52 protein-coding genes and 4 pseudogenes (1 of these 56 running past the window's edge) are annotated in these 56102 nt (G+C 70.0%); 39 read left to right on the top strand and 17 right to left on the bottom strand.

The window, feature by feature from the left end; all coding sequences use genetic code 11:
• The 9 genes from ACIHCX_RS34490 to ACIHCX_RS34450 all read left to right on the top strand — a co-directional run.
• Nucleotides 1–1129, top strand: the 3' portion of a protein-coding gene (locus tag ACIHCX_RS34490; protein WP_400036651.1) for an amino acid adenylation domain-containing protein. Its footprint begins 4445 nt before the window's first position; 1129 of the gene's 5574 nt are visible here — the last part of the coding sequence; its start codon lies beyond the left edge, outside the window; its stop codon occupies nucleotides 1127–1129.
• Nucleotides 1126–2313 (top strand): saccharopine dehydrogenase NADP-binding domain-containing protein, encoded by a 1188-nt coding sequence (locus ACIHCX_RS34485; RefSeq protein WP_400036649.1) that lies wholly within the window; start codon nucleotides 1126–1128, stop codon nucleotides 2311–2313. Before ACIHCX_RS34490 ends, ACIHCX_RS34485 begins: the two co-directional genes overlap by 4 nt.
• Nucleotides 2310–4292, top strand: coding sequence for a Gfo/Idh/MocA family oxidoreductase (locus ACIHCX_RS34480; protein ID WP_400036647.1), 1983 nt, complete (start codon nucleotides 2310–2312; stop codon nucleotides 4290–4292). The genes ACIHCX_RS34485 and ACIHCX_RS34480 overlap by 4 nt, the downstream gene beginning before the upstream one ends.
• A 9-nt stretch (nucleotides 4293–4301) precedes the next feature.
• Nucleotides 4302–5567, top strand: a complete 1266-nt coding sequence (locus tag ACIHCX_RS34475; RefSeq protein WP_400036645.1) for a cytochrome P450 — start codon at nucleotides 4302–4304, stop codon at nucleotides 5565–5567.
• A complete protein-coding gene (locus tag ACIHCX_RS34470; protein WP_400036643.1) occupies nucleotides 5564–6406 on the top strand; it encodes a thioesterase II family protein in 843 nt (280 codons plus the stop codon). Before ACIHCX_RS34475 ends, ACIHCX_RS34470 begins: the two co-directional genes overlap by 4 nt.
• 88 nt (nucleotides 6407–6494) lie before the next feature.
• Nucleotides 6495–7223 carry a class I SAM-dependent methyltransferase gene (locus ACIHCX_RS34465; protein WP_400036641.1) on the top strand — a complete coding sequence of 243 codons (729 nt, stop codon included), beginning with the start codon at nucleotides 6495–6497 and terminating at the stop codon, nucleotides 7221–7223.
• On the top strand, nucleotides 7220–9106 hold the full coding sequence (locus tag ACIHCX_RS34460; RefSeq protein ID WP_400036639.1) for an ABC transporter ATP-binding protein: 1887 nt from the start codon (nucleotides 7220–7222) through the stop codon (nucleotides 9104–9106). The genes ACIHCX_RS34465 and ACIHCX_RS34460 overlap by 4 nt, the downstream gene beginning before the upstream one ends.
• The gene (locus tag ACIHCX_RS34455) at nucleotides 9103–10860 is read left to right on the top strand and encodes an ABC transporter ATP-binding protein (protein ID WP_400036637.1); all 1758 of its coding nucleotides are present in this window, start codon (nucleotides 9103–9105) and stop codon (nucleotides 10858–10860) included. The genes ACIHCX_RS34460 and ACIHCX_RS34455 overlap by 4 nt, the downstream gene beginning before the upstream one ends.
• Nucleotides 10861–10918: 58 nt before the next feature.
• Nucleotides 10919–12316, top strand: coding sequence for a salicylate synthase (locus ACIHCX_RS34450; RefSeq protein WP_400036635.1), 1398 nt, complete (start codon nucleotides 10919–10921; stop codon nucleotides 12314–12316).
• Between the two features lie 94 nt (nucleotides 12317–12410).
• Here ACIHCX_RS34450 and ACIHCX_RS34445 read toward each other — a convergent pair whose 3' ends face one another.
• From ACIHCX_RS34445 to ACIHCX_RS34425, 5 genes are all read right to left on the bottom strand, one after another.
• Nucleotides 12411–13292: a metal ABC transporter permease gene (locus ACIHCX_RS34445; protein WP_400036633.1), complete on the bottom strand. Its 882-nt coding sequence runs from the start codon at nucleotides 13290–13292 to the stop codon at nucleotides 12411–12413.
• Nucleotides 13289–14158: a metal ABC transporter ATP-binding protein gene (locus ACIHCX_RS34440; RefSeq protein ID WP_400036631.1), complete on the bottom strand. Its 870-nt coding sequence runs from the start codon at nucleotides 14156–14158 to the stop codon at nucleotides 13289–13291. The genes ACIHCX_RS34445 and ACIHCX_RS34440 overlap by 4 nt, the downstream gene beginning before the upstream one ends.
• A gap of 11 nt (nucleotides 14159–14169) precedes the next feature.
• On the bottom strand, nucleotides 14170–15111 hold the full coding sequence (locus ACIHCX_RS34435; protein ID WP_400036629.1) for a metal ABC transporter solute-binding protein, Zn/Mn family: 942 nt from the start codon (nucleotides 15109–15111) through the stop codon (nucleotides 14170–14172).
• A gap of 108 nt (nucleotides 15112–15219) precedes the next feature.
• A complete protein-coding gene (locus ACIHCX_RS34430) occupies nucleotides 15220–15672 on the bottom strand; it encodes a Fur family transcriptional regulator (protein WP_400036627.1) in 453 nt (150 codons plus the stop codon).
• Nucleotides 15673–15741: 69 nt separating this feature from the next.
• On the bottom strand, nucleotides 15742–16479 hold the full coding sequence (locus tag ACIHCX_RS34425) for an alpha/beta hydrolase (RefSeq protein WP_400036625.1): 738 nt from the start codon (nucleotides 16477–16479) through the stop codon (nucleotides 15742–15744).
• Nucleotides 16480–16651: 172 nt separating this feature from the next.
• Between ACIHCX_RS34425 and ACIHCX_RS34420 the strand changes: the two genes are divergently transcribed.
• Both ACIHCX_RS34420 and ACIHCX_RS34415 read left to right on the top strand, forming a co-directional pair.
• Nucleotides 16652–17347: an MFS transporter gene (locus tag ACIHCX_RS34420; protein WP_400036623.1), complete on the top strand. Its 696-nt coding sequence runs from the start codon at nucleotides 16652–16654 to the stop codon at nucleotides 17345–17347.
• Nucleotides 17284–17916 (top strand): MFS transporter, encoded by a 633-nt coding sequence (locus ACIHCX_RS34415; RefSeq protein ID WP_400036786.1) that lies wholly within the window; start codon nucleotides 17284–17286, stop codon nucleotides 17914–17916. The genes ACIHCX_RS34420 and ACIHCX_RS34415 overlap by 64 nt, the downstream gene beginning before the upstream one ends.
• A gap of 26 nt (nucleotides 17917–17942) precedes the next feature.
• Here ACIHCX_RS34415 and ACIHCX_RS34410 read toward each other — a convergent pair whose 3' ends face one another.
• The 3 genes from ACIHCX_RS34410 to ACIHCX_RS34400 all read right to left on the bottom strand — a co-directional run bounded on the left by ACIHCX_RS34410 (nucleotide 17943) and on the right by ACIHCX_RS34400 (nucleotide 19869).
• Complete coding sequence (locus tag ACIHCX_RS34410) at nucleotides 17943–18665, bottom strand: class I SAM-dependent methyltransferase (RefSeq protein WP_400036621.1); 723 nt, start codon at nucleotides 18663–18665, stop codon at nucleotides 17943–17945.
• Between the two features lie 75 nt (nucleotides 18666–18740).
• Nucleotides 18741–18935, bottom strand: a complete 195-nt coding sequence (locus tag ACIHCX_RS34405) for a hypothetical protein (protein ID WP_400036619.1) — start codon at nucleotides 18933–18935, stop codon at nucleotides 18741–18743.
• A gap of 133 nt (nucleotides 18936–19068) precedes the next feature.
• Entirely contained in the window at nucleotides 19069–19869 is an 801-nt protein-coding gene (locus ACIHCX_RS34400) for an IclR family transcriptional regulator (RefSeq protein ID WP_400036617.1), read from the bottom strand.
• A 117-nt stretch (nucleotides 19870–19986) separates the two neighbouring features.
• Between ACIHCX_RS34400 and ACIHCX_RS34395 the strand changes: the two genes are divergently transcribed.
• The 8 genes and pseudogenes from ACIHCX_RS34395 (at nucleotide 19987) to ACIHCX_RS34360 (ending at nucleotide 28436) form a co-directional block, all read left to right on the top strand.
• Complete coding sequence (locus ACIHCX_RS34395) at nucleotides 19987–20925, top strand: 5-dehydro-4-deoxyglucarate dehydratase (RefSeq protein ID WP_400036615.1); 939 nt, start codon at nucleotides 19987–19989, stop codon at nucleotides 20923–20925.
• A gap of 65 nt (nucleotides 20926–20990) precedes the next feature.
• Entirely contained in the window at nucleotides 20991–22328 is a 1338-nt protein-coding gene (locus tag ACIHCX_RS34390; RefSeq protein ID WP_400036613.1) for a gluconate:H+ symporter, read from the top strand.
• Nucleotides 22329–22432: 104 nt separating this feature from the next.
• The gene (locus ACIHCX_RS34385) at nucleotides 22433–23761 is read left to right on the top strand and encodes an enolase C-terminal domain-like protein (RefSeq protein ID WP_400036610.1); all 1329 of its coding nucleotides are present in this window, start codon (nucleotides 22433–22435) and stop codon (nucleotides 23759–23761) included.
• Nucleotides 23762–23843: 82 nt separating this feature from the next.
• Nucleotides 23844–24380, top strand: a pseudogene (locus ACIHCX_RS34380) (histidine kinase dimerization/phospho-acceptor domain-containing protein); the annotation flags it as partial.
• Between the two features lie 262 nt (nucleotides 24381–24642).
• Nucleotides 24643–25581 carry an ATP-binding cassette domain-containing protein gene (locus ACIHCX_RS34375; protein WP_400036608.1) on the top strand — a complete coding sequence of 313 codons (939 nt, stop codon included), beginning with the start codon at nucleotides 24643–24645 and terminating at the stop codon, nucleotides 25579–25581.
• Nucleotides 25578–26429, top strand: a complete 852-nt coding sequence (locus tag ACIHCX_RS34370) for an ABC transporter permease (RefSeq protein ID WP_400036606.1) — start codon at nucleotides 25578–25580, stop codon at nucleotides 26427–26429. The genes ACIHCX_RS34375 and ACIHCX_RS34370 overlap by 4 nt, the downstream gene beginning before the upstream one ends.
• A 73-nt stretch (nucleotides 26430–26502) precedes the next feature.
• Nucleotides 26503–27771, top strand: a complete 1269-nt coding sequence (locus ACIHCX_RS34365) for a histidine kinase (RefSeq protein ID WP_400036784.1) — start codon at nucleotides 26503–26505, stop codon at nucleotides 27769–27771.
• Nucleotides 27768–28436, top strand: a complete 669-nt coding sequence (locus ACIHCX_RS34360) for a response regulator (protein ID WP_400036604.1) — start codon at nucleotides 27768–27770, stop codon at nucleotides 28434–28436. Before ACIHCX_RS34365 ends, ACIHCX_RS34360 begins: the two co-directional genes overlap by 4 nt.
• 146 nt (nucleotides 28437–28582) lie before the next feature.
• Here the strand turns inward: ACIHCX_RS34360 and ACIHCX_RS34355 are convergent, their stop codons facing one another.
• Nucleotides 28583–29863: a M14 family metallocarboxypeptidase gene (locus ACIHCX_RS34355; RefSeq protein WP_400036602.1), complete on the bottom strand. Its 1281-nt coding sequence runs from the start codon at nucleotides 29861–29863 to the stop codon at nucleotides 28583–28585.
• 581 nt (nucleotides 29864–30444) lie between these two features.
• On the opposite strand from ACIHCX_RS34355, the pseudogene ACIHCX_RS34350 reads away from it, so the two are divergent.
• Nucleotides 30445–30645: pseudogene (locus tag ACIHCX_RS34350) on the top strand (SAM-dependent methyltransferase); the annotation flags it as partial.
• A 25-nt stretch (nucleotides 30646–30670) separates the two neighbouring features.
• On the opposite strand, the gene ACIHCX_RS34345 reads toward ACIHCX_RS34350, so the two are convergent.
• A complete protein-coding gene (locus ACIHCX_RS34345; protein ID WP_400036600.1) occupies nucleotides 30671–31522 on the bottom strand; it encodes an RCC1 domain-containing protein in 852 nt (283 codons plus the stop codon).
• 223 nt (nucleotides 31523–31745) lie between these two features.
• On the opposite strand from ACIHCX_RS34345, the gene ACIHCX_RS34340 reads away from it, so the two are divergent.
• The gene (locus tag ACIHCX_RS34340) at nucleotides 31746–31964 is read left to right on the top strand and encodes a hypothetical protein (protein ID WP_400036598.1); all 219 of its coding nucleotides are present in this window, start codon (nucleotides 31746–31748) and stop codon (nucleotides 31962–31964) included.
• Nucleotides 31965–32074: 110 nt separating this feature from the next.
• On the opposite strand, the gene ACIHCX_RS34335 is transcribed toward ACIHCX_RS34340, so the two are convergent.
• From ACIHCX_RS34335 to ACIHCX_RS34325, 3 genes are all read right to left on the bottom strand, one after another.
• On the bottom strand, nucleotides 32075–32782 hold the full coding sequence (locus ACIHCX_RS34335) for an MBL fold metallo-hydrolase (protein ID WP_400036596.1): 708 nt from the start codon (nucleotides 32780–32782) through the stop codon (nucleotides 32075–32077).
• A 67-nt stretch (nucleotides 32783–32849) separates the two neighbouring features.
• Nucleotides 32850–33923, bottom strand: coding sequence for a CobW family GTP-binding protein (locus ACIHCX_RS34330; protein ID WP_400036594.1), 1074 nt, complete (start codon nucleotides 33921–33923; stop codon nucleotides 32850–32852).
• Between the two features lie 13 nt (nucleotides 33924–33936).
• Nucleotides 33937–34167 (bottom strand): hypothetical protein, encoded by a 231-nt coding sequence (locus tag ACIHCX_RS34325; protein WP_400036592.1) that lies wholly within the window; start codon nucleotides 34165–34167, stop codon nucleotides 33937–33939.
• 314 nt (nucleotides 34168–34481) lie between these two features.
• On the opposite strand from ACIHCX_RS34325, the gene ACIHCX_RS34320 reads away from it, so the two are divergent.
• The 5 genes from ACIHCX_RS34320 (at nucleotide 34482) to ACIHCX_RS34300 (ending at nucleotide 42164) form a co-directional block, all read left to right on the top strand.
• Nucleotides 34482–35909, top strand: coding sequence for a lamin tail domain-containing protein (locus ACIHCX_RS34320; protein WP_400036590.1), 1428 nt, complete (start codon nucleotides 34482–34484; stop codon nucleotides 35907–35909).
• Between the two features lie 414 nt (nucleotides 35910–36323).
• Nucleotides 36324–37052 (top strand): hypothetical protein, encoded by a 729-nt coding sequence (locus tag ACIHCX_RS34315; protein ID WP_400036588.1) that lies wholly within the window; start codon nucleotides 36324–36326, stop codon nucleotides 37050–37052.
• Nucleotides 37053–37063: 11 nt separating this feature from the next.
• A complete protein-coding gene (locus tag ACIHCX_RS34310) occupies nucleotides 37064–41317 on the top strand; it encodes a CHAT domain-containing protein (RefSeq protein WP_400036586.1) in 4254 nt (1417 codons plus the stop codon).
• Nucleotides 41318–41364: 47 nt separating this feature from the next.
• Nucleotides 41365–41514, top strand: coding sequence for a hypothetical protein (locus tag ACIHCX_RS34305; protein ID WP_400036584.1), 150 nt, complete (start codon nucleotides 41365–41367; stop codon nucleotides 41512–41514).
• A 98-nt stretch (nucleotides 41515–41612) separates the two neighbouring features.
• Entirely contained in the window at nucleotides 41613–42164 is a 552-nt protein-coding gene (locus ACIHCX_RS34300) for a hypothetical protein (RefSeq protein ID WP_400036582.1), read from the top strand.
• A 64-nt stretch (nucleotides 42165–42228) separates the two neighbouring features.
• Here the strand turns inward: ACIHCX_RS34300 and ACIHCX_RS34295 are convergent, their stop codons facing one another.
• Nucleotides 42229–43347: an FAD-dependent oxidoreductase gene (locus ACIHCX_RS34295; RefSeq protein ID WP_400036580.1), complete on the bottom strand. Its 1119-nt coding sequence runs from the start codon at nucleotides 43345–43347 to the stop codon at nucleotides 42229–42231.
• A 53-nt stretch (nucleotides 43348–43400) separates the two neighbouring features.
• Between ACIHCX_RS34295 and ACIHCX_RS34290 the strand changes: the two genes are divergently transcribed.
• From ACIHCX_RS34290 to ACIHCX_RS34280, 3 genes are all read left to right on the top strand, one after another.
• On the top strand, nucleotides 43401–44093 hold the full coding sequence (locus tag ACIHCX_RS34290; protein WP_400036578.1) for a TetR/AcrR family transcriptional regulator: 693 nt from the start codon (nucleotides 43401–43403) through the stop codon (nucleotides 44091–44093).
• Between the two features lie 175 nt (nucleotides 44094–44268).
• Nucleotides 44269–45351 carry a protein kinase family protein gene (locus ACIHCX_RS34285; RefSeq protein WP_400036782.1) on the top strand — a complete coding sequence of 361 codons (1083 nt, stop codon included), beginning with the start codon at nucleotides 44269–44271 and terminating at the stop codon, nucleotides 45349–45351.
• 72 nt (nucleotides 45352–45423) lie between these two features.
• The gene (locus ACIHCX_RS34280; RefSeq protein ID WP_400036576.1) at nucleotides 45424–46362 is read left to right on the top strand and encodes a GNAT family N-acetyltransferase; all 939 of its coding nucleotides are present in this window, start codon (nucleotides 45424–45426) and stop codon (nucleotides 46360–46362) included.
• Nucleotides 46363–46569: 207 nt separating this feature from the next.
• Here ACIHCX_RS34280 and ACIHCX_RS34275 read toward each other — a convergent pair whose 3' ends face one another.
• Nucleotides 46570–46926: a hypothetical protein gene (locus tag ACIHCX_RS34275; protein WP_400036574.1), complete on the bottom strand. Its 357-nt coding sequence runs from the start codon at nucleotides 46924–46926 to the stop codon at nucleotides 46570–46572.
• Between the two features lie 324 nt (nucleotides 46927–47250).
• Here ACIHCX_RS34275 and ACIHCX_RS34270 point away from each other — a divergent pair, with 324 nt between their 5' ends.
• The 6 genes from ACIHCX_RS34270 to ACIHCX_RS34245 all read left to right on the top strand — a co-directional run bounded on the left by ACIHCX_RS34270 (nucleotide 47251) and on the right by ACIHCX_RS34245 (nucleotide 52081).
• Nucleotides 47251–47643 (top strand): hypothetical protein, encoded by a 393-nt coding sequence (locus tag ACIHCX_RS34270; RefSeq protein WP_400036572.1) that lies wholly within the window; start codon nucleotides 47251–47253, stop codon nucleotides 47641–47643.
• A 199-nt stretch (nucleotides 47644–47842) separates the two neighbouring features.
• On the top strand, nucleotides 47843–48706 hold the full coding sequence (locus ACIHCX_RS34265) for an LLM class flavin-dependent oxidoreductase (RefSeq protein ID WP_400036570.1): 864 nt from the start codon (nucleotides 47843–47845) through the stop codon (nucleotides 48704–48706).
• 282 nt (nucleotides 48707–48988) lie between these two features.
• Nucleotides 48989–49906: an NADP-dependent oxidoreductase gene (locus ACIHCX_RS34260; protein ID WP_400036568.1), complete on the top strand. Its 918-nt coding sequence runs from the start codon at nucleotides 48989–48991 to the stop codon at nucleotides 49904–49906.
• A gap of 362 nt (nucleotides 49907–50268) precedes the next feature.
• The gene (locus ACIHCX_RS34255; protein WP_400036566.1) at nucleotides 50269–50589 is read left to right on the top strand and encodes a cupin domain-containing protein; all 321 of its coding nucleotides are present in this window, start codon (nucleotides 50269–50271) and stop codon (nucleotides 50587–50589) included.
• Nucleotides 50590–50663: 74 nt separating this feature from the next.
• A complete protein-coding gene (locus tag ACIHCX_RS34250) occupies nucleotides 50664–51398 on the top strand; it encodes an SDR family oxidoreductase (RefSeq protein WP_400036564.1) in 735 nt (244 codons plus the stop codon).
• Between the two features lie 185 nt (nucleotides 51399–51583).
• The gene (locus ACIHCX_RS34245) at nucleotides 51584–52081 is read left to right on the top strand and encodes an NUDIX domain-containing protein (RefSeq protein WP_400036562.1); all 498 of its coding nucleotides are present in this window, start codon (nucleotides 51584–51586) and stop codon (nucleotides 52079–52081) included.
• 337 nt (nucleotides 52082–52418) lie between these two features.
• On the opposite strand, the gene ACIHCX_RS34240 is transcribed toward ACIHCX_RS34245, so the two are convergent.
• Complete coding sequence (locus ACIHCX_RS34240; protein WP_400036560.1) at nucleotides 52419–53015, bottom strand: TetR/AcrR family transcriptional regulator; 597 nt, start codon at nucleotides 53013–53015, stop codon at nucleotides 52419–52421.
• An 87-nt stretch (nucleotides 53016–53102) separates the two neighbouring features.
• On the opposite strand from ACIHCX_RS34240, the gene ACIHCX_RS34235 reads away from it, so the two are divergent.
• Nucleotides 53103–53966 (top strand): NAD(P)H-binding protein, encoded by an 864-nt coding sequence (locus tag ACIHCX_RS34235; protein ID WP_400036558.1) that lies wholly within the window; start codon nucleotides 53103–53105, stop codon nucleotides 53964–53966.
• 3 nt (nucleotides 53967–53969) lie between these two features.
• Here the strand turns inward: ACIHCX_RS34235 and ACIHCX_RS34230 are convergent.
• Nucleotides 53970–54149 (bottom strand): annotated as a pseudogene (locus ACIHCX_RS34230) (IS701 family transposase); the annotation flags it as partial.
• 163 nt (nucleotides 54150–54312) lie between these two features.
• Here ACIHCX_RS34230 and ACIHCX_RS34225 point away from each other — a divergent pair.
• The 3 genes and pseudogenes from ACIHCX_RS34225 to ACIHCX_RS34215 all read left to right on the top strand — a co-directional run.
• Nucleotides 54313–54852 (top strand): DinB family protein, encoded by a 540-nt coding sequence (locus ACIHCX_RS34225; protein WP_400036555.1) that lies wholly within the window; start codon nucleotides 54313–54315, stop codon nucleotides 54850–54852.
• Between the two features lie 302 nt (nucleotides 54853–55154).
• Nucleotides 55155–55802, top strand: a complete 648-nt coding sequence (locus tag ACIHCX_RS34220; RefSeq protein ID WP_400036553.1) for a glyoxalase — start codon at nucleotides 55155–55157, stop codon at nucleotides 55800–55802.
• Nucleotides 55803–55859: 57 nt separating this feature from the next.
• Nucleotides 55860–56102 (top strand): annotated as a pseudogene (locus ACIHCX_RS34215) (hypothetical protein); the annotation flags it as partial.

Genomic DNA, 56102 nt, shown 5'->3' with positions numbered 1-56102 from the left:
CGGCGACTCGCTCCTGGTGGCCCGGATGGTGGGCCGGCTCCGCGAACGCGTACCGCAGGCGGCGGACCTGGAGTGGGAGGTCGTCCTGCGGCACATGCTGCGCCGGCCCACGGTCGCCGGTCTCGCCGGGTTCCTGCGCGGCCTGACCGGTTCTCAGGACGCGCCCGCGTCCGGTGCCGTGCGCACGGACCCGGTGATCCACCTGCACGGCGCCCGCTCGGACGACGAGCCGACGACCGTGCTGGTGCACGCGGGAACCGCGACGATCATGCCGTACCGGGCGCTGATCACCGAGATCAGGCGCCGCTCGCCGGGCCTCGCCGAGGTCGTCGGCGTCGAGGTCCCGGACCTGAACGGGTTCCTCGCCGCCCCGCCCGAAGGACTCATCGAGCAGTTGGCGGCCGACTACGCGCGGGCCCTGACGGCGGACGGCCGCAGCCGCTTCCACGTCGTGGGCTACTGCCTGGGCGGCCTGATCGCCACCGAAGTGGCCCGCAACCTGGCCGAGTCCGGGGCCGAGGTGGAGAGCCTGACCGTCATCAGCAGCCACAGCCCCCGCTTCCGGCTGGACGACGAACTGCTCGCCGAGTACTCCTTCGCCGTCATGATGGGTATCGACCCGGCCCAACTCGGCTTCCCCGACGACCAGTACCGGGTGGCCGCGGCGGCCGACGCCGTCCTGGCCGCCAGCCCCGGCGTTCTGCCGGACGGCGGACTCGCCGCGCTGCCCGAGGAGTTCGAGGACGTCGCGAGCTGCTTCCGGCGACTCACCGACGTCCCCCGCGCCACCCGGATCGCCCGGATGTGCGAGGCGGTGCCCGCATCGGCCGGCACCTACGAGCCCGACCACATGACGCGGCTCTTCCTCGCCTTCCGTCAGAGCGTCTTCGCCATCACCCGCTACGACGCCGAACCCTACGCGGGCGACATCACCTTCCTGCGGCACGACGGCGCCTACCCCTTCCCGGGAAGCAAGGACGCCGTCACCGCCTACTGGGAGGAACTCACCCTGGGCGACCTGGACATCGTCGACATCGGCGGCGACCACTACAGCTGCCTCTCCGTCGAGCACGCGCCCGGCATCCTCAAGACCCTCGGCGAGCTGACCGAGGGGGCGATCACCCGATGACCCGGAACACGACGACCCGGAACACGACGACGGGGAACAGGCCCCTCATCGGAGTCCTGGGCGCCTCCGGGGCGGTCGGCCGGGCCGCCGTACGCGAACTGCGCGCCCTCGGCCACACCGGGCTCCGCCTGGGCGGCCGCACCGCGTCGGCGCTGTGCGCGGTCGCCGAGGAGGACCCCGCCGGCCACGACGAGACCGTATGGGCCGACGCCACCGCACCGGACGGCCTGCGCGCCTTCACCCAGGGCTGCGACATCGTGCTCAACTGCGTCGGCCCCACCTATCGGCTCCGCGCCACGGTGGCCTCCGCGGCACTGGCCGCCGGCGCGCACTGCGTCGACGTGGCCGGGGACGACCCGGCCGCCGAGGACCTCCTCGCGGAGGGCGATCCGGCCCGCGACGGCCGCACGGTCGTCCTGTCGGCGGGAGCCCTGCCCGGCCTGTCCAGCCTCCTGCCCCGCTGGCTGGCCGGGCAGGGCCTGAACAGCGCCTCCGCGCTGACCGCGTACTGCGGCGGCCTCGAGCCCTGCTCGCCGACGGTGGCGCACGACCTCATGCTCTCCCTCACCTCCGGAGGCGCGGACGGTGCGGCCTACGGCGAGGCGCTGGCCGCCGTCCGCGGCGGACGGCGCGTCCCGCGCGCCCTGCGCACGGCCGAGGACACCGAACACGAGGCCTTCCCCGGCCGGGTGGCCCTGCAGCCCTATCTCAGCGGAGAGAGCGAACGACTCGCCACCGCCCTGGGCCTCGACCGGCTCGACTGGTACAACGTCCACCCCGGTCCCGCCGTACGCGCACTGCTCACCCGCCTGCCGGGCCGCCTCGCCGCCGGAGACGACCCGGCGGAGCTGGCGTCCCGTCTGAACCTCGCCGCCGACCTCGACCTGGCCGGACGCAGGCCCTACTACGTCATGGACTTCACGCTGTCCGGCACCGCGTCCGGACAGCCGGCCACGGCGGGACTGACCCTGCGCGCGGCCAGCAGCTACCGGCTCACCGCGGCCGTGGGCGCGCTGGCGGTGGACGCGGTGCTCCGGGCCGAGATCCCGGCGGGCGTGCACTTCGCCTGCGATGTGCTGGACCCCGACACCGTGGTGCGGCACCTGCGCTCCCAGGGGGTCGCGGACCTCCGGCCCACCGGAGCGGCGGCCGGCGCCGAACAGGTGGAGGAGGGCGCACTGTGAACAGTCCCCAGCCCTTCCGGGTACTGGTCTGCGGCACCAACTTCGGCCGCTTCTACGCCGAGGCGGCACACCGACGCCCCGGGTACGCACTGGCCGGCATCCTGAGCCGGGGCTCGGCCGCCTCCCGGACGTACGCGCAGAGCCTCGGTGTCCCCTTCTACACGGACGTCGACGACCTCCCGGCCGACATCGACGCCGCGTGCGTGGCGGTGAGCTCCTCCATATCGGGCGGCCAGGGCACCGAGCTGGCCAGGGCACTCATGGACCGAGGCATCCATGTTCTCCAGGAACACCCCGTCCATCTCACCGAGTTGACGGACAACCTCAAACACGCCCGCCGCCGGGGCGTGCAGTACCGCCTCAACACCCACTACCCGCACGTCGCTCCGGTCCGCGGCTTCGTCGACGCGGCCCGCAGGCTCGTCGCACAACAGCGACCGCTCTTCCTGGACGCAGCCACCCCGGTCCACCTGATGCACCCCCTGGTGGACATCCTCGGACAGGCGATGGGCACCCTGCGGCCCTGGCGATTCGCGGACCCGGCACCGCTGCCCGCCGAGATCGGGCCGCAGCCCTTCCGCTCCCTGCACGGCGTGTTCGCCGGCGTACCCCTCACCCTGAGAGTGCACCACCAGCTCGACCCGTCCGACCGGGACAACCACGCCCTGCACTGGCACCGGATCTCCCTCGGCACCGAAGGCGGGGTCCTCACCCTGGCCGACACCCACGGGCCGGTCCTGTGGAGCCCCCGCCTGCACATCGGGCGCGACACCGGCCGGCGCTTCGTCCTGGACGGTCCGGGTACCGGCCGCCTGGGGCTCGCCACCACGTCCGTCGTCGGAAACACGGGAACCTTCCGCACCGTCTTCTCCGACCTGTGGCCGGAGGCGATCGGCAGCGCCCTCGACGGGCTCCGGGAGGCCGTCGAACAGGGCGGCGACGCCCTGCGCACGGGTCAGTACGAGCTGGCCGTGTGCCGCATCTGGACCGACCTCGCCGCACGGCTCGGACCGCCCGAGATCGTCCGGCCGGCCACCCCGCGGCCCCTGGCGGCCAGCGACGTCTTCCCTGCTCCGGAGCAGCCCCGCACGGCCGCCGACCGGCCCCCCGCCGACCAGGCCCCGGCCGGTGCGGGGCCCGGCATCGGACACCCCCTTGCGGACGCGCCGTCCGGCAGCGGCCCTCTGGACACCTCGTCCTACACCCCGTCGGCGGAGTTCTTCGACCTCGTGGCCGCCGAGCACACCGCGACCGCGAGCGCGCCCGCGATCGCCGCGCTCCTCGCCGACGCCGACCTGAGCGCCGGTCCGGTGATCGACATCGGCGCCGGCACCGGACTGGTGACCGAGGCCGTCGCCCGGGCCCGCCCGGACGCCGAGATCCTCGCCTGCGAACCGGCGGTCGGCATGCGCGCCGTGCTCACCAGCCGGGTCTTCAGCGACCCGGACCTGCGCTCCCGGGTCACCGTCACCGCGGACGCCGCTCCCGACCTGGACCTCCCGGACCGGGTCAGCGCCGTCCTGCTCTGCGGGGTCCTCGGCCATCTGGACACCGACGGACGGGCCCGGCTGTGGCAACGGCTGACCCGACGGCTGGCTCCCGGCGGTCTCGTGGTCGTCGAACTCATGCAGTTCGAGGAGCCGTCGACTCTCCCCGAGACCAGGCTCGCCACCGCCACCGCCGGACGACACCGCTACGAGTGGTCGTTCGCCGGGGCACCGGACGAGGCGGAGCACCGCGTGATGCGTCTGCACTCCACCTGGCGCGTCTACCTGGACGGTGCCACGGAGGCGGAGCGCGAGGTGCACGACTCCTACCGCTGGGCGCCCTTCGGACTGAAGGACGTGGTGGCCGAGTCCGGCCTGACCGCACGCGCCCTGCCCACCCGCCCCGGAGCACCCCCACTGGCCGTACTCACCCGGGCACCGGACGCCCCGCACACCACCGCCCACCTCGTCTCTTCCTCCACCGACCACTGAGGACCATCCATGAGAAACCCCGCGCCCACGACGGCGCCCGCCACCCCCGACGAGCCCACCACCGGCGCCGCACCGGGCCCCGCCGCCCCGCCCCGCGACTTCCCGATCCGGCGCGGCTGCCCCTTCGCCGCACCCGAGGAATACGGGACGCTGCGCACCGAGGACCCGGTCGCCCGCGTCACCCTGCCGACCCAGCGGGAGGCCTGGGTGGTGACCCGCTACGACGACGTACGCGAACTGCTCTCCGACCCGCGCGTCAGCGCGGACATCCGCCGTCCCAACTTCCCCGCGCTCGGCGAGGGCGAGCAGGAGGCCGGGGCCAGGTTCCGGCCCTTCATCCGCACCGACGCCCCCGAGCACACCAAGTACCGGCGGATGCTCCTGCCGGCGTTCACCGTGCGCCGGGTCCGCGCGATGCGGCCCGCCGTGCAGGCACGCGTGGACGAGATCCTGGACGGCATGCTGGCCGCCGGCGGCCCGGTGGACTTCGTGTCCGCGTACGCCAACGCCGTCTCCACCTCGGTGATCTGCGAACTGCTCGGCATACCCCGCGAGAACCTGGAGTTCTTCCGGGACGTCACGCGGGTCTCCGGTTCGCGCCACAGCACCGCCGAACAGGTCTCCGAAGCCCTCGGCGGCCTCTTCGGCCTGCTCGCCGGGCTGGTCGCCGAGCGGCGGGAGGAACCCCGCGACGACCTGATCTCCCAGCTCGTCACCGACCATCTGCTCACCGGCAACGTGACGACGGATCAGCTGCTGTCCACCCTCGGCATCACGATCAACGCCGGCCGTGAGACCACCACCAGCATGATCGCCCTGAGCACCCTGCTCCTCCTGGACCAGCCGGAGCTGATGGAGGAACTGCGCCGCGACAGCTCCTTGATGCCCGCCGCCGTCGACGAACTCCTGCGCGTCCTGTCCGTCGCCGACTCCATTCCGCTGCGCGTCGCCGCCGAGGACATCGAGCTGTCCGGCCGGACCGTCCCCGCCGACGACGGTGTCATCGCCCTCCTCGCCGGGGCCAACCACGACCCCGAGCAGTTCGACGACCCGGAGCGGGTCGACTTCCACCGCTCCGACAACCACCACGTCGCCTTCGGCTACGGCGTGCACCAGTGCATCGGGCAGCACCTGGCGCGGCTGGAGCTGGAGGTCGCCCTGGAGACGCTCATCCGCCGCGTCCCCACGCTCCGCCTCGCGGGGGACCGGGACCAGGTCGCCTTCAAGCACGACTCGGCCACCTTCGGCCTCGAAGAGCTGAAGGTGACGTGGTGACCACCCTCTACTCGCCGAACGCCCCCTACCCGCCGCACGCCTCCGCCCGCGCCGACAGCCCCTGGATCAGGACGTGGAGCGAGGGGTCCGCGTCCCGGCTCACGCTGATCTGCCTGCCGCACGCGGGCGGCAGCGCGGGCTTCTACCGGCCCTGGGCGGCCCTGATGCCCCCCGAGGTCGAACTCGTCGGCATCCAGTACCCGGGTCGCGAGGACCGCTTCGACGACCCGGCCAGCGCCGACATGGGCGAGTTGGTGACCGCGGTGGCGGATGCCGTCCTGCCGCTGCTCGACCGGCCGTACGCCCTCTTCGGGCACAGCATGGGCTCCGCCGTGGCCTGGGAACTGGCCCACGAGCTGGACCGCCGCGGAGCCCCCGGCCCGCGCCGCCTCTTCGCGTCGGGCCGGGCCGCACCCGGCACGGTGGTGACCGGGCAACTGCACCGCCAGGACGACGACGTGCTATGCGCGGAACTGGGCCGGCTCGGCGGCACCAGCCGTGAGGTTCTCGACGATCCCGGGCTGCGCTCCCTGATCCTCACGGCCGTGCGCCACGACTACCGGATCATCGAGACCCACCGGCCGCAGGACCGGCCCCCGCTGTCCTGTCCGATGCACGTGCTGACCGGCAGCGCCGACCCGGAACTCGGCGAGGAACGCAGCCGCCACCGGGCCGGCGGCTGGGCGGACCTCACCACCGCCCGTACCGAGGTACGCGTCTTCCCCGGCGACCACTTCTATCTCACCCCGCAACGCCGTGAGGTGGTCGCCACCGTCCTGCGCAGGATGGACCCCTCGCTGGCGACGGGCGGCCGCCGCACCTGGCCGAGCACCCCGTGAACCCCCACCGCCCGGCCGCCCACCGCCCGGCCGCCCGCACCCGGCCCGCCACGTCCGCCCCTTCGGCCGCCCCCGCCTGGAGACCGTCTTGATCGACTACTACTCGACCTCGGCCGAGTTCTACGAGCTGGTCGCCACCCGCCACACCGCCAGCAGCGGCCCGCCGCTGACCCGTGTCCTCGCGGGCCTGGACGTGTCGCACGGCCCGGTCCTGGAGATCGGCGCGGGCACCGGACGGGTGACCGAGGTCATCGCCGCCGCGCTGCCCGAGGCGGAGATCCTCGCGGCCGAGCCGTCGGCCACCATGCGCGCCATGCTCACCTCCCGGGTCGCCCGCGACCCGGACCTGCGGCGCCGGGTGACGGTGGTCGACGGCGCCGCCCAGGACCTCGTCATGCCCGAACGGCTCTCCGCCGTCGTCATCTTCGGCGTGGCCGGTCATCTCACCGTCCCCGAACGCGTGGCGCTGTGGAAACGGCTCGCGGCCCGGCTGCCGGACGGGGCGCCCATCGTCGTGGAACTGATGGGGGTCTCCGCACCCCGCGTCATCCCCCCGGTGATGTCCCTCAGGGAGACCATCGGACGCCAGACGTACGAGTGGTGGATCGGCGGCGAACCCACCGAGGGCGACGCCATGCGGTTCACCACGACCTGGAAGGTCCTGCGCGACCGCCACACCGTGCGCGAGGTCGCCGACAGCTACGACTGGCACACCTTCGACGTCGCGCAGTTGGCCCGCGAAGCCGGCATGACCAGCCGCCGCATCACCGAGGCGGGCGGCAGGCCCATCCCCGAAATCGGAGTACTCGTCAAGTGAAGTCACAACCGTCCGAGTCCGGACCGGACTCGGTGTCCCGAGACCCGGCAGCCCCCGGCGCGGGCACCGAGGCGCCTCCGCGCCCGCTCCGCGCCCTGGCCGAGCCCGTCCGGGGCCGACTGGCCGTCGCCGTCGGCCTCCAGACCGTCGCGGCCCTCGCCGGAGTAATGCCGTTCATCGCCGTCTCCCGGATCGCCGACCGTCTCACCGGGGGGTCCCCCGCCGACGGCGACGCCCTGTGGCCGCTGGTCACGCTGGCCTGCGCGGCGGGCCTGCTCGCCCTGGCCTGCGGCACGGCGGCCGGCGCCCTCGCCCACGTCGCCGACAACGACCTCCAACTCACCCTCCGCCGCCGCCTCGCCCGGCACATCGGGCGGCTGCCGCTCGGCCGGCTCACCGACCGGGGCACCGGCGAGGTCAAGCAGGCGGTGCAGGACGACGTGAGCGCGCTGCACACCCTGTTCGCCCACACCCTGCTCGACGTCGTCGCCGTGCTCACCGCCCCGGTGCTGGCACTGGCCTACCTGTTCACGGTCGACTGGCGCCTCGCCCTGGTCAGCGTCGTGCCCCTGCTGCTCGGCGTGTTCCTGTTCAGCCGCGCCATGGCGGGTGCGGCGGCGCAGATGGCCGAGTTCGGCGCCGCGCTGGGGCGGATCTCCGCCGCCGCCGTGGAGTTCGCGGCCGGCATCGCCGTGTTCAAGAGCTTCGGCCGCGGACGCAAGGCACACGAGCGTTTCGTCGACGCGACCGAGGGCTTCGCCGACTTCTTCTCCCGCTGGGTCCGTACCACCCTGGTCAGCTCCACCGCCGCCGTGCTGGTGGTCGCCCCGGCCGTGGTCCTGCTGCTCCTGTCCGTGGTGGGCGCGGTGTTCGTCACCCAGGACTGGACGACCGGCGCGGAACTCGTCCCCTTCCTGCTGCTCGGCCCCGCCGTCGCCGCCCCCATGGGCGTCGTCGGCCCCCGCATCCAGCAGATCCGGGCCGGTCAGGCCGCTGCCGTACGCATCACGGAGCTGCTGCACACCCCGACGCTCCCCGAGCCCGCGACCCCCGCCCTGCCCGACGGGCACCACGTGTCGATGCGCGGGGTCTCCTTCTCCTACGACGGGCAGAACGACGTCCTCAGCGGTGTCGACCTCGACCTCGCGCCCGGCACGGTCACCGCGCTGGTCGGACCGTCCGGCTCGGGCAAGTCCACCCTGGCGTCGCTGCTGCTCCGCTTCCACGACGTCACGGCCGGCACGGTGACCCTCGGCGGCGCCGACCTCCGCGAGATCCCCGCGACCGAGCTGTACCGCCGGGTCGGCTTCGTCCTCCAGGACGTACGGCTGCTGCGGGCGAGCGTCGCCGACAACATCCGCCTGGGCCGCCCCGACGCCAGTGACGAGGAGGTCGAGCGGTGCGCCCGCGCCGCCCGCATCCACGACCGCATCATGGCCCTGCCCGACGGCTACGCGACCGAACTCGGCACGGCCGTGACCCTGTCCGGCGGCGAGGCACAACGCCTGTCCATCGCACGGGCGTTGCTCGCCGACGCCCCCGTCCTGGTGCTCGACGAGGCGACCGCGTACGCCGACCCGCACTCCGAGGCACTGATCCAGGACGCGCTGTCCGAGCTCGCGGCCGGCCGCACCCTGCTCGTCATCGCCCACCGCCTGTCGACCGTCCGCTCCGCCGACCGGATCGTGGTGCTGGAGGACGGACGCATCACCGAACAGGGCCGCCACGACGACCTGCTGGCCGTCCGGGGCCGCTACGCCGCGCTGTGGCAGGCCCAGCGGACCGCGGAGCCGGACCCGGCCGACGGCGTTCCCCGCCGACTGCCCGCCCCCACGGCCGCGGACCGGGCGGCGGACTACATCCGAGAGGGAAGTGCACGATGATCCGTCAGCTCTACCGTGTCCTGGGGCCGGAGGGCTCCCGCCCGCTGAACCGGCTGCTCGTCCTCCAGTGCGGCGCGGCCGCACTCCAGGGCGTGACCTTCGCCCTCCTGGTGCCCGTCCTGCGGGACCTGCTCGGCACGCACCCCGACGACGTATGGCCCTGGCTGTCGGCGTTCGTCGCCTGCGCGCTCGCCTACGCCATTCTCCAGGGGGCGGCCATCAGCGGCGGGTTCACGGTCGGCTCCCAGCTCTCCCGGGTGCTCCACCGCCGTATGGCGGACCAGGCGCTGCGCCTGCCCCTCGGCTGGTTCACCGCCGGTCGCACGGCCGAGTTCAGCAGGCTCGCCGGACAGAACGTCATCCAGGTGATGAGCACGCCGGCCCACCTGCTGCGCCCGTTCATCAGCTCCCTCCTCACCCCGGCGACGCTGGTGATCGCCACCTTCTTCTTCGACGTCCGCACCGCCCTGGTGCTGCTGGTCTGCGCGCCCCTGCTGTTCGCCGTCCAGCTGGCGAGCACGGCGGTGATGCGCCGACTCGACCTCGGCCGTGACGCCGCGATCGGCGAGTCCGCCGACCGGGTCCTTGAGTACGCGCGCAACCAGCCGGTACTGCGGGCGTTCGGCCGCACCGCGGAGGGCTACGGGGCGCTGGACGACGCCCTGGTGGCCGAAGCGCGCGCGGACCGGCGGCTCATCGCGCGGGGCCTGCCAGGACTGGTCTCCTTCTCGTTCGCCACCCGGCTCGTGTTCGCCCTGCTGCTCGCGCTGGGCGTGTCCTGGCAGCTCGACGGATCGCTCACCGTGCCCACCCTGCTGGCGCTGCTGGTGCTGCTGGTCCGGCTGATCGACAGCGTGTCGTCCGCCGCCGAGGCCGGCGCGGGCATGCGTATCGCCCGCAACACCCTGGAACGGCTCGGCGCGGTCCTCGACGAACCGCCCTTCCCTCAGCCCGCCGAGCCGAAGACGCCCCGTGACGCGAGTGTGGAGTTCACCGGGGTCGGCTTCCGCTACGACGGCGGCCCGGCGGACGGGGCGGCCACGCGACCGGTCCTGAACGACGTGACCTTCCGCCTGCCCGAGCGCAGCATGACGGCCCTGGTCGGACCCTCCGGCGCGGGCAAGACCACGATCGCCGGGCTGCTCGCCCGCTTCCGGGACACCACCGAGGGCACCGTCCGCATCGGCGGCGTCGACGTCCGCGAGATCGCCGCCGACCACCTGGCGGCCCACGTCTCCCTCGTGTTCCAGGACGTCTACCTCTTCGACGGCACGATCGAGGAGAACGTCCGTATCGCCGCCCCCGACGCGGGCCCCGTCGAACTGGCCGAGGCCGCGGCCCTGTCCGGACTTGACCGCGTGATCGAGGAACTGCCCGACGGATGGGACACGAAGGTGGGGGAGGGCGGCGCGCGACTGTCCGGCGGACAGCGCCAGCGCGTGTCCATCGCCCGCGCCCTGCTCAAGGACGCCCCGATCCTCGTCCTCGACGAGGCCACCGCCGCCCTTGACCAGGAGAACGAGGCGCTGTTCGCCGAGGCCGTGCGCACCTTGGCCGACCGCAGGACCCTGCTGGTCATCGCGCACCGGCTGAGCACCGTCGTGAGCGCCGACCAGATCCTCGTCCTGGAGGACGGCGAGATCACCGAACGGGGCACGCACGACGACCTGGTCGCGGCGGGCGGCACGTACGCCGCCTTCTGGGAACGGCGGGCCCGGGCCCACGGCTGGCGACTGGAGGCGGCACCGTCCTGACCCCTCACCCGGCACCAGCGATCAAACGGACCCAGCAGCAGAGAGAAGGCACGACACGATGAGCACCGGATCCCGGAACACCTGGGAGGCATGGGCGAGGTCCGTTCCCCCGCTCGCGTGCGCGAGTACCCGGGAGCCCTGCCGCGACCCGGCGGCCACCGCGACCCACCTCGCACAGGCGCGACTCGCCGACCAGTACATGGTGTACGAGGCACAGGACGGCGTCTGGCACTTCGCGGCGGGCTCCGCCGTGAGCGTCACCGCGAACGCCACCGGCATCACCGCGCAGTCCGCCGGGCGGACCTGGACCTCGCGCACCGACCGGAAACCGCTGACGGCGTTCGCCGGCGCCCTGTCCGCCCTGCGCGACGCGGGCGGCGAAGGACGCCACTTCTACGGCTGGGCGGCCTTCGAACTCGCCCATCTCCTCCACGCGGACCCGGAGACGGCCGGGGACCAGCCCCTGCTGCACGCGCTGATCCCCGCCGTCGAGGTGACCCTCACCAGCGACCGGACCGTGGTCCGCGCGGTGGACGAGGCCTGGGCACGCAAGGTCGCCGACCTGCTCGCGGAGCCCCCGGCGGGACGGACCGCCCCCGACGAGCCGACGCCGGAGAGAACAGAAGGCGTCATCGCGACCGGCACCGACGCCTACGGCCGGGCGGTGTCCCGCACGGTCGAAGACATCCACGCGGGGCTCCTGGAGAAGGCCGTGGTCTCCCGTAAGGTCCCGCTGCCCGCCGAGCCCCGCCCGGACTTCCCCGCGACCTATCTCGCGGGCCGCCGGGCCAACACGCCGGCGCGTTCCTACTTGCTGGACCTCGGCGGCTACCGGGCGGCCGGGTTCAGCCCCGAGACGGTTCTGGAAGTCGGGGAGGACGGACGCGTCAGCACCCAGCCGCTCGCGGGCACCCGCGCACGGGGTGCCGACCCGGCGGAGAACGAGCGCCGGCGCGCGGAACTGCTCAGCGACCCCAAGGAGATACACGAACACGCCGTGTCCGTACGCCTCGCCTGGGACGAGATGGCTGCCGTGTGCCGCCCCGGCTCGGTCGTGGCCGAGGAGTTCATGGCGGTCCGCCCGCGCGGGTCGGTGCAGCACCTGGCCTCGCGGCTGACGGGCCGACTGCGGCCGGACGCCGGACCGTGGGACGCCTTCGCCGCCCTCTTCCCCGCGATCACCGCCACCGGCGTCTCCAAACGCGCCGCGCTCCAGGCCCTGGCCCGCCACGAGGACGGGCCGCGGGGCCTGTACGGCGGCGCGGTGTTCCGGGGCGACACCAACGGCGCTCTGGACGCCGCCCTCGTCCTGCGCACCCTCATCGGCGCGGGGACCGAGGCGTGGCTGCGGGCGGGCGCCGGCGTCACCGCGCAGTCAAGCCCCGAGCGGGAGATCGAGGAGACCTGCGAGAAACTGCGCAGCGTCGCTCCGTACCTCAGGTTCGCCGAGGACTGAGCCGGCATCTGCTCGCAGGCGGCGGTGGTCAGTCCGGCGGAATGACCACCGAGCGGAGTTGACCACCGCCGCCCAAGAAGCCCGTGACCGGCGGTCAGGCGGGCTGCGGAGCTGCGGCTCGGGCACCCCACCGCCGGGCACGGTAGGTGCCGGCGCATCGGCAGACCACGTAGATGCCGAACGAGATGGTGGTGACGTAGGGGCTGATGGGGATGGAGCTGCCCAGGGCCAGCAGGATGCCCCCCTCGATCGAGGCCACGGCGAAGACCACGCTGAGCAGGGGGAGCAGGACCGGCGAGGCGGTGACGCGGGACGCGGCCGCGGCGGGGGTCACGACCAGGGTGAGGACCAGCAGTGCACCCACGACCTGCACGGAGAGGGCCACCGCGAGACCGAGCACGATCATGAAGGCGAACGAGAGCCCACGTACCGGCACCCCTCGCGCCGCGGCCACGTCCGGGTCGGCGCTGGCGAAGGTCAGCGGACGCCACATCATCACCAGCGCGGCGAGAACCACCGCGGAGGTTCCGAGCAGCCAGGCCGTCTGCGGGGCGTCCACGGCGACGATCTGGCCGGTCAGCAGACCGAACTTGTTGGCCGCCCGGCCCTTGTAGAGGGCGAGGAACAGCACGCCGAGACCCAGGCCGAACGGCATGAGGATGCCGATGGCCGAGTTGCGATCGCGCGCCCGTGTTCCCAGGACCGCGATCACCGCGCCCGCGAGCAGTGAGCCCACGATGGAGCCGGCGACGATGTTCGCCCCCAGCAGCAGCGCGGCCGAGGCACCGGCGAAGGACAGCTCGCTGATGCCGTGGACCGCGAAGGGCAGGTCACGCATGATGACGAAGACCCCGGCCAGGCCGCCGACCAGGCCGAGCGCCGCGCCGGCGATGAGGGAGTTCCGCACCAGGGCGAGTAGCTCGCCGTAGTTCTCGAAGCTGAAGATCTGCTGCCAGATCCCGTCGGCGAACGTCATGGACGTACTCCTTCCCTCTCGTCGGTGTGGTGGGGTGGGGCGGCAGCCTCGTCGGGTGTGCCGACGACCACGACGCGGCCGCGCACCCGGACGACGTCGACCTGGGTGCCGTAGAGCCGGGACAGGGACTCGGAGGTGAGCACCTCGTCCGGAGGACCGACGCGGTGGCCGCCGGGTGCCAGGTAGAGGACGCGGTCGACGAGGTCGAGCACGGGGTTGATCTCGTGGGTGACGAAGACGACCGCCGTGTCGTGGGAGCGGCGGCGGGCGTCGACCAGTCCGGTGATCGCCCGCTGGTGGTGCAGGTCGAGCGAGGTCAGCGGTTCGTCGCAGAGCAGGATGCGGGGGTCGGTGGCCAACGCCTGGCCTATGCGTACGCGTTGGCGTTCGCCGCCGGACAGCATGCCGAGGGGGACATCGGCGTAGGCGGAGGCGCCCACCGCCTCCAGCACCTCGTTCACCCGGCGGCGGACGGCGGCCCGGCGCCGCCCCGGTCCGAACCGGTGCCCGTCGATGCCGAAGCGGACCAGGTCGCGGGCGCGCAGGAGCGCCTGGGCGGACAGTTCCGCCTGCTGGGGGATGTAGCCGATGTGCCGGGCGGCCTCGCGCGGTGCGCGGTCGAGGACGGTCAGCGTTCCGGCGGAGAGCGGCTGCCGGCCCAGCAGGGCCCGCACCAGGCTGCTCTTGCCCGAGCCGTTCGGCCCGAGCACGGCCAGGAACTCGCCCGGCCGCACGTCGAGATCGAGGTTCTGCCACACCGTGCGCTCGCCATAGGACAGGGCGGCGCCGCGCAGCCCGATCACCGGGGCGGAGCCGGCGCCCCGGTGATCGGTGCTGCCCCGGCGGGCCTGGGGTACGGAGGCCATGCCGTGCTGTCTCACTTGTCCAACGCGGTTGCCAGCGCTTCGACGTTGGCGGTCATCCAGCTGAGGTAGTCCTTGCCCTCGGGCAGGGTCTCGGTGACGGGGACGACGGGGATGCCCGCCGCCTTGGCCGCGTTCTTGACCTTCTCGGTCTGCGCCCCGGAGGTCTGCGCGTTGTAGACGAGCGCCTTGACCTGCTTGCCGCTGTACAGCTCCAGGGTCTCCTGAAGGATCTTGGGGGAGACGTCGTTGCCTTCCTCGACGGCCTCGCTGAACTCGTCGGGGGTCTTGTTCACCAGCCCGCTCGCCTCGGTCAGGTACAGCGGCACGGGCTCGGTGATGCCGATGCCCTCGCCACCGTGCGCCTTCTTGATGTCCGCCTCCTTCGCCTCCAGCCCGGCGAGCTTCTCCTTGAACGTCTCGGCGTTCTTGGTGAAGGCGGCGGCGTCCGCGGGGTCGGCCTTGCCGAGAGCGGCGGCGATCCGGTCGGCGATCTTCGCGACGGTCGGGAAGTCGTACCAGACGTGCTCGTTCAGCTCGCCGCCCTTGGGGGCGGCCTTGCCGGAGACCTTCACCGCGTTGATGAGTTCGGCGGAGGAGTTGTTGCTGCTCTTGAGCATGCGGTCGATGAAGTCGTCGTAGCCGCCGCCGTTCTCGATGACGACCTTGGCCTGGGAAAGGGCCAGCTGGTTCTGGGTGTTGGCCTCGTAGGAGTGCGGGTCCTGGTCGGGGTCGCTGATGATCGACGTGACGTCGACCTTGCCGCCGCCTATCTGCTCGGCGATGTCGCCGTAGACGTCGGTGGAGGCGACCACCTTGACCTTCGGCGAAGAGGCGGCGCCCTGCGCGGTGCTGCCGTCACTGCCGGAGTCGGACGACGAGGTGCCGCAGCCCGCCAGGAGAGCCAGGGATGCGCCGGTGATCAGCGCCAGGCGCCGGGACGGGGACGTGGGCATGGGATTCCTCCAGGACATACGGGAACGGCTGCTTCCCCCCGACGCTAGATGAAAATGAATGTCACCATCATAGCGAGCTTGTTTAATATGGAAATCGTTTCCAAGTCTTTATGTCGTCCGTGCGTGCGGCGCCTGCCCCTCGGGCCTGCTCCGGCAGTGGCCGCAGATCCCCGTCAGCTCGACGATGTGCTCGATCTCGGCGAAGCCGGTGGCCGCGGCCATGTCGTCGGCCCAGCGCTCGACGGCTTCCGCCTCCACGGCCAGGCTGAGATTGCAGCTCCGGCAGACGAGATAGTGGCGGTGGCCGTCCGGCGGGCGGAGTCGGTACAGGCGCTCGCCGCTCTGTTCTCGTACGACGTCCACGTGCCGGTCCCGCTCCAGCCTCCGCAGGGTCCGGTACACCGTGGTCAGTCCTACCGCGACGCCGTCGGCGGCCAGCGCCGCGTGCAGCTCCCGTGCGGACATGAAGTCGCGGCAGGCGAGCAGCGCCCGCAGAACGGCGGCACGCTGCCGCGTCGACCGCCAGGCCGACGGGAGCCCGCCGGTCGGCGTGCCGTCCATGTCGCCTGCCTTCCGCGGGGGTTCGGGAATGATCCGCTGCGCAAGGCTAGTTGAAAATGAATTCCATGACTACTGTCGCAAAGCCGGAGGCGCTGCTCCCTGCCGGGAGGAAGTCCGGACGGCCTCCGGTACATCGCGCCTGCGCGGGGTGTCGGTGGCGAGCAGTTCCTGCAGGAGTTCAACGATGAGATCGGGCTGTCCTACGAACGGGGAGTGGCCCGTCCGCCACTCGCGCACGTCGGTGCAGCGTGAGGCCATCTTCCGCTGCAGGCCCGGGTCGATGGCCCGGTCCCGTCCACAGACGACGTAGGTGGAGGGAGTGTGCTTCCAGCTGTGGCGCTCCGGGACTCCTCGCCCGCAGCCGGGGGCTTGCGCACGCAGCAGGCCGACTGCCCAGGCGGCGAGAGGTTCGGGACAGTCGCCGTAGAGGGCGCCGACAGCCCGGTCGGGGTGCAGACTGGTCGAGCCGTCGGGCTCGGGGCTGATCGCGTCCTGGAGCTGCGGAGATGCCCCACGCAGACCGGCCGCGCTCTCGCCGACGTCCAGCACGAAGGCCGCCAGGTAGACCAGGTGTCCCGCTCCGCGCACCCCGGTGATCACTGACCCGCCGTAGGAGTGACCGAGCACAATCGGGGGCTCCTGCAGCGCGTCGACGGCAGCCTGGACCACGGCTGTGTCAGCGGGCAATGAACCTCGATGGAGCTCGGGAACGACAACCTCGGCTCCCGCGGTCCGCAAGCGTTCTGCCACCACGGCGAAGTGCTCGGGACAGTGATACAGGCCGTGAACGAGCACCACGGCGGCCAATGCGCCCGCCTCCTCAGGTCGGCGTCAAGTCAGTGAATCACGCCCTGAGTACCTGGTTCTGGTCTCAGCTCCGAGACGCGTTCGGTGATGTCCTGATCATGGGGGTTGATTGGTCCGAGTCACTACGCTGAGCGGCTTCACACCTCGGGAGGTTCGGTTGGTACGGCGGAGCATGCTCGGGCAGGACTTCCGGCGGCTGTGGGGCGCCTACGCGGTCAGCGCCGCGGGCAGTGCCGTCGGCATGGGGGCGTTGCCGTTGGTCGCCCTCCTGGTGCTGGGTTCCTCTGCGTTCCAGGTGTCTGTGCTCGCTGCGTTGTCCGCAGTGGCCAGTGGGGTGATTGCTCTGCCGCTCGGTGTGCGTATCGAGCACCAGTACAAGCGGCCGGTCATGATCACCGCCGATCTGGCCCGCTGCGTGGTGCTGGCGAGCGTTCCGGTCGCCATGGCTTTCGGCGGGCTCACCTTCACCCAGCTGTGTATCGTCGGCGTTCTCCAGACGGCTGCGTCTGTCGCGTTCGGCGCGGCGAGTGGCGCGCATCTGAAGGCACTTGTCCGGCCCGAGCACCGCCTTCGTGCCAACAGCCTGTTCGAGACGACCAACTGGATCAGCGTCAGCGCCGGCCCGCCCGTGGGCGGGCTTCTGATCGGGGCATTGGGTGCGGCCGCCACGATGGTGGTCGACGCGCTGTCCTTCCTCGGGTCGGCCCTGGGCATCCGTCGCATCCGGCAGCCTGAACCCGCGCCACCGGCACACGCCGGCACCTCTCACCTGGGCCGCGACACGCTGCCGGTTGGCAGTTCCTCCTGCGGCACCCAGGACTGCGGCCGCTGTTCTTCAACGCGCTGCTCTTTGGCGGATCCGTCATGATGGCATCGCCGCTGATGGCCGTTCTCATGCTGGATGACCTGGGGTTGGCACCGTGGCAGTACGGACTCGCCCTGGGACTGCCGTGCCTGGGCGGCGTGCTGGGCTCACGCCTGACCCCGCTGCTTACGCAGCGATTCGGGCAGCGTCGCATTCTGCTGCTGGCCGGCGTTGCGCGCACGCTCTGGACGATTCTGCTGCCACTGACGCCCTCCGGTGCTCTCGGCGTGGTCGTCATCGTGGCCGTCGACTTCGGCCTGCTCTTCTCCGCCGGGGTCTTCAACCCGTCGTTCACCACGTATCGGATGGCGGCCACACCGGACGCGTTCATGTCCCGCGTCGGCACCTTCTGGTCCGTCGGCGCGAAGACATGCCAGGCCGCCTTCGTGATCGCTGGTGGCCTCATTGCCGCCGCAGCGGGGGTGCGCGGTGCCCTGCTCATCTCTGGCTTGCTGTGTGTGGCCAGCGTGCTGCTCCTGCCCTGGCGGAAGGAACGCATCTCCACGGGGAATGTTCCGGCGCCCACGACGGAAGCTGTTCCGTCTCCGGCCACGGATAGTCCCTCCGCGTAGCGGTTCGAGTAGTTGTCGGTGCAGGATCACGCTCGACGCACGTCGAAGAGCATGAAGGGTGGCAGTCCGGAGCGTTGGGGTTGGGCTGCAACGACACGAGGGTCTGGTGTCGGCTCGTCGACGGCTGCGATTTTGAAGCCGTTGCGCATCAGTGCGGTGATATAGGTGGAGAGCCTCCGGTGCTGGTTTCCGGCTCGACGGGCGCCGTTGGGGTTGCTTGATCGCCAGAAGCCTTCGGTGAGGTAGTCGCCGACGACTCTGCGCATGGTTCCGTCTCCGGCCTGCGCCCACGTGGCGTGTGGCGCCTCGAAACAGGGGTGCGGGACCGTGAAGATGAGGGCGCCACCAGGGTTGAGGACCCGGTGGACAGCAGCGAGTGCGGCATCGAGGTCAGGCACGTTGTTCAGCGAGAGCCCGGCGGTCACCCACTCGACGGAGGCAGTGGCGACCGTGGCCAGTGTGCATCCGTCGTCGACTGAGAAGACCGCTCCGGTGGGCTGGCTCTTCTCGGTGCTCCGAGCGTGCTCGATCATCCGGGGCGACGGGTCGATACCCCATACCGTCGCTCCGCGAGCAGCCACAGCACGGGCGATGATGCCCTCTCCGCACCCGAGGTCGAGAACACGTTGCCCGCGAAGGAGCTCAGGGAGATAGCTGAGCAAACTGTCGCGGCTGAAGTCGTGCAGGGCAGATCCGGAACGCACGAGCTCCGCATACCAGTCGGCGATGGTGTCCCAGGACTCAGTCATCAAAGCACAGACGCTACTCGACAACGTCTGATCGCACCATCGACTCAGAGGCGTACGGGTACGATCGTCGGTCCGCTAGGGGAACATCTGCCTCTTGAGCATCTTGATGCAGTTGACGTGCCCTTCCATGACTCCGGAGTTCCAGGGGAGAGTGAGCCCGGCGATGACGGCGTCGCGGTCTCGGTCGATGCCGGCGGCGAGGGTGTGGATGCTGGGCCGAACAGCGGCGAGCCAGTCGTGGAGCCGCTCCCCTCGACGCTCGGTGAGCATCTGGGCGAAGGACCGGACGTGGCCGCTGAGAGCGTCAAGCCAGGGGCATTGGGAAGGAGGTTGCGGTGGACCCGCTGGCCGAGTTCAGGTCCTGTGGTTGCGATCGTGGACGCTCACGGGGCCTGCCGCTCCCTCACTGGTGTGGTTCACGCCAGTCGACGTCACGGGACGGTAGCGGCAGGAGAGTCTCGATCTTTGCGCGGACCTCGCGCATGACGGCGATGATGCGGTGTTCGTGTTCCTCGGTGAGGCGGGAGGTCGGTACCGAGCAGCTGATGGCGTCGGTGGCAGGGGTGTCGTAGCGCAGGGCGAAGCCGAAGCCGGTGATGCCGGTGACGGTTTCCTCGTGGTCGATGGAGTAGCCACGTTCTCGCACCTCGGCCAGGTCGGCCAGCAGTGACGTCCGAGTGGTGAGCGTGTTCGGAGTGTAGGCCGACAACAGGTCCTCGGGTAGCGGGAGTTCGTCGTCCGGGCGCTCGGCGAGCAGGGCCTTGCCCAGCGCGCCGACGTGTGCGGGGACCCGGCGGCCGACCCTGCTGATCGTCCTCAGGTACTCGTGGGATTCCCTGGTCGCCAGGTAGACGACGTCCGCGCCGTCCAGCCGGGCCAGGTGGATGGTTTCACCCAGGGCGTCCGACGCCTCGTCGAGATGAGGGCGGACCAGGCGGACGCGCTTGTCGCTGTCCAGATAGCTGGTGCCGGTCAGCAGCGCCCGGATGCCGATGCCGTACAGCGATCCGGTGGTGTCGGTGCGGACCCAGCCGTGCTCGACGAGGGTCTGGAGCAGTGCGTACATACTGCTGCGGGGCACGCCCAGTTCCTCGGAGAGCTCACGCAGCCGCGCCGGGCGGTCACCCCTTGCGGCCAGCAGTTCCAGCAGTGCGACGGTTCGGACCGCCGACTTCACTTCGGGTACGCCCCCACTCTGCGCCATGTCGCGATCCTAAGCCCGTCGGTGCAGAGCCCTTGACCTCAACTGTCCATGTACCTAGCCTCCGTCTTCATACATAGACGCTGTCTTCAATTGAAGACGTTTTCTAGCGGGGTGGACATGAGGAAGATTGCGGACGTCGTGCGGCGTCTCGGTGAGGGGATGGGGCGGGGTGTGCTGTCCTTCCCATTGACGAGTTTTCAGCGCAACGGCGACCTGGATCCGGGCGCCTACCGTGCCTACCTGGAACGGCAGCTCGCGGTCGGTCCGGGCGCGGTCTTCCCCGCCTGTGGGACGGGTGAGTTCACAGCCCTGGACGAGGACGAGTACCGCACGGTCATCACCGTCGCGGCCGACGTGGCGCGGGGACGCTTCCCGGTCGTCGCGGGCATCGGCTACGGCTGGGCCCAGGCACTGCGGTTTGCGCGGATCGCGGAGGACGCGGGCGCGGATGCCGCGCTCGTCCTCCCGCACTATCTGATCCAGGCACCCCAGGACGGACTCGTAGAACAGCTGCGCAGGATCGCCGACGGCACCCGGTTGCCCCTGATCGCCTACCAGCGTGACCAGGTCGCCTTCACCGCCGACAGCCTGAGCGACATCGCACGGATCCCGACCGTCATCGGTCTGAAGGACGGCCACGGCGACCTCGACCGTCTGCAACGCCACATCCTGGCTGCGCCCGACGACTTCCTCTTCTTCAACGGCGCCGCCACGGCCGAGGTCCAGGCCCGTGCGTACGCCGGTGTGGGCGTACGCGCCTATTCGTCGGCCGTCCACGCATTCGCCCCGGAAATCGCACGCGCCTTCTTCGAGGCCTTTCACAAGAACGATTCCGACCGGATGGACGAGTTGCTGCGCGGCTTCTACGTGCCGCTCGTCGAACTGCGCGACCGCAGGACCGGTTACGCCGTCTCGCTGGTCAAGGCGGCGGCCCGGCTGCGCGGACTGCCCGTGGGCCCCGTGCGCGCCCCGCTCACCGAGCCGGGCCCGGACGACCTCGCCGCCCTCCGCGACCTCGTGGACCACGGTCTGGACCTGGTCGGCGCCAAGCGCTGACCCCGGACGGAACCTCCCAACAGCCGGAAGACAGTCGACAGCACAGTTCAAAGGAGAACTGATTCATGCCACTTGTCGTCGTCGGGATCAGCGTGCTGGTCCTGCTCTTCCTCATGACGAAGCTCAGACTGAACGGCTTCGCCTCCCTCCTCCTCGTGGCCGTCGGCGTCGCCCTGGTGCGGGGGATCCCGGTCGCGGACATCCCGGACACCCTCTCCAAGGGCATCGGCGGCCAGATCGGCGACACGATGCTCACCATCGGGCTCGGCGCGATGGTCGGCCGCGTGATGGGAGACTCCGGCGCCGCCCAGCGCATAGCCGCCAAGCTGCTCGCCGCCTTCGGTCCGCGCTGGGTGCAAGTCGCCATGGTGCTGACGGCCATGCTCATCGGCGTCACGATGTTCTACGAGGTCGCCTTCGTCATCATCGTGCCCGTCGCCTTCACGCTCGTGCGGGTCACCCGCTCGAACCTGCTCTGGGTCGGACTGCCGATGTCCATCGCGCTCTCCACCATGCACAGCTTTCTGCCCCCGCACCCGGGCCCGACCGCGGTGGCCGCGACCTTCCACGCCTCGGTCGGACTGACCTTGTTCTACGGCCTGTTCATTGCCGTCCCGGCCGGCGCGCTCATCGCCCTGGTGTGGCCGAGGCTGCCGTTCGTCCGGGCGATGAACCCCTCCGTGCCCACAGGACTGGTGAGTGACCGCACCTTCGAGGAGGAGGAGATGCCGAGCACCGCCTGGTCGCTGTCGGTCGCCCTCCTGCCGGTGGTGCTGATCGCGGGCGCGGCGGTGACCGACATGGTCACCTCGGCGGACACCCCGGTGATGCACTTCATCAACTTCGTCGGCTCGGCGCCGATCGCGCTGCTGCTGACGCTGCTTGTCGCGGTCTGGGCCTTCGGACCGCGCATCGGCCGGAGCCTGGAGGAGATCGGTGCCTCGTGCCGGGGAGCGGCGCAGGCGATGGCGATGATCCTGCTGGTGATCGGGGCCGGCGGCGCCTTCAAACAGGTCCTCGTGGACGGCGGCATCTCGGACTACATCAAGCAGGCGACCTCGGGGTGGTCCATCTCGCCGATCATCCTGGCCTGGCTCATCGCCGTGATCCTCAGGGTGGCCCTCGGATCGGCGACGGTCGCCGTCGTCACGGCGTCCGGTGTCGCGCTGCCGCTGGTCGCGGGCAGCGGGATCCACGCCGAAATCATGGTGCTCGCCGTCTCCTGCGGCTCGATCGCCTTCTCGCACGTCAACGACCCGGGCTTCTGGATGTTCAAGGAGTACTTCAACCTGTCCGTCATCGACGCGATCAAGGTCCGTACCACCTATACGACCGTCCTCGCGATCCTCGGCCTGGGCGGCGTCCTTGTCATGGAACGTGTTCTGGACGTCCTCAATTTGTGAGTGGATGCTCCTCCCGTGAGCGGGCGCCGTGGCCCTCCGAACGGCGCCCTGCCCCGCCCAGCAGCCCCCACCGCCCAGCCCTCCAGCAACGAAGGATTCACCTCATGCCCCAGCCTGTCGTCACCCGATTCTCCGTGTACCCGGTGGCAGGGCGTGACTCCATGCTGCTGAACCTCTCCGGCGCGCACGCCCCGTACTTCACCCGGAACGTCCTCGTCCTGGAGGACTCGGACGGCCGTACGGGACTGGGTGAAGTGCCGGGCGGTGAGGAGATCACCCGTACGCTGCGCGAAGCCGAGTCCCTGGTCGTCGGCGCACGGCTGGGCGACTACAAGCGCGTCCTGCGGTCCGTGGGGGAGAGGTTCGGCGGACGTGACGATCGCGGACGGGGTGAGCAGACCTTCGACCTGCGCACCACCGTGCATGCCGTCACGGCTGTCGAATCGGCGCTGCTGGACCTGCTGGGCAAGCATCTGGAGGTCCCCGTCGCCGCGCTGCTCGGCGACGGCCGGCAACGCGACTCCGTACGGGTCCTGGGCTACCTCTTCTACGTCGGCGACCCCGACAGGACTGACCTGGACTACGTCCGTGAAGGCGGCTCCGCCGTGCAGTGGTACCGGATCCGCCGCGAGGAGGCCCTGACACCGGAGGCGATCGTCCGACAGGCCGAGGCGACGTACGCGCACTACGGTTTTTGCGACTTCAAGCTCAAGGGCGGGGTCCTGCCGGGAGTTGAGGAGGTCAGGGCGGTACAGGCGCTGAAGGAACGCTTCCCCGAGGCGCGGATCACCCTCGACCCCAACGGGGCCTGGTCCCTGCGGGAAGCCATCGAGCTGTGCGGGCCGCTGGCCGGCACGCTCGCTTACGCCGAGGATCCCTGCGGAGCCGAGGGCGGCTACTCGGGCCGGGAGATCCTCGCGGAGTTCCGCCGGGCCACCGGGCTGCCCACCGCGACCAACATGATCGCGACCGACTGGCGCCAGCTCACCCACGCACTGGCGCTGCGGTCGGTCGACATCCCTCTCGCGGACCCTCACTTCTGGACCATGCAGGGGTCGGTGAGGGTGGCCCAGCTGTGCCACGACGCAGGCATGACCTGGGGGTGCCACTCCAACAACCACTTCGACATCTCGCTCGCCATGATGGCCCACTGCGGAGCCGCTGTCCCAGGCGACTACAACGCGCTGGACACCCACTGGATCTGGCAGGAGGGCCTGGAACGCCTCACGGTCCGGCCCCCGCGCATCGTCGGCGGAGAGATCGCTGTCGACGACACACCGGGACTCGGTGTCGAACTCGACAGGGACAGGCTACTCGCCGCCCACGAGCTCTACCTGGAGAAGCGGCTGTCGGGCCGTGACGACGCCGCGGGGATGCGCTACCTGGTAAAGGACTGGGCGTTCGACAGTAAGCGCCCCTGCCTGGTGCGGTGACGGGGTTGATCACCGAGCGGATCGTCTGGATCTGTCCGTCGACGACGTTCAGCGCCCAGGTGTTGACGACGTTGCCGTGCCGGTCGCGGAAGATCGCGCCGGGCAGGTCCGCAATATCGCCCAGGTGACCACGTCCGTCGCCCATGGCGACCTGCCGAAGAAGATCACGGTCTGCGTCTACGGGACGTGGAAGCGGCTGACCACCAACGTCAACGAGCTCGCCGAACTGAAGAACAACATCAACCTCATGGTCTCCAACGTTCGCGAGACCACCCGCGGCCGCGCTCATGCAGGGCCATCGCGATCTCGTGGAGGTCGCCGACCTGATCCTGCGCGAGCTGACCCCGCTGGTGAACGCGCAGTTCGGTGCGTTCTTCCTGGCCGATGCAGGCGCGCCGCACGGCGAGGGCCTGCAGTTCATCGCCGGGTACGGCACCGACCGGGTCGGCGAGAGCAGCCCGAGTCGGAGTTCCTGGCGAACATGTCGCACGGGCTGCGCACCCCGCTCAACTCGCTGCTGATCCTGGCCCGGCTGCTCGCCGACAACCCCGACGGGAACCTGTCCGAACACGAGGTGCAGTTCGCGACCACCTGTCCCGGTGGGCTGGCTGATCTCCTGGGACATGATCCGGCCGGCAACGACCCCCTCGCGGTGGACACGACTTTGGCATCGCCCTGACCTCGTCGACGGGGTGGCTCCGCGTGGGCCGAACGGCATCCAGTCCCGAAGTGATGGGGGCACCAGGCCGTAGTACCCCGGTACCACCTGCCTGGCAGTGTTCAGTCCCCGGTACCACCGGATCCGGCAGGTCACGGACTTAGTGTGATCAAGGAGGCGTCAGGCGTGCAGGGCGCGCCGGAGTCCGAAAGAGGGAACGCGAATGATCGAGGCACAGCAGCTCACCAAGAGGTACGGGGAGAAGACAGCCGTCGACGGGCTGGACTTCACCGTGAAGCCGGGCACGGTGACCGGCTTCCTCGGCCCCAACGGGGCGGGCAAGTCCACGACGATGCGCATGATCGTCGGGCTTGACGCGCCGACGAACGGCTCCGTCACGGTCAACGGCAGGCGCTACGCCCGCCACGAGGCGCCGCTCCAGGAGGTCGGGGCGCTGCTGGAGGCGAAGTCGATCCATCCGGGCCGCTCGGCCTACAACCATCTCCGGGCGCTCGCCCTCACGCATGGCATCCCGCGCCGCCGGGTCGACGAGGTCATCGACCTCGCCGGTCTCGGCAGCGTCGCGAAGAAGCGGGCCGGTGCCTTCTCCCTCGGCATGGGCCAGCGGCTCGGCATCGCGGCCGCGCTGCTCGGCGATCCGCAGACCGTGATGCTCGACGAGCCGGTCAACGGACTGGACCCCGAGGGCGTCCTCTGGATCCGGAACCTGCTCACCTCGCTGGCGAGCGAAGGGCGCACGGTGTTCGTCTCTTCGCACCTGATGAGCGAGGTGTCACTGGTGGCCGATCACCTCATCATCGTCGGGCGTGGACGGTTGCTGGCCGATACGACCGTACGGGACCTGGTCCGCGAGGCCGGCGGCGACACCGTCAAGGTCGCCACGGACGACCCCGCACGGTTGCGGGACGTACTGGCCGGAGACGGCGTGGAGATCACCGGCCGCGTGGGCTCCGAGGAACTGCAGGTGACCGGGCTGTCCGCCCGTGAGATCGGGCTGAAGGCGGCCGAGCACGGGATCCCGCTGTTCGAGCTGACCGCGAAGGCGGTGTCGTTGGAGGAGGCATTCATGGAACTGACCAGGGACGCCGTGGAGTACCACGGCTCCACGAGCGGCGCCGAGACCTCCGGGAGCGCGGCATGAGCACCCTCACGGCAACCCCCGAGTCACCCGAGACCGCTCAGGCCGCCCCGGCCCGCCCCGCCTACCGGGTGACCGGACGACGCGTGCTGGCCTCGGAGTGGGCCAAACTGTGGTCCCTGCGTTCCACCTGGATCACTCTCGGCCTGGGCCTGCTGTTCCTGGTCGCCTTCGGCGTCATCGCCGCGAGCCGCTACAAGTCCGGGATCGACTCCGGCCGCCCCATGGACGGCGACTTCGCCAACGCGACGGGCGTGAGTCTCTCCCTCTTCGGCACGAACTTCGCCCAGCTGGCCCTCGGCGTGCTCGGCGTGCTGGTCACGGCGGGCGAGTACTCCACCGGCATGATCCGGTCCACCATGGCCGCGGTGCCGCGCCGGCTGCCCGTGCTGTGGTCCAAGGCGGCTGTGTACGGGCTGATCGCGCTGGTGATCGCCACCGTCGGCGCGTTCGTCGCCTTCCTCGTCGGCAGCCAGGTCGTCTCCGGCACGCCCGCTGCCATGGGCCTCGGCCACGCCGGTGTCCTTCGCAGCCTCCTGGGCGCCGGGCTCTACCTGGGCCTGGTCGGCGTGATCGGCACCGCCCTGGGCGCGCTGCTGAGGTCCGTGGCCGGCGGTATCTCGGTCCTGGTGGCCGCCTTCATGCTCGTACCCGGACTGATCTCCCTGCTGCCCAGCTCATGGCGTGGGAACATCGACCCCTACCTGCCCAGCCACGCCGGTCAGTCGATCTTCGCACTGACCCACGACTCGACCACCCTGTCGCCGGGCACCGGGCTCTGGGTCTTCCTCGGCTGGACCGCACTGGCGCTGGCCGCAGCGGCGTACCGGCTGCTGCGCAGCGACGTCTGAGCAGCAACGGCTGAGCGGCAGCCACCCGCATCATGGACTGGTGAACTCCGTGACCACCGAAGATCTCAGCGGGATGGGGCCGCTGGTCGCCCGGCTCGGCCGGGCCGGCCAGCGGCTCCGGCACGCCGACCGGGCCCGTCCGTGGGTGCTGGATGCCGCGGTGGTGGTGCTGGTCGTCCTGATGTTCTGCCTGCCGGACCTGCTGCACGCGGTCGGCGTGATCAACGGGGAAGGCGACGGCCCGCGCCGCTTCCGCCTCGTGTTCACTCGGTTGCCCGTGGCGGGCATGCTGGCCCTGCAGGCCGGGCTGGTGCTGCCGCTGCTGTGGCGGCGCCGGGCGCCCGCCGCCGCGTTCGGCGCCGTCACGGCCGTCTTCTTCCTCCAGTGGTCCCTCGGCGCCGCGCTCCGTGCGGATGTCGCCCTCTTCGTCGCCCTGTACAGCCTGGCCCTGCACGGGCGGCTCCGGCAGCTGCCGTGGGCCTGTGCGGCCACGGCGGGCGCGCTCGGCCTGGTAGCGGCACGTGTGTCGGCGGCGGTGTCGGTCTGGGACGCGCTGTTCTTCCTGCTCAGCACGGCGACCGCGGCCATAGCCCTCGGCCTGATGATCCGCATCCGGCGGGCCCAGCTGGCCGGGCTCCGGGACCGTGCGGCCCGGCTGGAGATCGAACGCGACCAGCGTGGCAGGCTCGCCGTCGCGGCCGAGCGGACACGGGTGGCCCGTGAGATGCACGACGTCGTCGGCCACAACCTGTCCGTCATCATCACGCTCGCCGACGCGGGTGCCTATGCCGCCGGGGCTGCTCCGGAGCGGGGCCAGGAAGCCCTGCACCTCATCGGCGACACCGGTCGCCAGGCCCTGGGTGAACTGCGTCGGGTGCTCGGGGTGCTGCGCGAGGCTGACGGCCCGCCGACCGAGCCCGAGCTGAGCCCGCAGCCCGGTCTGGCGGACATCAACGCACTGTGCGAAGGGGTGCGCGCCGCCGGCCTGGAGGTCGTCTACCGTACCGCCGGAGACGTCGACGCCTTCGACAGCGGGCTCCAGCTCACGGTCTACCGCATCGTGCAGGAGGCCCTGACGAACACCCTGAAACACGCCGGCGCCGGCGCGCGTGCGAACCTGGCTGTGACCGTGGAGGACACGCGGCTGACCATCACCGTTCAGGACTCCGGCCCGCTCGTCCCGGCCGAGCGTCCCGGCACGGCGAACGAGGAAGGACAGGGCCTGGTGGGCATGCGGGAGCGAGCGGCTCTCTACGGCGGACACGTCAGCGCGGGTCCCACGGGCGCCGGCTGGACGGTACGGGCCGTACTCGACCTCACTCCCCAGGGCGGTGCCCGGTGACCACCGTGCTCGTCGTGGACGACCAGCCGCTCCAGCGGTACGGCTTCCGCATGCTCCTGGACTCGGTGCCCGAAACGGAGGTGGTGGGCGAGGCCGCGCACGGAGCGGAAGCGGTGCGCAAGGCCGCCGAGCTCCGGCCCGACGTCGTCCTCATGGACGTGCGCATGCCGGGCATGGACGGCATCGAGGCCACCCGTCGTATCGTCGCCGCCGGCGATCGCTCGCGCGTCCTGATGCTGACCACGTTCGACCTGGACGAGTACGTGTATGCGGCTCTGCGCGCCGGAGCCAGCGGCTTCCTCCTCAAGGACGCCCGTCCCGAGGAACTCCTTGCGGGCATCCGGGCCGTGGCCGTCGGAGACGCTGTGATCGCCCCCGCGCTCACCCGCCGTCTCCTGCACGAGTTCGCCCGGCTCGTGCCACTCGGCGGCGACGGCTCCGCCGAGGACCCGCGCTTGAGCTCCCTCACCGACCGTGAGCGCGAGATCCTCGTCGCCATCGGCAAGGGCTGGAGCAACGGCGAGATCGCCGCCCGCTTCGTCCTGTCGGAGTCCACGGTGAAGACTCATGTCGGCCGCGTCCTGGCCAAGATCGGCGCCCGCGACCGCATCCAGGCGGTGATCTTCGCCTACGACCACGGCCTGGCCCGGCCTCATGGGAACTGAGCGGCGGCGCCCTTTGCCCTGATCCGCGCAGCTCCGCCGCGAAGTCCTCGCACCCTCGGGGGCCGGGCCGCTTCGGTCGAGCAGGTCCCTGTCCTCGTCGTGCGCCCCAGGGGCAGGCACGACGAGGACCAGGCTGGGGTGGGACGTCAGCACTTGTCCACGGGCGTGCCCGCCACGAGGTCGTACTGCGCACGCGCGTCGAGCAGCAGCGGCACCAGCGCGCGCATCGACTGCCGCAGGGGCACGAACGCCCCGTCGCCCTCGGGCCGCACCGTCACGCCGTGCAGGGCGAGTACGTCCTTGACCTCGGCGTACTGGGCTGCGGTGAGCCGGTAGCCGCAGGGCGCGTTGTTCAGTACCTCGGACGGCTGTGCGGGCTCGTTGTCCGCGCCGCCGAGGTAGACCGGGCCGCGGTCGCTGTTGCCCGCCGCCCTGGCGGAGTGGGTGGCTGACACGATCTGGCCGTGCCGCTCCCTGGTGAAGGCGAACAGGCCGCCGAGAGCGGAGAGGTGGGATTGCACGCGACGACGGTGGTTCAGCGCCGGGTCGGCCTTCTCGGCGTCACTGAGCGCGTCGACGCGGCTCTCGATGAGCAGGCCGACGGAGTGCTTGATCCCCGCCATATTGCGCAGGATGCGTTCCTGCCCGTCACCGGCGGTCTGCTGGAGGGGCTCATCGGTGACCGGGTCGGTCCAGATGCCGTACGTGCCGGTCGAGTACCCGGCAGCGTTCGCGGCCGGCCGTACGTACGAACCCGACAGGGCTTCCGCCGTCTCGTGCACCTTGGGGTCGGTGTTGAGATTGCGCGGCCACAGGTCGAACAGGTCCTTGTCGTAGTACTTGGGTGTGGCGCCGTACTCGTGCAGGTCGTAGATGACGTCGGGCTTCTGGTCGCGGATCACGGCTGCCATGGCCCGCGCTTCGGCGGTCTGCAGGGCAAGGTGGTCGCGGTTGATGTCGTCACCGTCGGAGTTGCCCCGGGTGTTGGCGGCGCGGCCGTCCGGGTTGGCGGTGGGCACGACGAGGAGGGTGCTGTGGGCGAGCCAGTTGCGGGTCCGCGCGTCCTGCGCGAAGGAGAGGTCGCGGATGGTGGTCAGACAGGCCTCGCGTCCGGAGGGCTCGTTGCCGTGCTGGGAACAGATCAGCAACACCGTTTCAGCGGTGCGGTGTTCGCCGATTCGTACGAGCTGGAGCGGGCGCCCCTGCTTGGTGGTGCCGATCCGGGACACGGACATCCGGTCGCTGGCCTTGTCGACAGCGGCGAGGAAGTCCTGCTCCTCGGGCTGGGTCGTCCAGCGCGCGCCGCCGGAGGTTTCGAATCCGGTACGGGGCGGGGCGTCGGCGGCCTGCGCGGGCGCCGTCACCAGAGGTGCGGCAAGCGCGGCCGTCGCGATGGCCAGTGCGAGGGTGCGGGTACGGGGTGTCATCAGAGAGTACCTCCCGGGGTGCGGTGGACCGGGCGCGGCGGGGCCACGCCCTCGGAACGGGACGCGTGGGGGTGACAGGAACCTAGCCCGGAAGATCAATTCCACTGAAGACGCTTTCCAGACACCCCATGAACACGTCAAGCGACTGCCCGGTAACCGTAAAGGAGCGCCGGAGTCCCGAATTTAAACGTTAGATTCATCACGGCAGCCCACTGGAAATGCCGCGGCGGCCGATTGCTCCGCGTCGGCAAATGCTTAAAATATCGCCACCGAAGTGGCTGAAAATTTTCGGTGCAGCGGTAAACGCGTAACCGTCAATGAATCAAGGCGATCTGACGCCATGAAAGCGACGTGTGTGATTCCGAGATCCAGTCCTGTGACGATTCTGCGAGGCAATTCACCGACCTTAAGGGGGCACCTGTGCAGGGATACCTGATCGAACCTCACAGGCGACGCGGGAGTCGAGCAGCAATCACGCAATCGATTCCGCGGAATGCGGCACGCAACCAGAAGGAGCCCCGTGTGACTGAGCGTGATAGTTGGGCCCTGAGCATGATAGATGTCCGCAGGGCGGCATCTGCGGACATCTCCTTCTCGCTGGCCACGTAGGCACTGGTGAGCACCGCCGTCCGACACACGGCTATGGCGGCCACCCCGTGTCCTACGCGTCGTATCGGCTGCCCACACACCAGTTCGCTGAGCTACTGAACCAGGCCGAATTCACCATCACCGCCCAGCTGGTGCAGGAGCCCGACGAGAAACTGAACTGGAAGCTCGCCGGCCGGCCACTTTGGCGCGCCCCCGGGCCTATGGAAGCTGGACTCCGGACCAGGTATCGACTTCGCACTGTCTGTCGGCATCGTTTCCTGCGGTCACGACTGTGCCGTCGGCACGCAGGCCGAGGGTGTGCGTCGAACCGGCCGCCACGGCGACCATGTCGCGCCAATCGCCGACCTCGCACTGTCCGTAGCTGTTGTCTCCCACTGCGAGGACCTGCCCGGACGCTGTGACCCCGACGGTGTGGTAGCTGCCCGCGCCGAGCGCCACCACGTCTTCCCACTCATCGACCTCGCACGCCCCGGTTGCCCGCTCTCCGGTCGCTACTGCCCGCCCGTCGGCTCTGAGGCCGACGGTATGGAGATACCCAGCCGAAACAGCGGCCAGGTCACGCCACCCCTCAACGGCACACTGCCCTCGCCGGTTGTTCCCCGCGGCCAGTGCAGAACCGTCCGACCGGACGCCGACCGAGTGCCAGTCACCACACGAGACGACGACCATCTCGCGCCAGGGCTGCACGTCGCACTGCCCTTCCGAACTCCGGCCAACTGCTAGCACGTGGCCATTCGCGAGTAGCCCGAGCGTGCGGCGCCAGCCTGCGGCCACGGCCGTGACGCCTCGCCATCCGGCGACATCACACTGTCCATCGCCATTCCACCCCGTTGCCAGCACCGTGCCGTCCGACCGGAGTCCCACCGTATGAGACTTGCCCGTATTCGTCGCGGTATGGACGTTGCCGGCTGCCACCGCGACGACGTCTTCCCACCGCTCGACACGACATTCAGCGGCTGCGGTATTGCCCACCGCGAGAACGGTTCCATCCGAGCGCCGTCCGACCGAATGACGCCTTCCGGCCGCCAGCGCCGACAAGTTGGCGAGCATTCCACCTCCTTGCGCTTGGCGTGAGTCCGCTACATGGGATTCCACCTTACTTTGGCTTGGAAGTCAGAGCGGGCTCCTCAGCCGCCGCCAGCAGATGACGGCACAACCGAGTGTGATGAAGGCCTGGTGGATGTGGTAGCGGATCTTCCAGCAGATGCGTAGGCGGCGGAACCGGTGACAACGGGGGGTTGACGTGACAACCCCCCGTTGTCATTATGGGGCCATGGCAGACACCAAGGACCTCGCGAAGTATCAGCCGACCTTCGACCACATCAAGGAGGTGCGCGAGCAAGCCATCCACCATGCCCGCCTGGCCCAGCAGTTCGCCGCGGAGCGCCGCGATCTGATGCAGAGCCTCATCGACCAGGGCGTTTCGCAGGCCGACATCGCACGTGAGCTCGGCGTGACGCGCCAGGCCATTCAGAAGATGCTGGCCTGCTGAGGCGCGATCCAGATCCCGTTGATGATCCTGCGGTGGCTCTCCCGTCGGCCGCCCCGCTTGCCGGACTTCGGCAGATGCGGCTGAGCTCCTCACCAACCATCGGGTGCCGCTCAGGACAACGGCGGGCGCCACGGGGGGCTGTGGCTGTCGACGTACCAGTCGAAGCGCTCCGCCACCAAGGCGGTGATCTGCGGCAGATCGATCTCCTCGCCGACGGGGCCCGGCTCGCGCAGATGGTACGGCGACGGGTAGAAGCAGTCGCCGAGCAGCATCACGCTGGAATCAGGGATGGCCACGACCGTGGAGTCCGGCGCGTGATTGCCGCCGACGTGCCGGAGTTCGACTCCTCCCGGGAGTACCAGCCGCTCCGTGAAGGTGCGGGTCGGTGACCGGACGGCGAAGTCCTCCCAGCCGTTCCCGTTCATGGCCCGTGCCCGGGCCTGGAAGCTCGGCCTCAGGCGGGGGTTGGCGGCCACCTCCTGCCGCAGGTACTCGTCGCTCCACGGGCGGCTCGCCTCGGCCGACAGCAACTCGGCACCCGCCTCGTGGCAGACGATCTCCTCCACCTCCCAGGCGCAAGCACCCCACGTGTGGTCCCAGTGGTGGTGCGTGTACACCAGCCGACGGGCGGCGGGCAGCCCCGCCTTCGCCATGGCCGACTGCGCGAGCCGGGCATGTGCCGGGCTCTGGCCGGCGTCCACCACCGTGCTGCCCGCATCATCCGCGACCACCGCGATACAGGGCTGGACGGCCTCAGGATCCGGATCCCCGGAGTAGATCCAGACCCGGCCGGACAACTGGCTCAACGGAGTTGTCATCCCCGCAGTCTGTCAGGGGCAGGCGTTCAGCTTCAACGACCCCAACTCCCCGACGACAGCGAGGCGTTCACCAACCGCCGGCACCACGGTCTTTCGTTTGGACCAGGCCCGCGAGCCCGGCGTGATCCACCGGAGAGGCCCCAGCCACGGCCAGGCAGTCGGCGAAGCCGCGCTCCAGTGCCTCGCGGTCGAGTCCGCGGCCGGTGAGCACCACGCGGTTGCGGCGCACTTCGTTCCCCCGCCAGTCGCGTCCGAAGGTGCCGTCCAGCAGCGCGTGCATGCCCTGGAAGACGTACTGCCTGGGTGCTCCGGCGACGGCGAGGACGCCCTTGGAGCGGAAGAGGTCGACGCCGTCGGTGCACAGCAGGGCGTCCAGCCAGGCGTTGAGCCGGTCCTCGTCGAGTTCACCTTCGAGTTCGATGCCCACCGAGGTGATCACGGTGTCATGTCGGTGCTCGGTCTCGGTGAGGAAAGAGGGGTCGTCGGCGAGTACCCGCTCCAAGTCGAAAGCGCTCACGCCCAGTACCTCGTGCCGGGCGATGCGTGCGTGCTCGGCGGGGACGATCCTGACCCCGGCGTTGAGGGCGCGGATACGGCGGACGACTTGCACGATGGTGTCGTCGTCGGCCAGGTCGGTCTTGTTGAGGATGATGCGGTCGGCGAAGGCGATCTGCTTGACGGCCTCGTTCTCCGCGCCTTCCGGTGGGACCTCGTCGAGGTGCTGAAGGACGTGGGCGGCGTCGACGAGAGTGACGACGGCGTCCAGGCGGAGCTGGGCGGCGATCTCGTCGTCCATGAGGAACGCCCGGGCGACGGGGGCGGGGTCCGCGAGCGCGTTGGCCTCGATGAGGATGCGCTCGAACGGCTCGCGCCGGCGCAACAGCGCGCCCAGGGTGCGGAGGAGATCTCCGCGCGCGGTGCAGCAGATGCAGCCGTTGGTCATCTCGAAGATCTCCCCCTCGGCGTCGAGGAGGTGCGCTTCGTCGATGTGGGCGTCGCCGAAGTCGTTCTTGATGACGGCGATCTTCATGCCGTGGTTCTCGGTGAGGATGTGGTTGAGGAGGGTGGTCTTGCCGGAGTCGAGGAGGCCGGTCACGACGGTGGCGGGAACGCGCTCGTGAGGGGGTTCGGGGGAGGTCACACCTGATGTCCTGTCAGTGCGGTCGATCAGTGGGTCGATCAGTGAGCAGGACGGAGCGCAGGTCGTCCGGGGTGATCTGCTCGGCGGGCCGGTGCAGTCGCCATCGGCGCGCTTCGCCGTCCATGGGGAGCACGGCGACGATCGTCTCGACCGGTGGACGGCCCGGTTCGGTGCAGGTGAGTCGGCGGACGGTGACGGCGGTGTCTGCGTCGAGGCCGAGCAGGGTGCGAACCGTCTCTTGCAACTCGCGCAGTCGCGGATTCGGTCCTGGGAGACCTGGGCGCGATCCAAGTGGCATGGCAGTTCCTCTCCTTCGCTCCCGGTTGGGCGGCGTCCGGCCGTCCGTGCGCGGCGGACAGCCGATGAAGCATACAACAATGATTTTCATTATCGATAAGCCCCCGCTCTCGGAGGTCGTGGTGAAGTCCTTGAGCACGGTGGGCGGCACAGAATTTCGCCTGCCGTTCGCAGACCGTCCTCCTCGATGGTGGAGTCCTGTTCGGGCGGGGCCGGAACGGTCAATTTGCCCTGCCCATGACAACGTCAGGACGGATCTCTGTGACTGCGTCGATCGCCCGCCGTGGGTGTCGTGTTCTGACCCGCTTCCTCGTTGCCGGACCGCTGCTGGCCGCGGGCGCCCTGACTGGTGTGCCTTCAGCGCATGCGGCCGTGGCCGACGACGTCCGCATCAACGAGGTGGTGACCACCGGCGACGTCAACGACTCGATCGAGCTCTTCAACAAGGGCACCGCCACGATCGACATCTCGGGCTGGATCCTCAAGGACGACGACAACGACCACAAGTACAAGATCGCTTCAGGGACCACGCTGAGTCCGGGCGGGTATCGGGCGTTCGACGTCCACAACCAGTTCGGCCTGGGCTCCGACGACAAGGCCCGCCTCTACCTCGCGGACGACAAGACCCTGGTGGACAGCTTCTCCTGGAGCAAGCACTCCGATCCGTCCTGGTCGCGCTGTCCCGACGGCGCCGGCGACTTCAAGCAGGCGGCGACCGTGACGCTCGGCGGCCCCAACGCCTGCGGCTCCACCGGCGGTGGCACGACGGGTCCGGTGGCGTGGCCCGGCGGCAGCAGCGTGGCGACCGCGGATGCCGCCAACGTGTTCGGTGAGGATCTCAGCGGCCTCTACCAGGAGGGCGACGTGCTGTGGGGCGCGCAGAACAGCGGCAAGCTGTGGCGCCTGGTGCGTGACGGCTCCGGCGGCTGGAAGCCGGATACGACCGGCGGTTGGAACTCCGGCAAGACCCTGCGCTTCCCCGGCGGCTCCGGCAGCCCCGACAGCGAGGGCGTCACCCTCACCGGCTCCGGCTCGGCCGGCGGGGTGTTCGTCGCCAGTGAGCGCAACGGCGATGCCTCCGGCACCAGCCGCCTGTCGGTGCTGAAGTACGACGTCACCGTCGGCGGTTCGTCGCTGACCGCCGCCACCGAATGGAACCTCACCTCCGACCTGCCCAAGACCGACCCCAACCTCGGATTCGAAGGGATCACCTGGATCCCCGACGCCTACCTCACCGGAGCCGGCTTCAAGGACGCCTCCACCGGTGCGGCCTACGCCCCGGCCCGCTACAGCTCCCACAGCGGTGGCGTGTTCTTCGTCGGCGTCGAGGGCACCGGCATGATCTACGGATACGTCCTCGCCGACTCCGGTTCGTACACCCGCGTCGCCTCCTTCGGCAGCGGCATGTCCGGCGTGATGGAACTGCAGTGGGAACCGCAGGCCACCCGCCTGTGGGCGGTCTGCGACGACACCTGCAACGGTCAGCACCGCACCCTGAAGCTCGACGCCACCGGCACCTTCACCACGACCGCGGTCTACAACCGTCCCAGCGGCATGCCCAACTACAACAACGAGGGCTTCTCCCTCGCCGGCGCCGACGAATGCGTGGCCGGTTCCAAGCCCGTCTACTGGGCCGACGACAGCAACGACGGCGGTCACGCCTTGCGCAAGGGCACCATCACCTGCTGATCCCCGGGTATCCCCGGGTGTGTTCCCTCCTTCGGCCTTCGGCCACAGCCAACGGCCGGGCCGAGTTGGGCAGCGAATGAGCGCGGACTCCCTTGAATTATTGAGTTGTTGTGGGCAATCTCGGCACAACGAGCGAGGGTGCGGACCGGCACCCGGGATCCCCACCTGTACGGGGCATGCAGTGGAGGGCAACTTCGACCTGATCGGTTCCGGGCTGGAAGGAGGGCCATGAGCTGCCCACAACGGCTGGCGCGTGAATACGTTCAGCTTCGCCAGGCGCAGATCGATCCCGCGCGAACGAGCCCCGCGCCGGAACAGTGGCAGGCTCTGGTGGGCGAATACCGCAGGGCGTTACGGGACCATGCGGACCTCGAAACGTCCCGCGGCCTCGCCCGCGCACTGTGGCGATGGTCCATGGCGCTGAACGTGGCCGGCGATGCCGTCGGCGCGGTGGAGCCGGGACGCCAGGCGGCAGCCGAGTTCGACTCCGTCTTCAGGAAGACGCTGGACTGGGAGGGCGACGAACGTTCGCCCTCAGTCGACGAGGCGTTGGCGGAGCTGCTCGTGGCCCGCACCGACCTCGCTGAGATCCTCGCCAAGACAGGAGCTCTGGACGAGCGCATCCGCATCCTCGAGGACGCCCGTGAGGCCGCGCTCAGCATCGAGGCCGGGCCGCGGACGCGGCGGGCGCTGGGGACCGTGCACCACAATCTGTCCATCGCCGACATGCTCCGGCTGCTCGATGCCGTGCGGCGCGGACGGGGCGGCGCCGACCCGATGGTCCCAGCCCTGTCGGCCTCCCGCGCCCTGGAGATCCGGCGGGACCTGCTCAACCCCTTGGACCTGCTGTCCATGTGGGAACTGCTCAACACCTGTATCCAGTACCTGCGGTGCCTGGCAATGGTGCAGGAGCCGGACCGTGCGGTGATGGTACTCGACCTGGCCGCGAGTCTGGTGGAGGTGCTGCCGGCCACTACGCTCGCCGACCTCCGTCCAAAACTCGACGAGACGGTGGGCATGCTGTGCATGGTCTACCCCGGTCACGCCCGGCAATTCGCGAACGTCTACCCGCAAGGGGACGGCGGCCGCCGGTCACCACGCCCGGGCCCGCGGGGTTTCCGTCGTCGGCCGCCGTCCGCGTAGGGGGAGCGGTCGTGATCATTTTGCGGCTCGAGGCGCGGGAGATGGCGGGGCCGGACCGGTGGCGATGGGTGCTGACCGGGCCCGACGGCCGGATGCTGGCCCGCCACGACGTACGTCTGGACCTCGCCAGTCCGCGGTACGAGGCCGCCGTTGACCTCCCGGGATACCTGTGGCGGCATGCGGCTCCCGACCTGCGCGACGTCCGGGAGGCAGAGATCGTCCGTGACGTGGGCAGCTGGCTCGGCGAGCAGGTACTCGGCCCCGTGGCCGACGCGCTTCGGGCGGCGGCTCCCGCCGTGGTGCGGGTGGTGGTGCCGGCGGGCGCCGGTGAAGCGGCGCGCCGGCTCCTGGACCTTCCGCTGGAGCTGGCACATGCGCAGGGCCGGCCGCTGGCCCTGCAGGACGTCACCCTGGTGACGCAGCACCATCCCGACGCCGGGCCACCGGCCGACGAAACGACGCCGCGCCCCGGTCGGCCGGTGCGGATCCTTGCGCTGTTCAGCCTGCCGGAGGGCAGCCGGGCACTGAATCTGCGCCGTGAGCGGCGGCGCCTCGAGCTGCGGTTCACCGAGGCGGCGCGAGCGGGCCGCGGTGTCGAGATCCACTGCCTGCAGTACGGCGTGACCCGCGAGCGACTCAGGGCCGTACTGGCGCGACCGGAGGGCTGGGACGTGATCCACATCTCCGGCCACGGCACTCCCGCTGAACTCCTGCTGGAGACCGATGCCGGGCTGCCCGACCGGGTTGCTGCGGACGAGGTGACCGACCTGCTCGGCGTGGCGCGGGGCGTCAGGCTGGTGACGCTGTCGGCGTGCTGGTCGGCGGCGCGGGCCGTACGGCAGCAGCGGCGCCTGCTCGGCCTTTCCGATCGGCGCGACGCGGCGGCAGCGGCGGAGGAGGAACCCGCGCCCGGTCCGGTCGGCGCGCTCGCGAACATGGTTGCCGAGCGGCTGGGGTGCGCCGTGCTGGCCATGCGATATCCGGTGGGCGATGATTTCGCGACGGCGCTGACCGAGCGCGTCTACGCGAAGGTGATTCTCGAGGGGCAGTCGCTTCCGCAGGCCTTGGCCGGCACGCTGAAGGAGCTGGCGCAGGGAGACGGGTTCTCGCCGCCCCTGGCCTTGCAGGCGGGGACGCCGATACTGTCCGGTGCGCCGGCGGCGCAGCTGACGATGCCCGCCCCGACGTCCTCTACGGAGCAGGTGGCGGCGGGAACGCTGCCGGTGTCGGAGCGCTTCGTGGGCCGGGTCCTCCCCATGGCCCGGGCCGGCGCGGCGCTGTCTCCGGACAGCGGACTGCGGGGGGTGCTCCTGCAGGGCATGCCCGGGGTGGGCAAGACCGCCTGTGCCGCGGAGCTGGCGGCCACTCACGAGCATGCCTTCGAGAAAGTCATCTGGTTCCAAGCCACGGCGGAAACAGCGCCACAGCCGGATCCCAGGGGCGCCCTCACCGAACTCGTCGTCGCCATGGACCAGGCGGTGCCCGAGCTGAGCTGCGCCGAACTGCTGGCGGGCGCCGACCGCTTCGAGGAGCTGCTGACGCGGCTGCGCGCCTGCACGCAGCGCCGCCGGCTGCTGTTCGTCATCGACGGCATCGACCACTTGCTGACGGCGGACCGGGACTGGCGGGACGGGCGCTGGAACGACCTGCTGCACGCACTGGCAGGTCACAGGGGACCCACACGGCTGATCCTGTCCGGTCGCAGGGCCCCACGTGCGTACCCTCCCGGGCTGCCCACCGTCCCCGTGGGCCTGCTCACCCCCGACGAGTGCATGCTGCTGCTTCCGCAACTGCCCCGGCTCGCCAGGCTGGCAAGCGGCGGCGTGCCCGGTGTCACCGAGGAAGCGGCACGCCGACTGGCCCGGACGCTCCTGGAGGCGGTCGACGGACACCCCCAGTTGCTGGAGTTGGCCGACGGCCTGTGCGGTGATCCCGGCCGGCTTGCCGCGCTGGCCAAGTCCGTCCGGCGGGCGCGACAGCGAGGCGAGGACGCGCGTACGGTCATCTCGACGGCGGGGCAGCACATCGCGGGCGACGGCGATCACCTGCAGATCATGCGGACCTGGACCGGTGCCGTCGTCGGCGACCTGCCCCCGCAACTCCGTGATCTCTTCCACTTCCTGTGCTGCCTGGAGGATGCCGACCGTAGGGTCCCGACCGTGGAGCAGAACTGGCCGAACCTGCGCTCCCTGCTCGGCCACGGTGAGACACCCGTGGACCGAAGTCTGCTGGCGCTCGCGGACCGTGGGCTGCTGACACTGCGGGTTCGAACGTACGGCGTGTCCCTGGAGATCCAGCACACGACCGCCGCCGCGGGCCGCGACCTGGCCGGCGGCGACTTCCGCTCGATGGTCGACACCCGGCTGGCCGACTACTGGGTGACGGTGTTCCGGATGGCCTTGACCCGGGAGGCCACCGATGCGGACGGAGCGCACCTGACCGGGCCGTTGATCGCGCGGGCCTGCATGTCGGCCGCGCCGTATCTGGCCCGGCAGGGCCATCTGCAGTTGGCCGAGGTGCTGCTGGAAGGGGTTCTGCTGCGCGATGCCACGGGGCCGACGGCCGCGCGGGTGGCGACCATGCTGCGGCGGCTGGCCGTGCTGCACCTCACGGGCGGCGGCGGGCGTCCCCACTCCGCCGTGCATACGAGGGCCATGCAGCTGATCGACCCTGAGCAGGCCGCCGAGCAGGCTCGCAGGACACTGGAAGAGGCGCGTACCGCAAAGGACTACGAGGTGGCGGCCACCGCGGCGAACCGCCTGATCGAGTTCTCTGTCCGTGCGGGGCGCATCGAGGAAGCCCTCGCACTGGCCGACGAGCAGATCGAGTACGTGCGGCGGGCGGGCCTCGGCATCTGGAGCCAGTACCACAGCCAGGTGAACCGGGTACATGTGCTGGCGGAGTCCCAGCACGCGGAACGGGCGCTCACCGAGGCCACCGACCTGGTCGAGCGGATGAGGAAGCTGCCGCGGGATTCGACGGACCGGGAAGGCGTCTTCTGGTGGGCGACGTGGGAGGAGATCCTCGACACCGCCCAGCGGGCGGCCGTTCGCGTCGGCCGCTGGGAGCAGGCGCTGACGTACAACGCGGAGCTGTGCGCCTCCAAGGAAGCCCGGGGCGCCCCACCCACCGATCTTGTCAGTGCCCGCCACCTCGCCTATATGCCGCTGCTGCAACTGGGCCGCACCGACGAGGCGCTGTCCCTCCTGGACGCGAGCCGACAAGTCGCCGAGCGCCTCGACGACCCCCTCCTGCTCGCCGACGTATTCGGCGCCCTGGGAAATGTCGAGAACGCTCGCGGCCACGGGGACGTGGCCATCGACCGGGCCCGGGACTGCCTCCGCTACGCCTATCGGGCGAAGGTTCCCCACACCATCGCGATCGGGCACGGCAATCTCGGCACCTATCTGAACATCCACGCCCGGGACGGCACAGCGGCGGCGGCCCACCACCTGGCGGCCATGCTCCTGGGCAGGCTGACCGGCGGCGTCACCAGCGATGCCGGGCCGGCGGTAGCCGGTGATCTGCACGAGTTCGGGCCCGAAGTCGAACTGCCCGGCAGCCCGGAGGCGCTGTGCGACCGCGTCGGCCAGGTGCCCGGGGTGGACCTGCTCCCCGTCCTGCGGCAGCTCGCATCCGACCCGGCTTCGCTGAGCGGCCTGCTGGAGAGCGTGATCGAGGAGGCACGCCGGCAGGCGGACCGTCCGTCCGCCTTCTCTGCGGTGCAGGAAGCCGTGTGGTCCGCTTTCTGGGAGCCGGCGATCGCTGCGCTGGTGGCCGCCACGCAGGGCAACACCGGGGCGTACATCCAGCTGCGAAACCACCTCGCCGCGCTGGAGACTCGAGACCCCCGGTTCGCGAAGCCGTCCGAAAGGCTGCGGCGGTTGCACGACGGCGAACGCGGGCCGGACCTTCTCGCCGATCTGGAGCCGCTGGACGTCATCGTGATCAGCCGCGCCCAGAAAGCGCTGGAGAACGAGGTGACCGTGCCCACCGAGCTGCGGCGGGTGATGAACTTGGCCCTGGCGCTGGGAGATTTCGTCGCGGCCGCGACCGGAGACGTGGACACCGTGCTCGTGACGCGGAAAAACCTGGCCTCCTTCGCCGCCGACCCCGTACTGGCGCCGATGGCTCCGGTCCTGCACGAGGTCCTCGCCGGCAGCCGCGATGCCGGACTGCTCACGCGACTCGACGACCCCATGCACCGCGAGGTCGTGGCTCTGGTCCTGCGGCATATCGTCAACGCCGAGGCACACACTGGCTGATGCGCTCGGGGTTTCCCTTCCTACCTCGCGTTGCGATACTCCCCACCATGGCGGAAGAGCAGGCGGACAACGTCGTGAAGCTGGGTGACGACGGCGAGCTGTTGTACTTCGACGGCAAGGACTGGGTGCCCTATCCGGACGTCGACGACGGCGGCGGATTTTCGCCCGGGCTGCTGATCAGAGACGACGATAGATGACAGCCGCAACGCCACCTGAAGGCGGTGCCAGGCCGTCTCTTGACGCCCTGCCCTCCCCCCTCGAAGCAGTCCCCGAACTGCGGGCCACGGCACGCTGGATGGCCGCCGCCTACGGCGCCGTCGGTGCGGCCCTGATCGGCGGCGGTCCATTGGTCGCGGTCGGCCGGGTCCACGGCGTCAAGGAGGCATGTGTCGCGGGCGGAGCCCTCTTCGTCGCCCTGACGGGAGTGATCATCGCCATCTGGCACGTCAGCCGGGTGCTGGAACCACCCATCACCACGACAGCCACGCTGACCGGCCCGGCTTTTCGCGGCTTGCGACAGGCGATCGACGCAGCACCGTCCGACTACTTCGGTTCCGCCGCCACAGACATCAACGACCTGCTGCGCCACCGAACGATCGCCGCGAACATCCACCGTGCGCTCCTCTCGGAAACCGATCCGCAGCGTCGCGACCAGTGGCGCCATCATCTGCAGCGCGCCCACGCCAACATCGCCAGAACCGACCCCCTGGTGCGCTGGCTGCTCGCCATGGCACACGTATCCCAGATCCGCTCGACACTCCGCACGGCCCGCTACTGGTGCCTGCTGGGAGGCGTCCTCGTCGCGGTCGGCTCGGTGGCATTCCTCACCGTCACCGGGAAAGGGTGATGTGCCTCAAGGGTGCCGTGGCGAGCTGTTGGACGCGCGCTCTCGCACTTGACGCACTCGGCAGTCAGGACGGTTGGACCTGGTCGAAGAGGGCGAGGGCTTCGGCTGGGTCCGGGCTCACCAGGCGTTCCAGACCGGCCGTCGTGATCTTCGCCCACCTGCCGGCCCGTGCCCACATCTGTTCCTCGAAGGCGCGAACGGCCTCGTCCAGGTCTCCAGGGCCGGTGGCGATGGACTCGGCGAGTTCGGCGCCTTCCAGCATCGCGAGGTTCGCGCCCGCCCCCAAAGGGGGCATCAGATGGGCGGCGTCGCCCAGTAGCGTCACCCCGGGGACATGGGTCCAGGAGTGGGACACGGGCAGGACGTAGAGGGGGCGGTGGACGAAAGCGGTGCCGTGGCGGAGGAGGTCGAGGACGGGAGCGGCCCAGCCGTCGAACAGAGCCAGCAGGCTCGATCGCACGGCCTCGACGTCGGCCAGGTCCAGGTTCGTGTGCCAGTCCAGCGGCGCGCGGAACTGGGCGTATACCTTGACGTGGCCGTCGCTGTTGCGCTGGGCGACGAGAGCTCGGTTCATGCCGTACACAGCCACGGAACCGTCGCCGATCAACCGGGCGAGGTCGGGGTGGCGGGCGTCGACGTCGTCGAGGGAGGTCTCGACCGAGGTGACGCCGGTGTAGTGCGGTGTCACCGACGAGACCGCCGAGCGGATCCGGGACCAGGCGCCGTCCGCGCCGATCACGAGGTCGAACGTCTCCTGTCGCCCGTCCGCGAAATGGACCCGTGCGCCGTCCCGGGTCCCCGGCACCACCTGCGTCACGTCCCGGCCCCACTGGACGTCGAGAGGGCCGAGCAGCAGGTCACGGAGTTGCCCGCGGTCGATCTCGGGATTGGCCCGGTCATCCGGACCGGGTCGCCAGTCGCGCAGGACGGTCCCGTCCGTGTCCAGGATGCGCATGGCCTGCCCCTCGGGACGAGACAGCGCCTGGAACTCCGCCAGCAGTCCCGCCTTGTCCAGCGCGAGTTGGCCCAGCCCTTCGTGCAGGTCCAGGGTGCCGCCCGGCGGGCGGGCGTCAGGGGCGGGATCGCGTTCGAGGACGGCGACGGGGTAACCATGCCGGTGCAGGACGCGGGCGAAGGCAAGGCCGGCGGGGCCGCTCCCGACCACGGCGATACGATGTCTCATGTCGATACACTGTATTTCCCCAATACGATGCATCGCAACAGAACGGTGTGACCATGACTGTCTGGGACCGGCCGGAGCCGCCGAAGCGCCCCGTGCCGCTCGACCGGGAGCGGATCGTCGCCGCCGCCATCGCGCTGGCGGACGAGGGTGGACTGGAGGCGGTGTCGTTGCGCAAGGTCGCCGCCCGGCTGAACGCCGGCCCGATGCGGCTGTACGGATACATCTCCACCAAGGAGGAGCTGTTCGACCTCATGGTGGACGAGGTCCAGGCCGAAATCCTCCCCGAGGAGCAGCCCGGTGACTGGCGGGAGGCGCTGCGCAGCCTCGCCCACCGCACCAGGCAGGCCGCTCTCCGTCACGAATGGCTGGCCGACCTGCTCGGCGGCCGCCCGGCCCTGGGCCCGAACGGCCTCGCCGTGACCGAGGCGACGCTGGCCCCCCTCGACGGCCTCGCCGACATCGACACCGTCATGCGCGCCGTGGAGACGGTCAGCGCCTACTTCACCGGCGCGATCAGGCGCGAGGTCGCGAACCTGCGGGCCGAGCGCGCCACGGGCCTGTCCAAGCGCGACTGGCAGCGCGCCTTCGGCCCGCATGTGACGAGCATGTTGGCCACGGGCCGCTTCCCGTCGCTGGCCAAGGCCGTGTACGACGGCACGGACGTGGACGCCGAGGCATCCTTCGCGACCGGCCTGGACTGGGTCCTCGACGCCGTGGCCACCAAACTCACCCGGCCGCCGGCGTGACGCTCACGCTCCTGCCGAACGGGAGCGAGGCCGGGGCCGGTGACCGCGGGCCGTCCGGGGGCCGGCCCTCCGGGCGACTTCGCGCGAACCTGCTCCTTCGACAGGCCTGACGGATACGCTCAACACCGTGCGCGAGTTCACCAAAGCCCCGGTTCCGGGCACCGAGGAGTCATCCATGCGCCACCCGGACCCGCGGTATGTCGCGCGGCTCGCCACCTATGGGACCGTGGCCACGCACCTGTCCCTGCTGAGTGACCGTCGGCTCGGCCAGGCCCTGGCCGCCGCCGACTTGCTCGGGGCCGGCATCGGCGGCAGGTCGGCGGAGCTGGACATCGACGGCACGCGGGTGTTCGTCAAGCGGGTCCCCCTGACCGACACCGAGTTGCGGCCGGAGAACGCGCGGTCGACGGCGAACCTCTTCGGACTGCCGATGTTCTACCAGTACGGGGTGGGCTCGGCGGGGTTCGGGGCCTGGCGAGAGCTGGCCGTGCACGTCATGACCACCAACTGGGTCCTCGGGAACGAGTACGAGGGCTTTCCGCTGATGTACCACTGGCGCATCCTGCCCGACTCCCCACCCGAGGGTTTCGCTGACGAATTCGGGGGCATCGACGGGGCGGTCGCGCACTGGGAGGGATCATCGGCCGTGCGTGAGCGGCTGGAGGCCATCGGCCGTTCGTCGTTCAGCCTGGTGCTCTTCCTGGAACACGTCCCGCAGACACTCGCCGACTGGCTGCACGACCACCGGACCGCCACGCCGGAAGGCGGGGAGGGCACGCCGTACCCATGGGTGGAGGAAGCCCTGGCACGCGGCACCGCCTTCATGAGTTCGCACGGACTCGTCCACTTCGACGCCCACTTCGCCAACGTCCTGACCGACGGCCAACTGCTCTACTTCGCGGACTTCGGACTCGCCCTGAGCTCCGGCTTCGAACTGTCAGCAGCCGAGGCGGAGTTCCTCTCCGACCACCTCGTGTACGACCGCTGCCACACCGTGAGCCATCTGCTCCGCCACCACCTCCCCGATGGCCTGCGTGGCGGTAGGGCACACGACGCGTTCCTGCGCGAGTGGATCGCAGGCCACCAGCCCGGTGAGGTCCCGCGCGAGATCGCCGCGATCCTCGACCGGCATTCCCGAGCTGCCGTGGTCCTGGGCGAATTCCAGCGCCGCCTTCTCACCGAGAGCAAGCGGACGCCCTTTCCGGCCGCGGAGATCGAGCGGGCCTGGCGCACCATCGCGGTCGCGGCGCCCCACTGAGGCCGGCCTGGTAAGCAGCAGGCAGCAACAAACACCTTGCTCCGGCACTTCCCCACCGTGATCATGGGCCAAATGCGACTCCTTCCCGCCACCGCGGACCCCACCGCCCTCGACCGTGCCGCCGCGTACCCGGCCGACGGTCCCGTCGCCGCCCTGAGCTCCGAGAAGATCCGCGAGGAGCTCGACGCCAACCAGTTCCGCCGGGAATGGATCTGGCTCGCCGAGGACGAGGACGGACAGGTCCTTGCCCGCGCGCTGTGGTGGGGCCGTGCCGACAGCGAGCGGCCCATAGCCCTCGATTGCCTCCAGGTACGCTCCACCGTCGCCGATCCGGTCGCCGTCGCCACCAGGCTCCTCGACGCCGGGCACGCCGCCTTCGGCACGCGCCCGCTGTACAACCTCTCCCTCCCGCCGGACTGGAGCACCCAGTCGGAGCTGACCCAGGCGGTGTCCTGGCGTCGCGAGGCGAGCTCGCGCACCGGGTTGAGCCGGGAGATCCAGCGCCTCCGCTACGAGTGGACTCCTGCGGCAGGACTGCCCGAAACCAGTGGTCGGCTGACTTTCCGCGAGGGCAGCGACGAGGAGTTCCTGGAGGCCTTCGTCCGGGTGTCGGCCGGCAGCCTCGACCAGGCCACCCTTGACGAGCTGCGCAAGAAGGACGCCAGGCAACTGGCCGAGGAGGACATGCGGTTCTACCTCGACTGCCCTGGCGAGCGCTCCTGGTGGAGGCTCACGGAGCTGCCCGACGGCACGCCGGCCGGTCTGGCCGTCCCGTCAGCGACCCCGTACAACCGCAACGTCGGCTATCTCGGTGTCGTACCCGAGCAGCGCGGCAAGGGACTGATCGACGAGATCCTCGCCGAGATCACCCGCTTCCACGCGGCGGAAGGCGCCGAGCGCATCACCGCGACGACGGACACCACGAACATCCCCATGGCCGCTGCCTTCGACCGCGCCGGCTACGAGGTATCGGAGATCCGTATGGTCCTGGAGGCTCCGCGGAGCGCATGACCTGCCGTACTCGCCTCACCTACCGACGCGCCGAGAGCGCCGTCGGGCCCATGGACAACAGGAAGCCCCCTGTCACTGCGGAGTGACGGGGGGCTTCTGCGTGGCATCGAGGGTTGCTTGGCCCTCGGTTGGGGCGCTTCCCCGACGGCTGCCGGCTTTCCAGCCAACTCGGCCGCGTTGCTCACGAGCCGGGACAGCGAGCTGGGATCAAGGTGCGCACTCCGGCAGGTCGCGGGAGGAGAGGTTCACGAAGTCGCGGGGAATGTAGTACCCATTCTGGTCCAGCTTGAAGAACGGGTACGTGTGTGTGGGGTTTACCCAGCAGACGAAGGTAAACCTTTGCCCCTTGACGGCCGAGCCCATCTTTTGGCTGTCGAGGGACGGCCCGTAGTAGATGCCGGTGTCGCGTATGATCTCGCCCTCAACTTTCTTGGCCGCCTGGGGAGCTGCGGGAGGCTCCACGGCGGATGCGGGCCCAGCGGCCAGCATGCCCGTCGATGCCACAGCCGCTATCGCCGCAGCGACGGGGAGTACGCGAAGGTTCGAAGTTCTCTTGATGCGCATCGCGGACACCCTTCAGCTAGGAGGGACCTTCTCTATCTTGGGTAACAGACGCGCTCATATGCCGCAACTGAGCATCAATAAACAGATTGATGTTGCCGTTTCGGCGTACGAGGCCGAAATGGCTCAGAGCGTGAGTACCGGTCGAGTGGAGAAGTTCTCGTACATGTCTTCTCCGTCCGGTCCGTACACGAACTCGACCATCCGGTCGGTGGCGTCCTGGCGATCATGAGTACGGGTACTCATGTTCGCCAGGACGCCAGATGACAGGCTCCGCGACATGACGTACCAGGGATACTGTTGCGAACTGCCGTCACCGTGGGGGACATGACTATGACCAAGTTTCTGAGATCCGTCTTCGCGTGCACGCTCCTGGCCTCGGTCACCGCCTGCGGTGCATCGTCCGTGCCGGCTGTCTCTGCGGGCACGCCTACTGGCTTGGGTTCTGCCGAGACGCACCGTTCGGTAAACCCGGAGCCGGTCGCGGCCGTCATGCCCGACGTCGTCGGTGGTAACGCCGGGCGTGCGCAGGAGCAGATGAGCTCCGAAATGGACATGGTCTTCGAGGACGCAAGCGGGCGGGGTCGTCCGGTGGACGACCCGGCTGAGTGGAAGATCTGCAACTCCAAGCCGGGCCCGAACCAGCAGATCACTCATTTCCCGGTGGTCTTCGGCGTGGTGGAAGTTTCGGAGAGTTGTGAGGACACGGTGCCGGAGTGATGCTGCGAGTACTCCGGCGTCCCGTCACGGTCTGCAACGATCCGCGTCGGTGACAGGCTGGCACCACCAGTCGGACGAACTCCCACAGATCCTGGTACTCCAGCAGGATTTACCTGTTTGGCCTGGCGGCGGCGTGCCGTGAAGCCGCCTGGGACCAAAACCGATTGCCCCTTCGTGGCCATCTGCGCATCCTGCTGGGATGCGCTTCTCCATCAACATCCCTAATTTCGGCGACTTCGCGGACCCCCGGAACGTCGCGGCCGTGGCGACTGCTGCCGAACAGGCCGGCTGGGACGGACTCTTCGTCTGGGACCACGTACTGCACCGGCAGCACCAGGGGCGTCCCTTCGGAGATCCCTGGATGCTGCTGACCGCGGCCGCGCTGGCGACCTCCCGGATCCGGCTGGGTACCCTGTTGACGCCGGTCCCTCGTTACCGTCCGCAGCAACTTGCCCGCCAAGTGGCCACGCTGGACCACCTCAGCGGCGGCCGGGTGATCTTCGCCGCGGGTCTGGGAGGTCCGATCGAGGACGAATACCGCAGCTTCGGCGATGCCGCCGAGCCACACCTCCTCGCCGAGCGGCTGGACGACGGACTGGAGCTGTTGAGGCGCTTCTGGTCCGGCGAGCCGGTGAACCACCACGGCCGGCACTACGAGGTTCGGGACGTGACGCTGCTGCCTGCCACCGTGCAGCGGCCCGGTCCGCCGGTGTGGATCGGCGGGTTCTGGCCGCGTCGTCCGCCCATGCGGCGGGCAGCGCGGTGGGACGGCGCGGTGCCGTTGTTCGAGACGGCCCGGCATGGGCATGTGCCTGATGTGGTGGAGGTACGGGATCTTGTCGGCTATGTGCGCAAGCACCGAACGGCCGAGGCGGAGCGCCCCTTCGAGTTCGTGCTCGGCGGTGCCACGCCCTCGGACGCGGCCAAGGCCAAGGACGTGATCGGTCCGCTGCACGACGCCGGCGCGACCTGGTGGGACGAGCGACAAGTCCAGACCGGCCCTGACCTGGACCGTCTGCCCCCGGTGCTGCGCCGCATCGAAGCGGGGCCGCCGGTGGTCTGAGGAGCCTGGCGGCTTCCCAAGCGGCAGGAGTAACCGGCCCAACGCCGTGCGATCAAGCCGAGGAGCAGTGACCATGCCACTGTGCACACGCGACTGGACCAGCACCGACCGGAACCGGATGACAGTTGCCAGAGGTGAGCCGGTTCGAAGCGGCGTTTGACAACGACGTTCTCCCTCCACACCTGTGCCGATCAGCGGGGTAGGACGCCGAGGTCTGACACCACTACCACTCGTGAACCGTAGGCGCCGTGCGAGCGAGGACTGATACAGAGAGGTGTCCAAATGAAGGCGATCGTGGTGACGGACCAGGCCGCAGGAACGGCCGGGATGACGCTGACGGAGCGGCCTGAGCCGGGGCCGGCCATCAACGACGTCGTCGTTCGGATTCATGCGTCGGGATTCGTCCCGACCGAGCTGGCGTGGCCCTCGACCTGGACCGATCGCCTCGACCGCGACCGAACGCCGTCGATCCCCGGACATGAGCTGGCCGGAGTGGTCACCGCCCTCGGCTACGGCACGACGGGCCTCTCGGTGGGACAGCGCGTGTTCGGCCTCACCGACTGGCATCGCGACGGCACCCTCGCCGAGTACGCGGCCGTCGAGGCACGCAACCTCGCGCCGCTGCCGGGCGACGTCGACTTCGCCGTGGGCGCCAGCCTTCCGATCTCAGGCCTCACCGCGTGGCAGGGACTGTTCCAGCACGGCCACCTCCAGGTGGGGCAGAGCGTCCTCGTGCACGGCGCGGCCGGCGCAGTCGGGACGATGGTGACGCAGCTCGCCCGTGAGTTCGGCGCCTACGTCATCGGCACCGGACGTGCCGCCGACCGCCAGAAGGCACTCGACTTCGACGCAATGGAGTTCGTCGACCTCGACAATGACACCCTGGAAGACGTCGGAGAAGTCGACCTGGTCTTCGACGTCATCGGCGGCGACATCCAGAAGCGATCCGCAGGCCTGATCCGGGCTGGAGGAACACTGGTAACCGTCGTTGGGCCGCCTGAGGCGCGGCCCGCCCACGGCCTGGCGATCGACTTCGTTGTCGAGTCCGATCGTGCCCAGCTGGGTGAGATAGTCCAGCGGGTACGGGACGGGCGACTGCGCACGAACATCGGCAACGTCGCGACCCTCGACGATGCCGTCGCCGCCCTCAACCCGACGGAGCGACGCCAGGGGAAGACGATCATCCGTGCTTGTCCGTGAGGACTCGGGCGGCGGGCCCGGCGAACGAGGGGCGTCGGGCGGCAGATCCGCTCGGCCCACGGGAGGCCAGAGCCTGAGCGCCTCCGTCTCGCCACGGCTGGAGCCGGTGGCAGTCCAGCTTCCAGCTCACCCGCAGGAGCCGTGCCACCTCCCACGGCTTGATCGCTGCAGTAGCGCTCGTGTCCGCCGCGTGCGACGTTTGAAGAGAAGGGGACCTTTTGCACTGCCTTGTTCAGGGAGGTGTTCCGATGTCGGACATCGAGTCGACCGCCAGGCGGAAGCCCCGGTCGAATGCGTGGCAGTCGGCGGTCACCGTGCTACTGGAGAAGGACCCTCCCTTCGTTCCGGAGGGTGCGCATGCGATGACCATCGTCGTGGAGTTCCCACCGGGCGATCCGGGCACTCCTCCGCATCGGCATTCCGGACCGTGCCTCGGCTACGTGCTGGAGGGCGAGATGGTGTTCGAGCTCGAAGGTGAGCCGCCGCGTGTCCTCCAGGCCGGCGAGGCGTTCTTCGAGCCGGGCGGCGACGTCATCCACTACCAGGACGGCAACAACCGCGACGACATCCCGGTGCGCTTCACCGTCAGCATGTTCATGGAACCAGGCACACCGATGCTCACCCTCGTCGACGAGGAAGAGCTCGTCCAGCGCCAGGACCGCCGGGTCCGGCGCACCGACTGACCGCCAGCCCCTGCGGCGCGCCGTCGTCGGCGAAGCTCGGTCGAGGCGTCTGTGAGAGCAAGGAAGGCCAAGAGATGAAGATCCCTGTCATCGGTGGGACGGGGCGAGTCGGATCGCAGGTGGTCAAGGTCCTTACTGCGAGAGGGCAGGAGGCGGTGCCGCACTCGCTGTCCACCGGTGTGGACCTGCGCAGCGGGCAGGGCCTGCGCGAGGCGCTGACGCGATCCGACGTCGTCATCAACCTGACGACCTCGCCGACCTTCGACGAAGCCGCGCCACCGTTCTTCCAGGAGACCATGGACAACCTGCTGACGGCCGCCCATGCCGCCGGCGTCGGCCACGTGGTCATCCTCTCGATCGTGGGGGTCGACCAGGTGCCGGGCCTGGTCTATTACCGTGCCAAGGTGCTGCAGGAGGACATTCTCAAAGCCGGCCCCTTGCCGTACTCGATCGTCCGCGCCACGCAGTTCTTCGAGTTCATCGACACAGTGCTGTCCTTGACCGCCGACGAGAACACCGTCCGTCTGCCCGCCACGCTCCTCCAGCCCATCGCCGCAGCCGACGTCGCCCAGACCGTGGCTGACGTCAGCCTGGGCACCCCGCTGCAGGGCACCCGCAACGTCGCCGGCCCCGAAGTGTTCGCGCTCGACGAACTGGGCAAGATCACCCTCGCCGCTCGTGGTGATCACCGCAGGGTCGTCACCGACAACACCGCCGGCCTGTTTGCTGCCGCCTCAGGCGACGCCCTTATCGCCAAGGGCGACACGATCATCGCCAAGACCACCTACCGGGAGTGGCTCGCGCGCTGACCCTGGCGGCCTGACGATCGTGAGCCAGTCCAGCCCCGCCTGCAACCCGGCCCGGACCTAAGCACAGACGTGCGCACTGTCACCCGAGCAGCGCCTCGAACGCTGACCCTCTGACGGCGCGTGAGTGCCAGTTGATCGATTCCAAGGGATCGCTCTGATCGTGGACAGACGGCTAGCATGCGCGGATGGCCTTGGTCCATCTGCGTCGCTCGGTCCGCGCGCTCGTTCTCGACGAGGGCGATCGCATCCTGCTGTGTCGGTTCGTCATTCCCAAACCGACCGGCCCGATCGTGGTGTGGGCAGCGCCCGGTGGAGGCGTAGAGCGTGGCGAATCCGGCCTTGCCGCCCTGCGTCGGGAGCTACGCGAAGAGGTAGGGCTCGCTCTTGACGCCGATCCGCCACATGTCTGGCATCAGGAGGTCATCGACCCCGGGCACGTGGTGGGCTATGACGGTGTGATCAATGACTACTTCCTTGTGCGCGCCGCATCGTTCCACCCCCGCGGCGCAATGTCCGACGACGAGCTTGCTGCCGAGAACATCGACGGCTTTCGCTGGTGGCGGCTGCCCGACATCGCCGACTACCGCGGTTCAGACCTGTTCTCACCGCGCGACCTGGCCACACCGTTGGCGGCGCTGATCGCCGGCGGGGTTCCGCCCAGAGCAGTGCCGCTCGGCCTGTGAGCCCGGCACCCGACGTCGTTCAACGCCCGCACGCATCCCCTACCGCCGGCGAGAATTCACAGACCGCCTGCGCGCACGTGTCAAGGAAGTCCAACGTCAGTGTGTGAAGACAGAGTTGGACGACCTCGCGGCCGCGCTCCACGTCAAGACCGACGACACGCTGAAGGAATCACCGCAGCTCGCCCCCTTGCCGGCCTGCGGTGGGCATCGCGCCGCGACTCAGCGACGCGGAATCCGACGAGGCGGTGGCCGCCAGCATCTGCGGAAGCGGCCTGACCAGGCCCGGGGCAACCCGTGCACCAGGCCGCAGAACCTTCTTCTACCGGAGCGTCGCCTGTCACCGCAGCTGGTTGAATGCCTGGTCGGCATCGGCTACGGCCTCGGGGTGCACGTCGTGGGCGGTTCGACCGTCGGCGATCTTCTGCCAGTTGGTCCGGGCGAGCACCCGTTGGACCGCGAGTACCTGGGCGGCTCGCAGGCGTGCCTGGATGCCTTCGCCGAGGGCGTCAGCCAGTGCCTCCTCGTCCTCGAGCTGGTACCGCGTGAGCCGTGCTGCCAGGCTCGGTGTGGTGAACACCAGCCGATGGAACGCCACCACCTCGGGATGATCATTGAGGCCGGTGACGGGGTCGTACCGATCGAGGCAGGCCCGGAAGTGCCGGTGCAGCGCCGTCACTGGCTTGATGCCCGACCCGCGGTCACGTACGACGCGTGCTGCCTCGCCCTGGTGATCTGCAAACCGGTGCAGCACCAGGTCCTCCTTGGTGGGGAAGTACCGGAAGAGGGTCGGCTTGGAGATCTCGGCCGCCGCGGCGATGTCGTTGACCGAGACGCGGTCGAAGCCGCGCTCCAGGAACAGCGAGACGGCCGCGTCGCCGATGGCGTCGCGCGTCCGCTCCTTCTTGCGGGCCCGCAGTCCCGTCGACTCGCTCATCTGACCACCGTAACATTCATGACCGGGTTGCATTTTTAACTGAGTAACGTTTTCATGAGCGGCATGAATCAGACAGACATTCCTCCCGTGCTCGTAACCGGGGCGACGGGGCGGGTCGGCCGCGTCGTCGTCGACCAACTCCTCGACGCGGGTGTGCCGGTCCGCGCCCTCACCCATCGCTCCGCGGCGGCGGCGACGCTGCCGGCGAAGGTCGAGGTCTTCACCGGCGACCTCACTGTGCCCGAGTCGCTCGACCCGGCACTGAAGGGCGCCGGCGCGGTCTTCCTCGTCTGGACCGCCCCGCCTCAGACCGCCGCGGCAGTCGTCGAGCGGCTGGCAGCCCACGTGCGGCGGGTCGTCTTCCTCTCCTCCCCGCATCAGACGCCGCACCCCTTTTTCCAGCAGCCCAATCCCATGGCGGTGCTGCACGCCGACATCGAGCGGCTCATCGCGGCCACCGGGCTCGAGTCGACGATCATCCGGCCGGGGATGTTCGCGTCGAACTCGCTGGCCTGGTGGGCGCCCGCGATCCGGGCCGGCGAGGTCGTCCGGTGGCCCCACGGCGCTGCCGCGTCGGCACCGGTCGACGACCGCGACGTCGCAGCCGTCGCGGCGCGGACGCTCTATCAGGGCGGATACGGTGGAGGCGACTACGTCCTAACGGGCCCCGAATCACTGACCCAAGCCGCCCAGGTGGACATCCTCGGTGACGCCCTGGGACGCCGGATCGCATTCGAGGAGATGACACCGGACGAGTTCCGAAGCCTGGGGGAGGGCACGGTGCCCAGCTCGGTCGTCGACATGCTGCTCGCCGCGTGGAAGGCGGCGGTCGGACAGCCCGCGTACATCACCACTACGGTGGCCGACATTCTCGGGACGGCGCCCCGAACGTTTCGCCAGTGGGCCGCCGATCACGCCACCGCGTTCACGGAGGGTTCGCAGGGTTCGTAGCTAGAAGCGGTGCCCCTTCGCGCCGCGTCCCGCCGGCCGCTTCTGCCGGGCCCGCTTCGGTAGCCGCTTGACCAGGCGGTCGGCCCGGAACTTGCCTGCTGGGGTGGAGACTTCGGCCGAGCAGGCCACCGCGATGACAGAGCCGATGCCGTGTTCTTCCAGAGCCGTGCGCAGTTTCGGGTTTCAGCAGGTGCTGCATGCCGTGCAAGGCGGCCTCCCCGGCCCACTCGGCCCTCCTGCCAGCGGGCAGGGTCTACGCTGTGCCCCGCGGCCACTGCATGATCTTCTGTCTTCACACACCGGTGATCAGCGGTGGCCGCACCCGTCGGCGAACCTGGAGCTGCCAATGACCTCGCCCGGCCCCGTCACCCGAGATCTGCTCGAAACCTTTGACGACGTACGTTCCAGAACCTTCGCTCGCCTTGGCGGCCTCACCGATGCCGAATACCTCTGGGAGCCCGTCGCCTCGTGCATGACGCTCCGGGCGGATACGAACGGCGTGTTCCGTGCCGACCCACGGCCCGCAGGCGATGTCCGCCCGGCGCCGTTCACGACGATCGCCTGGCGTATCTGGCACATCGGAGCGGACTGCCTGCGCGGCTACGGCCGCTTCTTCCAAGACGAATCCCGGAGCGGTGACCGGCATCTGTGGCCGGGCACGGCGGCCGAAGGCGTCCAGATGCTGTCCAACGACTGGTCCCGATTCCGAACCCGGGTCGAATCCCTCGGCGATGACCGTCTCCTCCAGCCCATGGGTCCCCGCGCTGGCGCCTACGGCCACGAGAGCTACCTACTGCTGGCCCTCCATGCCCTGGACGAAGCCGCTCACCACGGCGCCGAACTCGGTGTCCTTCGCGACCTCTACCTCCACGGCTTCGCCGCGTAGCAACAGCAAGATCACGATCGCCGACGGCCAGATCCTGCGGCTGGGGGACACAGACTGGCAGGTCGTGGGCACCCCCGGCCACACCCCCGGCCACCTGGCACCGCCCTTCCGCGGCCCCGCCCCCCGGCGCCGGGCGGCATGTGCTGTGGCCGGTCCTGCCGGTGCCACGGGTACGGCCGGCCGCGTGACGCGGGCTCGACGATTGCGGTGGAGGGGATGCCGGCGTGCGTGGCGAAGCAAGTGGCAAGATCGGTCAGGAATCGAGAAGCCCCGGCCGCCGTGCAGCCCCTAGCGTGATGGTCATGGCAATCACCACTTCCACCACGGCCCACACGTCCCTCGCGTCCGTCACCCTTGAGGTGGCCGACCCCGAGGCCGCCCGCTGCTTCTACACTGCCTTCGGCGTGGACACGTACATACGCCTGCGGGCGTCCGAGGCCCACTCCACTGGATTCCGCGGCTTCACCCTGGCGCTGACGGTGTCTGGGCCGGCCACCGTCGACGGCTTCGTCGCGGCCGCCGTGGACGCCGGCGCCACGGTGCTGAAGCCCGCCGCGAAGTCGCTGTGGGGTTACGGCGGCGTCATCCAGGCCCCGGACGGGACGATCTGGAAGATCGCGACCTCGGCGAAGAAGGACACCGGCCCCGCCACCCGTGAGATCGACGAATTCGTCCTCCTGCTCGGCGTCGAGGATGTGAAGGCCACCAAGCAGTTCTATGTCGGCCGGGGCCTGACCGTGGCCAAGAGCTTCGGCGGCAAGTACACCGAGTTCGCCACCGGCACCTCCAGCCGCGTCAAGCTGGCGCTGTACAAGCGCCGTGCCCTGGCCAAGGACCTCGGCGTCCCCGCCGACGGCGCCGGCTCGCACCAGATCGTCCTCGGCAGCACCGCCGACGCCTTCACCGACCCGGACGACTTCGCTTGGGAGCCCACCGCTGAGCAGTCCTGACTGCCGCCCCACCCTCCTGCACCGGCCGGTCTCACCTTGCCCGGGAGGAAACCCGCCATGCCGTCCACGAAGTCGCCCGCCGAGAACCCCGGCACGGCCACCGAGAAGTACGACGGATTCACCGCCGAGGAGCGGGCCGCGATGCAGGAGCACGCCCCCAGCCAAGTGCCGTGGGGTGGAGCGGCGCAGCGCCGTTCCGGCACTTTTAGGGCGTGCAGATCTTTAACTCGTCTTTTTGACCTTGGTTTGGGTGGGGTCGGAGGTAAGGAACGCGGCCACGTCGGCGGGTGTACAGAACCG

Origin of the sequence: Streptomyces sp. NPDC052043, assembly GCF_044548235.1 — a bacterium.
GTDB lineage: Bacteria > Actinomycetota > Actinomycetes > Streptomycetales > Streptomycetaceae > Streptomyces.
The sequence above is the reverse complement of the archived record's forward strand: the minus strand, read 5'-3'. Positions and strand labels throughout refer to the sequence as shown.

Bases quoted from the DNA above. Each gene is read 5' to 3' on its own strand.
- ACIHCX_RS34485 (WP_400036649.1), top strand. From the start codon at position 1,126: ATGACCCGGAACACGACGACCCGGAACACGACGACGGGGAACAGGCCC.
- ACIHCX_RS34475 (WP_400036645.1), top strand. From the start codon at position 4,302: ATGAGAAACCCCGCGCCCACGACGGCGCCCGCCACCCCCGACGAGCCC.
- ACIHCX_RS34455 (WP_400036637.1), top strand. From the start codon at position 9,103: ATGATCCGTCAGCTCTACCGTGTCCTGGGGCCGGAGGGCTCCCGCCCG.
- ACIHCX_RS34450 (WP_400036635.1), top strand. From the start codon at position 10,919: ATGAGCACCGGATCCCGGAACACCTGGGAGGCATGGGCGAGGTCCGTT.
- ACIHCX_RS34445 (WP_400036633.1), bottom strand. From the start codon at position 13,292: ATGACGTTCGCCGACGGGATCTGGCAGCAGATCTTCAGCTTCGAGAAC.
- ACIHCX_RS34440 (WP_400036631.1), bottom strand. From the start codon at position 14,158: ATGGCCTCCGTACCCCAGGCCCGCCGGGGCAGCACCGATCACCGGGGC.
- ACIHCX_RS34435 (WP_400036629.1), bottom strand. From the start codon at position 15,111: ATGCCCACGTCCCCGTCCCGGCGCCTGGCGCTGATCACCGGCGCATCC.
- ACIHCX_RS34430 (WP_400036627.1), bottom strand. From the start codon at position 15,672: ATGGACGGCACGCCGACCGGCGGGCTCCCGTCGGCCTGGCGGTCGACG.
- ACIHCX_RS34420 (WP_400036623.1), top strand. From the start codon at position 16,652: ATGCTCGGGCAGGACTTCCGGCGGCTGTGGGGCGCCTACGCGGTCAGC.
- ACIHCX_RS34410 (WP_400036621.1), bottom strand. From the start codon at position 18,665: ATGACTGAGTCCTGGGACACCATCGCCGACTGGTATGCGGAGCTCGTG.
- ACIHCX_RS34405 (WP_400036619.1), bottom strand. From the start codon at position 18,935: ATGCTCACCGAGCGTCGAGGGGAGCGGCTCCACGACTGGCTCGCCGCT.
- ACIHCX_RS34400 (WP_400036617.1), bottom strand. From the start codon at position 19,869: ATGGCGCAGAGTGGGGGCGTACCCGAAGTGAAGTCGGCGGTCCGAACC.
- ACIHCX_RS34395 (WP_400036615.1), top strand. From the start codon at position 19,987: ATGAGGAAGATTGCGGACGTCGTGCGGCGTCTCGGTGAGGGGATGGGG.
- ACIHCX_RS34390 (WP_400036613.1), top strand. From the start codon at position 20,991: ATGCCACTTGTCGTCGTCGGGATCAGCGTGCTGGTCCTGCTCTTCCTC.
- ACIHCX_RS34385 (WP_400036610.1), top strand. From the start codon at position 22,433: ATGCCCCAGCCTGTCGTCACCCGATTCTCCGTGTACCCGGTGGCAGGG.
- ACIHCX_RS34375 (WP_400036608.1), top strand. From the start codon at position 24,643: ATGATCGAGGCACAGCAGCTCACCAAGAGGTACGGGGAGAAGACAGCC.
- ACIHCX_RS34370 (WP_400036606.1), top strand. From the start codon at position 25,578: ATGAGCACCCTCACGGCAACCCCCGAGTCACCCGAGACCGCTCAGGCC.
- ACIHCX_RS34365 (WP_400036784.1), top strand. From the start codon at position 26,503: ATGGGGCCGCTGGTCGCCCGGCTCGGCCGGGCCGGCCAGCGGCTCCGG.
- ACIHCX_RS34355 (WP_400036602.1), bottom strand. From the start codon at position 29,863: ATGACACCCCGTACCCGCACCCTCGCACTGGCCATCGCGACGGCCGCG.
- ACIHCX_RS34345 (WP_400036600.1), bottom strand. From the start codon at position 31,522: ATGCTCGCCAACTTGTCGGCGCTGGCGGCCGGAAGGCGTCATTCGGTC.
- ACIHCX_RS34340 (WP_400036598.1), top strand. From the start codon at position 31,746: ATGGCAGACACCAAGGACCTCGCGAAGTATCAGCCGACCTTCGACCAC.
- ACIHCX_RS34335 (WP_400036596.1), bottom strand. From the start codon at position 32,782: ATGACAACTCCGTTGAGCCAGTTGTCCGGCCGGGTCTGGATCTACTCC.
- ACIHCX_RS34315 (WP_400036588.1), top strand. From the start codon at position 36,324: ATGGCGCTGAACGTGGCCGGCGATGCCGTCGGCGCGGTGGAGCCGGGA.
- ACIHCX_RS34305 (WP_400036584.1), top strand. From the start codon at position 41,365: ATGGCGGAAGAGCAGGCGGACAACGTCGTGAAGCTGGGTGACGACGGC.
- ACIHCX_RS34300 (WP_400036582.1), top strand. From the start codon at position 41,613: ATGGCCGCCGCCTACGGCGCCGTCGGTGCGGCCCTGATCGGCGGCGGT.
- ACIHCX_RS34295 (WP_400036580.1), bottom strand. From the start codon at position 43,347: ATGAGACATCGTATCGCCGTGGTCGGGAGCGGCCCCGCCGGCCTTGCC.
- ACIHCX_RS34290 (WP_400036578.1), top strand. From the start codon at position 43,401: ATGACTGTCTGGGACCGGCCGGAGCCGCCGAAGCGCCCCGTGCCGCTC.
- ACIHCX_RS34285 (WP_400036782.1), top strand. From the start codon at position 44,269: ATGCGCCACCCGGACCCGCGGTATGTCGCGCGGCTCGCCACCTATGGG.
- ACIHCX_RS34280 (WP_400036576.1), top strand. From the start codon at position 45,424: ATGCGACTCCTTCCCGCCACCGCGGACCCCACCGCCCTCGACCGTGCC.
- ACIHCX_RS34275 (WP_400036574.1), bottom strand. From the start codon at position 46,926: ATGCGCATCAAGAGAACTTCGAACCTTCGCGTACTCCCCGTCGCTGCG.
- ACIHCX_RS34270 (WP_400036572.1), top strand. From the start codon at position 47,251: ATGACTATGACCAAGTTTCTGAGATCCGTCTTCGCGTGCACGCTCCTG.
- ACIHCX_RS34265 (WP_400036570.1), top strand. From the start codon at position 47,843: ATGCGCTTCTCCATCAACATCCCTAATTTCGGCGACTTCGCGGACCCC.
- ACIHCX_RS34260 (WP_400036568.1), top strand. From the start codon at position 48,989: ATGAAGGCGATCGTGGTGACGGACCAGGCCGCAGGAACGGCCGGGATG.
- ACIHCX_RS34255 (WP_400036566.1), top strand. From the start codon at position 50,269: ATGACCATCGTCGTGGAGTTCCCACCGGGCGATCCGGGCACTCCTCCG.
- ACIHCX_RS34250 (WP_400036564.1), top strand. From the start codon at position 50,664: ATGAAGATCCCTGTCATCGGTGGGACGGGGCGAGTCGGATCGCAGGTG.
- ACIHCX_RS34245 (WP_400036562.1), top strand. From the start codon at position 51,584: ATGGCCTTGGTCCATCTGCGTCGCTCGGTCCGCGCGCTCGTTCTCGAC.
- ACIHCX_RS34240 (WP_400036560.1), bottom strand. From the start codon at position 53,015: ATGAGCGAGTCGACGGGACTGCGGGCCCGCAAGAAGGAGCGGACGCGC.
- ACIHCX_RS34225 (WP_400036555.1), top strand. From the start codon at position 54,313: ATGACCTCGCCCGGCCCCGTCACCCGAGATCTGCTCGAAACCTTTGAC.
- ACIHCX_RS34220 (WP_400036553.1), top strand. From the start codon at position 55,155: ATGGCAATCACCACTTCCACCACGGCCCACACGTCCCTCGCGTCCGTC.